At 67.5% G+C, this 53,712-nt stretch carries 59 protein-coding genes (1 of these 59 only partly in view); 21 read left to right on the forward strand and 38 right to left on the reverse strand.

What is annotated here, in order from left to right; all coding sequences use genetic code 11:
• Positions 1 to 118 precede the first annotated feature (118 nt).
• Positions 119 to 1,192: a phenylalanine--tRNA ligase subunit alpha gene (pheS, locus tag EV216_RS10010; protein WP_132695103.1), complete on the reverse strand. Its 1,074-nt coding sequence runs from the start codon at positions 1,190 to 1,192 to the stop codon at positions 119 to 121.
• Between the two features lie 277 nt (positions 1,193 to 1,469).
• On the opposite strand from pheS, the gene EV216_RS10015 reads away from it, so the two are divergent.
• Complete coding sequence (locus tag EV216_RS10015; RefSeq protein WP_132695105.1) at positions 1,470 to 2,090, forward strand: nitrogen fixation protein NifQ; 621 nt, start codon at positions 1,470 to 1,472, stop codon at positions 2,088 to 2,090.
• Between the two features lie 70 nt (positions 2,091 to 2,160).
• Here EV216_RS10015 and rplT read toward each other — a convergent pair whose 3' ends face one another.
• The 3 genes from rplT to EV216_RS10030 form a co-directional block, all read right to left on the reverse strand.
• Positions 2,161 to 2,523 (reverse strand): 50S ribosomal protein L20, encoded by a 363-nt coding sequence (rplT, locus tag EV216_RS10020; RefSeq protein ID WP_132695107.1) that lies wholly within the window; start codon positions 2,521 to 2,523, stop codon positions 2,161 to 2,163.
• Between the two features lie 12 nt (positions 2,524 to 2,535).
• Positions 2,536 to 2,736 carry a 50S ribosomal protein L35 gene (rpmI, locus tag EV216_RS10025; RefSeq protein WP_132695109.1) on the reverse strand — a complete coding sequence of 67 codons (201 nt, stop codon included), beginning with the start codon at positions 2,734 to 2,736 and terminating at the stop codon, positions 2,536 to 2,538.
• A 238-nt stretch (positions 2,737 to 2,974) separates the two neighbouring features.
• On the reverse strand, positions 2,975 to 3,550 hold the full coding sequence (locus EV216_RS10030) for a DNA-3-methyladenine glycosylase I (protein ID WP_132695111.1): 576 nt from the start codon (positions 3,548 to 3,550) through the stop codon (positions 2,975 to 2,977).
• A gap of 132 nt (positions 3,551 to 3,682) precedes the next feature.
• Between EV216_RS10030 and EV216_RS10035 the strand changes: the two genes are divergently transcribed.
• The 4 genes from EV216_RS10035 to yddG all read left to right on the forward strand — a co-directional run bounded on the left by EV216_RS10035 (position 3,683) and on the right by yddG (position 7,686).
• Entirely contained in the window at positions 3,683 to 4,522 is an 840-nt protein-coding gene (locus EV216_RS10035; protein WP_132695113.1) for an EAL domain-containing protein, read from the forward strand.
• Between the two features lie 136 nt (positions 4,523 to 4,658).
• Complete coding sequence (locus EV216_RS10040; protein WP_132695115.1) at positions 4,659 to 5,834, forward strand: acetyl-CoA C-acetyltransferase; 1,176 nt, start codon at positions 4,659 to 4,661, stop codon at positions 5,832 to 5,834.
• A gap of 96 nt (positions 5,835 to 5,930) precedes the next feature.
• Complete coding sequence (phbB, locus tag EV216_RS10045) at positions 5,931 to 6,653, forward strand: acetoacetyl-CoA reductase (RefSeq protein ID WP_132695117.1); 723 nt, start codon at positions 5,931 to 5,933, stop codon at positions 6,651 to 6,653.
• Positions 6,654 to 6,813: 160 nt separating this feature from the next.
• The gene (gene yddG, locus EV216_RS10050) at positions 6,814 to 7,686 is read left to right on the forward strand and encodes an aromatic amino acid exporter YddG (protein WP_132695118.1); all 873 of its coding nucleotides are present in this window, start codon (positions 6,814 to 6,816) and stop codon (positions 7,684 to 7,686) included.
• Here yddG and EV216_RS10055 read toward each other — a convergent pair.
• From EV216_RS10055 to EV216_RS10065, 3 genes are all read right to left on the reverse strand, one after another.
• Positions 7,677 to 7,844, reverse strand: a complete 168-nt coding sequence (locus tag EV216_RS10055) for a YdcH family protein (RefSeq protein ID WP_132695119.1) — start codon at positions 7,842 to 7,844, stop codon at positions 7,677 to 7,679. The genes yddG and EV216_RS10055 overlap by 10 nt on opposite strands.
• A 104-nt stretch (positions 7,845 to 7,948) precedes the next feature.
• Positions 7,949 to 8,710 (reverse strand): tRNA1(Val) (adenine(37)-N6)-methyltransferase, encoded by a 762-nt coding sequence (locus EV216_RS10060; RefSeq protein WP_132695120.1) that lies wholly within the window; start codon positions 8,708 to 8,710, stop codon positions 7,949 to 7,951.
• Positions 8,707 to 8,928 (reverse strand): putative signal transducing protein, encoded by a 222-nt coding sequence (locus tag EV216_RS10065; RefSeq protein ID WP_132695122.1) that lies wholly within the window; start codon positions 8,926 to 8,928, stop codon positions 8,707 to 8,709. Before EV216_RS10065 ends, EV216_RS10060 begins: the two co-directional genes overlap by 4 nt.
• Positions 8,929 to 8,984: 56 nt before the next feature.
• On the opposite strand from EV216_RS10065, the gene EV216_RS10070 reads away from it, so the two are divergent.
• Entirely contained in the window at positions 8,985 to 9,986 is a 1,002-nt protein-coding gene (locus EV216_RS10070) for a polyprenyl synthetase family protein (protein WP_132695123.1), read from the forward strand.
• Here EV216_RS10070 and EV216_RS10075 read toward each other — a convergent pair.
• The 3 genes from EV216_RS10075 to EV216_RS10085 form a co-directional block, all read right to left on the reverse strand.
• Positions 9,983 to 10,837, reverse strand: coding sequence for a 4-(cytidine 5'-diphospho)-2-C-methyl-D-erythritol kinase (locus EV216_RS10075; RefSeq protein ID WP_132695124.1), 855 nt, complete (start codon positions 10,835 to 10,837; stop codon positions 9,983 to 9,985). The two genes, EV216_RS10070 and EV216_RS10075, sit on opposite strands and share 4 nt — an antisense overlap.
• Complete coding sequence (locus EV216_RS10080; RefSeq protein WP_132695126.1) at positions 10,827 to 12,536, reverse strand: tetratricopeptide repeat protein; 1,710 nt, start codon at positions 12,534 to 12,536, stop codon at positions 10,827 to 10,829. The genes EV216_RS10075 and EV216_RS10080 overlap by 11 nt, the downstream gene beginning before the upstream one ends.
• A gap of 104 nt (positions 12,537 to 12,640) precedes the next feature.
• Complete coding sequence (locus tag EV216_RS10085) at positions 12,641 to 14,290, reverse strand: electron transfer flavoprotein-ubiquinone oxidoreductase (RefSeq protein WP_132695127.1); 1,650 nt, start codon at positions 14,288 to 14,290, stop codon at positions 12,641 to 12,643.
• A gap of 279 nt (positions 14,291 to 14,569) precedes the next feature.
• On the opposite strand from EV216_RS10085, the gene greA reads away from it, so the two are divergent.
• Together greA and EV216_RS10095 are read left to right on the forward strand one after the other, a co-directional pair.
• Positions 14,570 to 15,040, forward strand: a complete 471-nt coding sequence (greA, locus tag EV216_RS10090) for a transcription elongation factor GreA (protein WP_165899218.1) — start codon at positions 14,570 to 14,572, stop codon at positions 15,038 to 15,040.
• An 18-nt stretch (positions 15,041 to 15,058) separates the two neighbouring features.
• A complete protein-coding gene (locus EV216_RS10095; RefSeq protein ID WP_132695128.1) occupies positions 15,059 to 16,096 on the forward strand; it encodes a hypothetical protein in 1,038 nt (345 codons plus the stop codon).
• Positions 16,097 to 16,105: 9 nt separating this feature from the next.
• Here the strand turns inward: EV216_RS10095 and mobA are convergent, their stop codons facing one another.
• On the reverse strand, positions 16,106 to 16,702 hold the full coding sequence (mobA, locus tag EV216_RS10100; RefSeq protein WP_132695129.1) for a molybdenum cofactor guanylyltransferase MobA: 597 nt from the start codon (positions 16,700 to 16,702) through the stop codon (positions 16,106 to 16,108).
• Positions 16,703 to 16,779: 77 nt separating this feature from the next.
• On the opposite strand from mobA, the gene EV216_RS10105 reads away from it, so the two are divergent.
• Positions 16,780 to 17,487, forward strand: a complete 708-nt coding sequence (locus EV216_RS10105) for an AzlC family ABC transporter permease (RefSeq protein ID WP_132695131.1) — start codon at positions 16,780 to 16,782, stop codon at positions 17,485 to 17,487.
• A complete protein-coding gene (locus EV216_RS10110; protein WP_132695133.1) occupies positions 17,484 to 17,813 on the forward strand; it encodes an AzlD domain-containing protein in 330 nt (109 codons plus the stop codon). The genes EV216_RS10105 and EV216_RS10110 overlap by 4 nt, the downstream gene beginning before the upstream one ends.
• 120 nt (positions 17,814 to 17,933) lie before the next feature.
• Here EV216_RS10110 and EV216_RS10115 read toward each other — a convergent pair whose 3' ends face one another.
• The 3 genes from EV216_RS10115 to EV216_RS10125 all read right to left on the reverse strand — a co-directional run bounded on the left by EV216_RS10115 (position 17,934) and on the right by EV216_RS10125 (position 21,434).
• Positions 17,934 to 18,611 carry a hypothetical protein gene (locus EV216_RS10115; RefSeq protein WP_243642039.1) on the reverse strand — a complete coding sequence of 226 codons (678 nt, stop codon included), beginning with the start codon at positions 18,609 to 18,611 and terminating at the stop codon, positions 17,934 to 17,936.
• A 61-nt stretch (positions 18,612 to 18,672) separates the two neighbouring features.
• Positions 18,673 to 19,731: an MBL fold metallo-hydrolase gene (locus tag EV216_RS10120; protein ID WP_424511180.1), complete on the reverse strand. Its 1,059-nt coding sequence runs from the start codon at positions 19,729 to 19,731 to the stop codon at positions 18,673 to 18,675.
• Positions 19,728 to 21,434: an acyl-CoA dehydrogenase gene (locus tag EV216_RS10125; RefSeq protein ID WP_132695136.1), complete on the reverse strand. Its 1,707-nt coding sequence runs from the start codon at positions 21,432 to 21,434 to the stop codon at positions 19,728 to 19,730. The genes EV216_RS10120 and EV216_RS10125 overlap by 4 nt, the downstream gene beginning before the upstream one ends.
• A gap of 140 nt (positions 21,435 to 21,574) precedes the next feature.
• Here EV216_RS10125 and EV216_RS10130 point away from each other — a divergent pair, with 140 nt between their 5' ends.
• The gene (locus tag EV216_RS10130) at positions 21,575 to 22,540 is read left to right on the forward strand and encodes an L-threonylcarbamoyladenylate synthase (RefSeq protein WP_132695137.1); all 966 of its coding nucleotides are present in this window, start codon (positions 21,575 to 21,577) and stop codon (positions 22,538 to 22,540) included.
• Here the strand turns inward: EV216_RS10130 and EV216_RS10135 are convergent, their stop codons facing one another.
• A complete protein-coding gene (locus EV216_RS10135) occupies positions 22,541 to 23,098 on the reverse strand; it encodes a YqgE/AlgH family protein (RefSeq protein WP_132695139.1) in 558 nt (185 codons plus the stop codon).
• A 137-nt stretch (positions 23,099 to 23,235) separates the two neighbouring features.
• Between EV216_RS10135 and EV216_RS10140 the strand changes: the two genes are divergently transcribed.
• The gene (locus tag EV216_RS10140; RefSeq protein ID WP_132695140.1) at positions 23,236 to 24,048 is read left to right on the forward strand and encodes a protein-disulfide reductase DsbD domain-containing protein; all 813 of its coding nucleotides are present in this window, start codon (positions 23,236 to 23,238) and stop codon (positions 24,046 to 24,048) included.
• Between the two features lie 43 nt (positions 24,049 to 24,091).
• On the opposite strand, the gene EV216_RS10145 is transcribed toward EV216_RS10140, so the two are convergent.
• The 5 genes from EV216_RS10145 to EV216_RS10165 all read right to left on the reverse strand — a co-directional run bounded on the left by EV216_RS10145 (position 24,092) and on the right by EV216_RS10165 (position 30,978).
• Positions 24,092 to 27,487 (reverse strand): efflux RND transporter permease subunit, encoded by a 3,396-nt coding sequence (locus EV216_RS10145; protein WP_132695141.1) that lies wholly within the window; start codon positions 27,485 to 27,487, stop codon positions 24,092 to 24,094.
• A 3-nt stretch (positions 27,488 to 27,490) separates the two neighbouring features.
• Complete coding sequence (locus tag EV216_RS10150) at positions 27,491 to 28,948, reverse strand: efflux RND transporter periplasmic adaptor subunit (RefSeq protein WP_132695143.1); 1,458 nt, start codon at positions 28,946 to 28,948, stop codon at positions 27,491 to 27,493.
• A 100-nt stretch (positions 28,949 to 29,048) separates the two neighbouring features.
• Entirely contained in the window at positions 29,049 to 29,591 is a 543-nt protein-coding gene (gene moaB / locus EV216_RS10155; RefSeq protein WP_132695144.1) for a molybdenum cofactor biosynthesis protein B, read from the reverse strand.
• Positions 29,588 to 30,193 carry a metallophosphoesterase family protein gene (locus EV216_RS10160; protein ID WP_132695146.1) on the reverse strand — a complete coding sequence of 202 codons (606 nt, stop codon included), beginning with the start codon at positions 30,191 to 30,193 and terminating at the stop codon, positions 29,588 to 29,590. Before EV216_RS10160 ends, moaB begins: the two co-directional genes overlap by 4 nt.
• The gene (locus tag EV216_RS10165; protein WP_132695147.1) at positions 30,190 to 30,978 is read right to left on the reverse strand and encodes a uracil-DNA glycosylase; all 789 of its coding nucleotides are present in this window, start codon (positions 30,976 to 30,978) and stop codon (positions 30,190 to 30,192) included. The genes EV216_RS10160 and EV216_RS10165 overlap by 4 nt, the downstream gene beginning before the upstream one ends.
• Positions 30,979 to 31,081: 103 nt before the next feature.
• Here EV216_RS10165 and EV216_RS10170 point away from each other — a divergent pair, with 103 nt between their 5' ends.
• From EV216_RS10170 to EV216_RS10190, 5 genes are all read left to right on the forward strand, one after another.
• Positions 31,082 to 32,038: an aspartate carbamoyltransferase catalytic subunit gene (locus EV216_RS10170; RefSeq protein WP_132695148.1), complete on the forward strand. Its 957-nt coding sequence runs from the start codon at positions 31,082 to 31,084 to the stop codon at positions 32,036 to 32,038.
• On the forward strand, positions 32,031 to 32,465 hold the full coding sequence (locus tag EV216_RS10175; protein ID WP_132695150.1) for a hypothetical protein: 435 nt from the start codon (positions 32,031 to 32,033) through the stop codon (positions 32,463 to 32,465). Before EV216_RS10170 ends, EV216_RS10175 begins: the two co-directional genes overlap by 8 nt.
• Positions 32,462 to 33,736, forward strand: coding sequence for a dihydroorotase (gene pyrC, locus EV216_RS10180; protein ID WP_132695151.1), 1,275 nt, complete (start codon positions 32,462 to 32,464; stop codon positions 33,734 to 33,736). Before EV216_RS10175 ends, pyrC begins: the two co-directional genes overlap by 4 nt.
• Before the next feature lie 6 nt (positions 33,737 to 33,742).
• Positions 33,743 to 34,351, forward strand: coding sequence for a glycerol-3-phosphate 1-O-acyltransferase PlsY (plsY, locus tag EV216_RS10185; protein WP_132695153.1), 609 nt, complete (start codon positions 33,743 to 33,745; stop codon positions 34,349 to 34,351).
• Positions 34,352 to 34,502: 151 nt separating this feature from the next.
• On the forward strand, positions 34,503 to 34,838 hold the full coding sequence (locus tag EV216_RS10190; RefSeq protein ID WP_132695154.1) for a hypothetical protein: 336 nt from the start codon (positions 34,503 to 34,505) through the stop codon (positions 34,836 to 34,838).
• Positions 34,839 to 34,847: 9 nt separating this feature from the next.
• Here EV216_RS10190 and EV216_RS10195 read toward each other — a convergent pair whose 3' ends face one another.
• Genes EV216_RS10195 through EV216_RS10205 form a run of 3 tightly spaced genes read right to left on the reverse strand, consistent with a single transcriptional unit; the run spans position 34,848 to position 37,531 of the window.
• Positions 34,848 to 36,218 carry a glutamate--cysteine ligase gene (locus EV216_RS10195; protein WP_132695156.1) on the reverse strand — a complete coding sequence of 457 codons (1,371 nt, stop codon included), beginning with the start codon at positions 36,216 to 36,218 and terminating at the stop codon, positions 34,848 to 34,850.
• Positions 36,219 to 36,278: 60 nt separating this feature from the next.
• Positions 36,279 to 36,800, reverse strand: coding sequence for a hypothetical protein (locus tag EV216_RS10200; protein ID WP_132695158.1), 522 nt, complete (start codon positions 36,798 to 36,800; stop codon positions 36,279 to 36,281).
• Positions 36,797 to 37,531 (reverse strand): 16S rRNA (uracil(1498)-N(3))-methyltransferase, encoded by a 735-nt coding sequence (locus tag EV216_RS10205; RefSeq protein ID WP_132695160.1) that lies wholly within the window; start codon positions 37,529 to 37,531, stop codon positions 36,797 to 36,799. The genes EV216_RS10200 and EV216_RS10205 overlap by 4 nt, the downstream gene beginning before the upstream one ends.
• Between EV216_RS10205 and ubiA the strand changes: the two genes are divergently transcribed.
• From ubiA to EV216_RS10220, 3 genes are read left to right on the forward strand one after another with little or no spacing between them, the layout of a single operon-like run.
• Positions 37,530 to 38,510, forward strand: coding sequence for a 4-hydroxybenzoate octaprenyltransferase (gene ubiA, locus EV216_RS10210; RefSeq protein WP_132695161.1), 981 nt, complete (start codon positions 37,530 to 37,532; stop codon positions 38,508 to 38,510). The genes EV216_RS10205 and ubiA overlap by 2 nt on opposite strands.
• Before the next feature lie 54 nt (positions 38,511 to 38,564).
• Entirely contained in the window at positions 38,565 to 40,442 is a 1,878-nt protein-coding gene (locus EV216_RS10215) for an OmpA family protein (protein ID WP_132695163.1), read from the forward strand.
• The gene (locus tag EV216_RS10220) at positions 40,429 to 40,755 is read left to right on the forward strand and encodes a hypothetical protein (RefSeq protein WP_132695165.1); all 327 of its coding nucleotides are present in this window, start codon (positions 40,429 to 40,431) and stop codon (positions 40,753 to 40,755) included. Before EV216_RS10215 ends, EV216_RS10220 begins: the two co-directional genes overlap by 14 nt.
• Before the next feature lie 40 nt (positions 40,756 to 40,795).
• Here the strand turns inward: EV216_RS10220 and EV216_RS10225 are convergent, their stop codons facing one another.
• The 3 genes from EV216_RS10225 to pgsA are packed head-to-tail and all read right to left on the reverse strand — an operon-like array spanning position 40,796 to position 42,056.
• Positions 40,796 to 41,242, reverse strand: a complete 447-nt coding sequence (locus EV216_RS10225; RefSeq protein ID WP_132695166.1) for a molybdenum cofactor biosynthesis protein MoaE — start codon at positions 41,240 to 41,242, stop codon at positions 40,796 to 40,798.
• A gap of 2 nt (positions 41,243 to 41,244) precedes the next feature.
• Complete coding sequence (gene moaD / locus EV216_RS10230; RefSeq protein ID WP_132695168.1) at positions 41,245 to 41,493, reverse strand: molybdopterin converting factor subunit 1; 249 nt, start codon at positions 41,491 to 41,493, stop codon at positions 41,245 to 41,247.
• On the reverse strand, positions 41,490 to 42,056 hold the full coding sequence (gene pgsA, locus EV216_RS10235) for a CDP-diacylglycerol--glycerol-3-phosphate 3-phosphatidyltransferase (RefSeq protein ID WP_132695170.1): 567 nt from the start codon (positions 42,054 to 42,056) through the stop codon (positions 41,490 to 41,492). Before pgsA ends, moaD begins: the two co-directional genes overlap by 4 nt.
• Before the next feature lie 179 nt (positions 42,057 to 42,235).
• Between pgsA and gdhA the strand changes: the two genes are divergently transcribed.
• On the forward strand, positions 42,236 to 43,585 hold the full coding sequence (gene gdhA, locus EV216_RS10240; RefSeq protein WP_165899219.1) for an NADP-specific glutamate dehydrogenase: 1,350 nt from the start codon (positions 42,236 to 42,238) through the stop codon (positions 43,583 to 43,585).
• Between the two features lie 37 nt (positions 43,586 to 43,622).
• Here the strand turns inward: gdhA and uvrC are convergent, their stop codons facing one another.
• The 12 genes from uvrC to EV216_RS10300 all read right to left on the reverse strand — a co-directional run.
• Positions 43,623 to 45,569, reverse strand: coding sequence for an excinuclease ABC subunit UvrC (gene uvrC, locus EV216_RS10245; protein WP_424511181.1), 1,947 nt, complete (start codon positions 45,567 to 45,569; stop codon positions 43,623 to 43,625).
• A 235-nt stretch (positions 45,570 to 45,804) separates the two neighbouring features.
• Positions 45,805 to 46,587: an SDR family oxidoreductase gene (locus EV216_RS10250; protein ID WP_132695172.1), complete on the reverse strand. Its 783-nt coding sequence runs from the start codon at positions 46,585 to 46,587 to the stop codon at positions 45,805 to 45,807.
• Complete coding sequence (locus tag EV216_RS10255) at positions 46,584 to 47,552, reverse strand: calcium/sodium antiporter (protein ID WP_132695173.1); 969 nt, start codon at positions 47,550 to 47,552, stop codon at positions 46,584 to 46,586. Before EV216_RS10255 ends, EV216_RS10250 begins: the two co-directional genes overlap by 4 nt.
• A gap of 4 nt (positions 47,553 to 47,556) precedes the next feature.
• On the reverse strand, positions 47,557 to 47,739 hold the full coding sequence (locus tag EV216_RS10260; RefSeq protein ID WP_132695174.1) for a hypothetical protein: 183 nt from the start codon (positions 47,737 to 47,739) through the stop codon (positions 47,557 to 47,559).
• A gap of 3 nt (positions 47,740 to 47,742) precedes the next feature.
• Positions 47,743 to 48,546, reverse strand: a complete 804-nt coding sequence (locus EV216_RS10265) for a S49 family peptidase (RefSeq protein ID WP_132695176.1) — start codon at positions 48,544 to 48,546, stop codon at positions 47,743 to 47,745.
• 80 nt (positions 48,547 to 48,626) lie between these two features.
• Positions 48,627 to 49,502 (reverse strand): class I SAM-dependent methyltransferase, encoded by an 876-nt coding sequence (locus EV216_RS10270; RefSeq protein ID WP_132695178.1) that lies wholly within the window; start codon positions 49,500 to 49,502, stop codon positions 48,627 to 48,629.
• A gap of 57 nt (positions 49,503 to 49,559) precedes the next feature.
• Positions 49,560 to 49,856, reverse strand: coding sequence for a hypothetical protein (locus EV216_RS10275; RefSeq protein ID WP_341539359.1), 297 nt, complete (start codon positions 49,854 to 49,856; stop codon positions 49,560 to 49,562).
• 92 nt (positions 49,857 to 49,948) lie between these two features.
• Positions 49,949 to 50,740, reverse strand: a complete 792-nt coding sequence (locus EV216_RS10280) for an ABC transporter permease (RefSeq protein WP_132695181.1) — start codon at positions 50,738 to 50,740, stop codon at positions 49,949 to 49,951.
• Positions 50,737 to 51,474 carry an ABC transporter ATP-binding protein gene (locus EV216_RS10285; protein ID WP_132695183.1) on the reverse strand — a complete coding sequence of 246 codons (738 nt, stop codon included), beginning with the start codon at positions 51,472 to 51,474 and terminating at the stop codon, positions 50,737 to 50,739. The genes EV216_RS10280 and EV216_RS10285 overlap by 4 nt, the downstream gene beginning before the upstream one ends.
• Entirely contained in the window at positions 51,471 to 52,082 is a 612-nt protein-coding gene (locus EV216_RS10290) for an ABC transporter ATP-binding protein (RefSeq protein ID WP_132695298.1), read from the reverse strand. Before EV216_RS10290 ends, EV216_RS10285 begins: the two co-directional genes overlap by 4 nt.
• On the reverse strand, positions 52,079 to 52,828 hold the full coding sequence (locus tag EV216_RS10295) for an ABC transporter permease (protein ID WP_132695185.1): 750 nt from the start codon (positions 52,826 to 52,828) through the stop codon (positions 52,079 to 52,081). The genes EV216_RS10290 and EV216_RS10295 overlap by 4 nt, the downstream gene beginning before the upstream one ends.
• Positions 52,829 to 52,837: 9 nt before the next feature.
• Positions 52,838 to 53,712, reverse strand: partial view of an ABC transporter substrate-binding protein gene (locus tag EV216_RS10300; RefSeq protein ID WP_132695187.1) — the 3' portion only. The gene runs 100 nt beyond the window's last position; only the last 875 of its 975 coding nucleotides appear in the window; the start codon falls outside the window, past its right edge; it ends in the stop codon at positions 52,838 to 52,840.

Raw genomic sequence — 53,712 nt, forward strand, 5'->3', positions numbered from 1 at the left:
CGCCTCGGTCAGCCAGTAAAGATTGCTCATAGATCAGGTCTCCTCGCGGAGCCTGAATCACGCCAAAGACCTGAAATCAATGGGTCTGGAGCCTAGTACTCGATTTCTTACCTAAGGCTCACCCACTCAACCCCCCATGCAGCGTCGGCATGTCGAGCGCGCTGAACCCGTAATGCCTGAGCCAGCGCAGGTCTGAATCGAAGAACGCCCGCAGATCCGGAATCCCGTATTTCAGCATCGCCAGCCGGTCGATCCCCATGCCGAAGGCAAAGCCCTGCCACTGGTCGGGGTCGATCCCGCCCGCGGCCAGCACCTTGGGATGAACCATGCCGGACCCGAGGATTTCCATCCAGTCATTGCCCTCGCCGATCTTCAGCGTGCCGCCTTCCCAGGAACAACGGATATCGACCTCGGCCGACGGTTCGGTGAACGGGAAATGCGAGGCGCGGAAGCGCAGTTCCACGCCCTCGACCTCGAAAAAGGCGCGACAGAATTCCTCCAGCACCCATTTCAGGTTGGCCATGGAAATGTCGCGGTCGATGGCCAGCCCCTCGACCTGGTGGAACATCGGCGTGTGTGTCTGGTCGTAGTCGCAGCGATAGACCCGGCCCGGCGCGATCACCCGGATCGGCGCGCCCTGGGCCTGCATCGCGCGGATCTGCACCGGCGAGGTATGCGTGCGCAGGACATGCGGCGCGCGGTTGTCGCCCGCGGCGCGCGCCATGAAGAACGTGTCATGCTCCTGCCGGGCGGGGTGTTCGGGCGGGATGTTAAGCGCGTCGAAATTGAACCAGTCGCTTTCGATCTGCGGCCCCTCGGCGACGGCAAAGCCCATATCGGCAAAGATCGCGGTGATTTCCTCGGTCACCTGGCTGACGGGATGGATCGTGCCGCGCGGGCGCGGGCGGCCGGGCAGGGTCACGTCCAGCCATTCGGCGGCCAGTCGTTCTTCCAGCGCGGCATCGGCCAGCGATGCCTTGCGCGCGGCCAGCGCCGAGGTGATCTCGTCCTTCAGCGCGTTCAGCTTCGGCCCCATCGCCTGCCGTTCCTCGGCCGACATCTGGCCCAGTTCGCGCATCTTCAGGCTGATCTCGCCCTTCTTGCCGAGGGCCTGAACCCGCACCTCCTCGATCGCCGTCTCGTCCCCCGCACCGGTAATCGCGTCGAGATATTTCTGCCTGAGATCGTCCATTCCGGGGCCCCCTTGCTGGCATTTCGTGGGGTCGATAGCACAGGGTCCAGCGATTGCAAATGCGTGCGGCCGCCGGGCAGGGATTGCCGGTCACGGCGGCACCGGCGGGCGCATCTGCCGAAAAACCGGGCGCCGGGGCGGATCGGCGCAACGCCGCGCCACCGCAGCGTTGACCGCAGGGCCAGCGCGGCGACCATCAGGGGGCAAGCGGTGGACGCGGGTTGTCCGTCCAGGCCGGTGGACGCCGCCTCCGCCTCTTGCGCGAAAGGAGCCGGGCATGACCGCAGACGAGGCCTATAGCTGGCTGATCAGGGGGACAGCGCCGGACGCCGACCCGTTCGACGCCCATGTTCTGGCCTCGATCCTGGCGCTGGCGATTGCCGAGGGCGGCGTGGCGGGCAGGCTGTGCGCCCATTCCGGGCTGGACGCGCAGGCGCTGCGCGCCCTGTCAGACATGGTGTTTCCGGCTTGCGGCGCGGGGATCGAGCGAATGACCCGGCACCCCCCGCCCCCGGCAGAGATCGAAGAGACCTCGGTCCGCGATCTGCTGCTGGCCCATGCATGCGGCGCAAGCCCGTTGGAAACCCCGCTCGCCGCGATGATAGCCCGCCGCGCGATGGAACCCGACCACCTCTGGCAGGATCTGGGCCTGCGCCATCGCGGCGAACTGAGTGCGCTGCTCGACCGGCATTTCGCGCCGCTTGCCCGGCAGAATACCGACAACATGAAATGGAAGCGGTTCTTCTACCGCAGGCTCTGCGAGGACGAGGGCTTCGTGCTCTGCGCCGCGCCGGTCTGCACCGCCTGCAACGATTTCGAGACCTGCTTCGGCGAGGAAACCGGCGAGGCGCGTCTGGCCCGCATTGCAAACGGCCTGCCCGCCCACAGCCACGCCTGAGCGCCCCCCAAGGCAAAACCCCCGCCCGGCATGCGACCGGACGGGGGCTCAAACGCGATTGCGCGGTGGATCAGGCCAGCGCGGCGCGGGCCCGGGCGACGATGGCGCCGAACGCCTCGGGTTCGTTCACCGCGAGATCGGCCAGAACCTTGCGGTCGACCTCGATCCCGGCGGTAGCCAGACCGTTGATGAAGCGCGAATAGGTCAGCGTCTCGTCACAGGCGCGGACGGCCGCATTGATCCGCTGGATCCACAGCGCGCGGAAATTGCGCTTGCGCTGCTTGCGGTCGCGGGTCGCGTACTGGTTGGCCTTGTCGACGGCCTGGGTCGCGGTGCGATAGGCATTGCCGCGGCGGCCGTAATAGCCTTTCGCCGCCTTGATGACCTTCTTGTGACGGGCGTGGGTGGTCGTTCCACCTTTGACTCGGGACATGGTTCGGCCTCCTCAGCGGTCGTAGGGCATGTAGGTCTTGACGATCTTCTCGTCCGGGGCCGACAGCGTCGAGGTCCCGCGGGCGCTGCGGATGAACTTGTTCGTCCGCTTGATCATGCCGTGCCGCTTGCCGGCCTGGGCGGCAAGCACGCGGCCCGTCGCCGTCACCTTGAAGCGCTTCTTGGCGCTCGACTTGGTCTTCATCTTGGGCATTTCCGTCTCCTCTTCGGGCGGTTCAGGCGCGACTCGGCATGCCACGGGGGCCGGCCGCGCAACTTCGAGCCGCCCCAATAAGACCCCCGGCCCAGCTTTGCAAGGGCAAAGCCCATCACGACCATGCCGCAAGAGACGCGCGCCCCCATTCTTCTGGCCGGAAATATCCCGGGGGTCCCGGGGCTGGCCTCCGGACGGTCGCCGCGGCCGACCCGGCGCAAGACCCCCTGCGCCTCCACTACCGCCCGGCCAGCGCCGCGACCTCGTCATGGCGCGGACAGGTCACGAGATGGTCGTTGACCATCCCCACGGCCTGCATGAAAGCATAGGTGATCGTCGGCCCGCAGAACCGGAAGCCCGCGGCGCGCAGATCCGCCGACACTTGACGCGACAACGGCGTCTCGGCGGGCACATCGCCCGGCGCTGAGAACCGGTTCTGGATCGGTCGGCCATCGACATGGCGCCACAGGAAGGGTGCGAACCCGTCGCGCGCCTCGAGGTCAAGCCATGCCCGCGCATTCCCGATCGCGGCCTCGATCTTGCCGCGATGCCGCACGATCCCGCGATCGGCCAGCAGGCGCGCGACCTCGGCCTCGCCCCAACTCGCGATCACCGCGGGATCGAACCCGGCAAAGGCTGCGCGGAACGCTTCTCGCTTTCTCAGGATGGTGATCCAGGCCAGCCCCGCCTGGAAGCCGTCAAGAATCAGCTTCTCGAAAAGCGCCCGATCATCATGTTCGGGAATGCCCCATTCGGTGTCGTGATACGCAACGTAAAGCGGGTCCGTTCCACACCACCAGCATCGTTCGTTCATTGAAAACCCTCTTTATTTCCATCTGGTTGGCGGGTCACATCCAGATTACCGAAAATTGGAACCTAATGCGAACATTCATTCGCCCTTAACGGCTTTGCCCACAACTGGTCCGCGTGGAAGCGGAGAGACAGCATGCCAAGCAAGAAAGCCGATGCCAAAATCGTCGTGGAGCCTGGACAGGAAAGCCCGCTTTCCGTCGCGATCACCCAGCGGGATCGGGACATCCTCCAGACCGTGCACAAGGCGATCGAGCGGCGCGATGTGCTGCTGGCCTTCCAGCCCGTGGTGCAGTCGGTCGAACATGGGCAGGTCGCGTTCTACGAGGGGCTGATCCGTATCCTCGACCATACCGGCCGGGTAATCCCCGCGCGTGACTTCATCGAGACGGTCGAGACGAACGAGATGGGCCGGATGATCGACTGTCTCGCGCTGGAGATGGGACTGATCGCGCTGACCGAGGCGCCGGACCTGCGCCTGGCGATCAACATGTCGGCCCGCTCGATCGGCTATCCGCGATGGAAAAAGACGCTGGAGGACGGCCTCGCCCGCGACGCCACGGTCGCCGAACGGCTGATCCTGGAGATCACCGAAAGCTCGGCGATGGTCATGCCTGACCTCGTGTCGGTCTTCATGCGCGAATTGCAGACCAAGGGCATCGCCTTCGCGCTGGACGATTTCGGCGCGGGCTATACGGCCTTCCGTTATCTGCGCGAGTTCTATTTCGACATCCTCAAGATCGACGGCCAGTTCATCCGCGGCATCGCAGACAGTCCCGACAACCAGGTACTGGCCCAGGCGCTGATCGCCATCGGCCAGCATTTCGACATGTTCACGGTCGCCGAGAATGTCGAAACCGCGCGCGATGCCGCCTGGCTGGCCGCGGCCGGGATCGACTGCATGCAGGGCTTTGCCTTCGGCGCGCCGTCGCTCGTGCCCCCCTGGCGCGAGGGCCGCGAAAAGCGCCGCGCCTGACGGCTGCGCCATCGTGCGGACGCCCGGCAGTTTCCCGCCTCGGCAGGGCATTCCCGGTCACTGACAGGGGGTGCCTTTCTGCATCCGCATCCCCTATAGTGCGCACGAAAATCGACCAGGGGAGAAGGACCCAACCATGACCAATGTCGTCATCGTCTCGGCCGCGCGCACGCCGGTCGGCAGTTTCAACGGCTCTTTCGCAACGGTGCCCGCCCACGAGTTGGGCCGCATCATGCTGGAAGCGCTGGTTGAACGCGCCGGCATCGACAAGGCCGAGGTGTCCGAAACCATCCTCGGCCAGGTGCTGACCGCGGGCCAGGGCCAGAACCCCGCCCGCCAGGCCCATGTCAATGCGGGCCTGCCCATCGAATCGGCGGCCTGGTCGATCAACCAGGTCTGCGGCTCGGGCCTGCGCGCGGTGGCGCTGGCGGCCCAGCATGTCCAGCTTGGCGACGCCGCCATCGTCGCCGCCGGCGGGCAGGAGAACATGACGCTTTCGCCCCATGTCGCCCACCTGCGCGCGGGCCAGAAGATGGGCGATCTGTCCTTCATCGATTCCATGATCCGGGACGGGCTGTGGGACGCCTTCAACGGCTACCACATGGGCCAGACCGCCGAGAACGTGGCGAACCAGTGGCAGATCAGCCGCGACATGCAGGACGAGTTCGCGCTGGCCAGCCAGAACAAGGCCGAGGCCGCGCAGAAGGCCGGCAAGTTCGCCGACGAGATCGTGGCGGTGACGGTCAAGGGCCGCAAGGGCGACACCATCGTCGATGCGGACGAGTACATCCGCCACGGCGCCACGCTCGACAGCATGCAGAAGCTGCGCCCCGCCTTCACCAAGGACGGCAGCGTGACCGCGGCCAACGCGTCGGGCATCAATGACGGCGCGGCGGGCGTGCTGGTGATGTCGGCCGACGAGGCCGAACGCCGCGGGCTGGAACCGCTCGCGCGCATCGCCTCCTACGCGACCGCGGGTCTTGATCCCTCGATCATGGGCGTGGGTCCGATCCATGCCAGCCGCAAGGCACTGGAAAAGGCGGGCTGGAAGGTCGGCGATCTGGATCTGGTCGAGGCGAACGAGGCCTTTGCCGCCCAGGCCTGCGCAGTGAACAAGGACATGGGCTGGGATCCGGCGATCGTGAACGTGAACGGCGGCGCCATCGCCATCGGCCACCCGATCGGCGCCTCGGGCGCGCGCATCCTGAACACGCTCTTGTTCGAGATGAAGCGCCGCGACGCGAAGAAGGGCCTTGCTACCCTCTGCATCGGCGGCGGCATGGGCGTCGCCATGTGCCTGGAACGGCCGTAAGCCCGGGGACAAGATGGGCGCGCAATATTGTTGCGCGTCCGATCTTTCTTGCGTAACACCGTTACCGGCACAATCGACACCCATTCTGGAGGAATCATGGCAAGAGTTGCACTCGTCACCGGCGGCAGCCGAGGCATCGGCGCGGCGATCAGCAAGGCGCTGAAGGCGGCGGGCTATAGCGTGGCCGCGAACTATGCCGGCAATGACGACGCCGCGAAGAAGTTCACCGAGGAAACCGGCATCCCCACCTACAAGTGGAACGCCGCCGATTACGAGGCGTCCAAGGCCGGGATCGAGAAGGTCGAGGCCGATCTGGGCCCGATCGACGTGGTGGTGGCCAATGCGGGCATCACCCGCGACGCGCCGTTCCACAAGATGACGCCCGAACAGTGGAAAGAGGTGATCGACACCAACCTGACCGGCGTGTTCAACACCGTCCACCCGATCTGGCCCGGCATGCGCGATCGCAAGTTCGGCCGGGTGATCGTGATTTCCTCGATCAACGGGCAGAAGGGCCAGTTCGGCCAGGTGAACTATGCCGCGACCAAGGCGGGCGATCTGGGCATCGTCAAGTCGCTGGCCCAGGAAGGCGCGCGTTTCGGGATCACCGCGAACGCGATCTGCCCGGGCTACATCGCCACCGAAATGGTGATGGCGGTGCCCGAGAAGGTGCGCGAGGCGATCATCGCCCAGATCCCGGCCGGTCGGCTGGGCGAGCCCGAGGAAATCGCGCGCTGCGTGACCTTCCTGGCCTCGGACGAGTCGACCTTCGTCAACGGCTCGACCATATCGGCCAACGGCGCGCAGTTCTTCGTCTGAACGCGGACTTCTGCGATCACGGGGGCGGCCCATCGGGGCCGCCCTTTCTCATGCCCGCGTGCCGCGGGCGCGCTGCGCGCATGGGTATTTTTCCAAGAAGAAGACAGGAGGGCGCGAACCGCTCTGGGCGGCGCGGCGCGACCGGTATAGAGGACGCGCCATGTCCCGGTCCCGCGCCACAGCCATCGGATTCCTTGCCGTCCTGCTCTGGGCGCTTCTGGCGCTGTTGACCGTGGGCTCGGCGCCGTTGCCGCCGTTCCAGCTCAACGCGATCTGTTTTGGCATCGGGGGCATAATCGGGCTGGTCTGGGTAGCCGCGACCGGCGAGGCAAGGCTATTGGCACGCGTGCCGCTGAAGGTCTATGCCTTCGGCACGGCGGGGTTGTTCGGCTATCACGCGCTTTATTTCTCGGCGCTGCGACTGGCGCCCGCCGCCGAGGCGGGGCTGATCGCCTATCTCTGGCCGCTTCTGATCGTTCTGTTCTCTGGGCTCTTGCCCGGTGAGCGGCTGCGGGCGGGCCATGTGATCGGCGCGGTGGCGGGTTTTGCAGGGGCGGCGCTGATCGTGGCGCGGGGGGCAGCCGGGTTCGACGGCGCGGCGCTGCCGGGCTACGGGCTGGCGCTGCTCTGCGCATTGACCTGGTCGAGCTATTCCGTTCTGTCGCGTCGGCTGGGTGAAATCCCGACAGCAAGCGTCGCGGTGTTCTGCCTGGCCACCGCCGCATTGTCGCTGCCGCTTCACCTGGTGCTGGAGGAAACGGTCTGGCCGCAGTCGGGCATCGGCTGGTTCAGCGTGCTGGCGCTGGGGCTGGGGCCAGTGGGGGTGGCCTTTTATGTCTGGGACATCGGGGTGAAGCGTGGCGACATACAGCTTCTGGGGGTGGCCAGCTACGCCGCGCCGCTTTTGTCCACGCTAACCCTTGTGGGCGCGGGGATCGCAGCCCCCACGCCGGTCCTTGTTGCCGCTACGGTGCTGATCACCGGCGGCGCCGCGCTGGCCGCCCGGGCCAGCGCACGGCACGATCAGGCCTGAGACAGCCTTTCGATCTGTTCCTTGAGCCTGAGTTTCTGCTTCTTGAGGTCCGCGATACGGAAGTCATCCGCCGACGGCGTTCGCTGCGCCTCCTCGACCTGGTCCGAGAGCGCCTGATGCTTGCGGCGGAGTTCCTGAAGATGCGAACTCAGGTTCATGGTCGGTGCTCCTCTCCTTGTGTCATCGAACCATTACAGTGCAGCACGAAAAATGAGTCGTGTCACCTCCTTGAAAATCACGGATTCGCGCATAACGGGTTTCGTCAGGCTGGCCATGGGAGTGCGGCGCCCCGACGCAGGACATCAGAGATGGCCGGAACATAGCTGTCGCCATCCCGTTCGTGCCGGGAACCTTCGTGAAGAATCAATGGGCTATGCAACCTGAAGGCGCTCTTGCCCCCCTTCCTCGCGCGCAGGAGGACAAGTTTGGCGGGGCGGCCAGGGCGGGCTTCCAGGGGCAGGATCTCCACACCACCTAAACGTGTATCCATGGCCCCCAGCAGCGCGGGCATCCGCTCGGCGCGCTGGATCAGCGTGAGCCAGCCGCGGGGGGCAAGGCGGCGGGCGGCGGTCTCGATCCACAGCGCCAACGGCGTCGCCTCGCCCAGCGCTGTCTCGCGGCCCGGATCGGGGGCGGCGCTGCCGCGTGCGCGCAGGTGGTAGGGCGGGTTGGCGATGACATGATCGAAATCGCGCGCGCGCAAGGATGCAGGCAGCGCCGCCAGATCGGCGGTCACGATGTCGAGAGCGATGCCGTTCGCATGGGCATTCCCGCGCGCCAGCTCGGCATAGAAGGGTTGCAATTCCACCCCGGTCAGCGTCAGCCCCGGCACTCGAACGCCGAGGCAGAGGCTGGCCACCCCGACGCCGCAGCCCAGTTCCAGCACCGACTGCCCCGGCGTGGCAGGCACCGCGGCGGCCAGCAGAACCGGGTCGATCCCGGCGCGATAGCCTTGCTCTGGCTGGCAGATCGACAGCTTGCCACCCAGGAACGCATCGCGCGTGAGCCCCTCCACCGGCCTCATCCGCTTTCGGGCAGGTCGATGCCGTTGTCGCGCAAAACGGCGCGTGCGCGGAACAGGTCGCGATCCGCCACCATGATCCGGCGCGGCAAAACGCCTATCGAGCCCTCAAGTATGCTCATGTGGACATCCATCTGAAAGCAGACTATCTCCTCGCCTTGTAGAAGTGCCGAGACGAAGGCGATGATCGTCGGGTCGTTGGTGCGGATGAGTTCCTTCATGACAGCGAGTTAAGGCCAGAGCGCCCCGCTTGTCGAGCAACCCTGACGAGGCCGTGATGGGCTTGGACAACGCAGTCACGAAACCGCATGAACGGCTGGCCGCTCTGCTGAGCGAGGAAATGGCCGCCGTCGACAGGCTGATCCGGGAACGGATGCGGTCGGATTATGCCCCGCGGATCGAAGAGGTGGCCGCGCATATCGTGAGTGCGGGCGGCAAGCGGCTGCGCCCGATGCTGACCATCGCGGCGGCGCGGATGTGCGGCTATGACGGGCCCTATCACGTCTACCTGGCCGCGACGGTCGAGTTCATCCATACCGCGACGCTGTTGCATGACGATGTGGTGGACGAAAGCGGCCAGCGCCGCGGACGGCCGACGGCGAACCTGCTCTGGGACAACAAGTCGAGCGTGCTGGTCGGCGATTACCTGTTCGCGCGGTCGTTCCAGTTGATGGTGGCGCCGGGCAATCTGCAGGTGCTGGACATCCTGTCGAACGCCGCCGCGGTGATCGCCGAAGGAGAGGTGCTGCAACTGACCGCAGCGCGCGATCTTGCGACGACCGAGGATGTTTATTTCAAGGTGATCCGTGGCAAGACCGCTGCGCTGTTCGCTGCGGCGACCGAGGTGGGCGGCGTGATCGCAGGCATGCCCGAGGATCAGGTGCGCGCGCTGTATACCTATGGCGATGCGTTGGGCGTGGGCTTCCAGATCGTCGACGACCTGCTGGACGTGGCGGGCGATGCCAAGGCGACCGGCAAGAATATCGGCGACGATTTCCGCGAGCGCAAGCTGACGCTGCCGATCATCAAGGCGGTTGCTGCGGCCGATGACGAGGAACGCGCGTTCTGGAAGCGCACGATCGCCAAGGGCGACCAGCGCGAGGGTGATCTGAAACACGCGCTGGACCTGATGCACAGGCGCGGCGCCATCGAGGCCACGCGACTCGAGGCGCTGGCCTGGTCGGCACGGGCGAAAGAGGCGCTGGCCTGCCTGCCCGATCACGAGATCCGCGACATGCTGAGCGATCTGGCCGATTACGTCGTCGCCCGGATCAGCTAGGCCAACGCGGGTTTCAGCGTAAAGGGCTCCGCCGCGGCCACCCACCAGCCCGGGTTTTCGGCGCGCAGGGTTGTGGCGGCGGTCTCGGCCTCTGCACGGCTGTCATAGATCCCGAAACAGGTGGCCCCCGAGCCCGACATCCGGGCCAGCAGGCAGCCCGGCGTCGCGGCAATTGCCCCGATCACGGTGCCGATCACCGGGGCCAGCGCCCTTGCGGGCGCCTCAAGGTCGTTGCGCTGGGTTCTGAGCCAATGCGCCATGGTCGCGGCACTTGCCCAGCCCGGCGGATGCGGCATGGCCGGGTTGTCCTTGCGGGTCAGCGCCTTGAACACCGCGGGCGTGGGCACCTCGACGCCCGGGTTCACCAGAACCAAACCCATCGCGGGCAGGCGCGGCCCCTCGGTGATCTCCTCGCCGACGCCACGCATGCGCAGCGACCGGGGTGCAAGGCAGACTGGCACATCGGCGCCCAGCGACAGCACCGCCTGCGGCTCGGGCAGGGCGACGTCCCAAAGCTGCGCAAGACCGCGCAGCGCCGCCGCAGCATCGGACGAGCCCCCGCCGATCCCGGCCGCGGCGGGCAGGTGCTTGTCCAGCGTGATCGCCGCGCCCCGCCCCGGCCCGAACAGCGCCGCGGCCTTCAGCACCAGGTTGCGCCCGTCCGTGGGAACACCCTCGGCGCGGGGGCCGGTGACGGTCAGCGTCAGATCGTCGGCGGGCGCCAGCGTCAGCCGGTCGCCGCAATCGGCAAAGACCACAAGGCTGTCGAGCAGGTGATAGCCATCCGCCCGCTGTCCGGTGACATGCAGGGTCAGGTTGATCTTGGCAGGCGCGAAGGTCTCAACCGTCATTGGCCGGATGCAGGGGCGGCGCCCCTTCTTCCTTGAGCACCTTGTCCAGCCCGATTTCCAGTTTGCGGCGGATGCGGTTGGCCTCGTCCTCCTCGGGGTCGAAGGACAGCGCGCGGTGCCACTGGAACCGCGCCTCGTTGCGCCGCCCCACGGCCCAGTAGACATCGCCCAGATGGTCGTTGACGATCGGATCGACCGGCATCAGTTCGGCCGCGCGTTCCATATGCGGCACCGCCTCGTCGTAGCGGCCCAGCCGGTACAGCACCCAGCCCAGGCTGTCGGTGATATAGCCGTCATCGGGCCGGGCGGCGACGGCGCGTTCGATCATGTCGAGCGCCTGATCGAGATTGGTCTTCATCTCGACCCAGGAATAGCCCAGATAGTTCAGGACCTGCGGCTGGTCGGGTTCCAGTTCGAGGGCCTGAAGGAAATCGGCCTCGGCCCTGTCCCAGATGTCCAGCCGCTCATGCGTGATGCCGCGGACGTAGTAGACGATCCACTGGCCGCGGGCGGGCTCGTCGAACAGCGCGATCGCCGCGTCATAGGCTTGCCGCGCTTCCTCGTAACGTTCCTGGCTGCGGAACGTGTCGCCCAGCGTCACATGGATGATGGCGATGTCGGGAAATTCCGCAGCCAGCGCCTGAAGAACCCCGATCGCAGCGTCGATATCGCCCGCCTTGCGCATCGCTTCGGCGCGGCCGAGCTCGGCGGCGTAGAAGGCCGGATCCTCCGCCCCGACACGGGCATAGGCGGCGATGGCAAGTTCGTACCGCTCCTGTGATTCCAGAAGGTTGGCGGACAGCAGAACCGCATCGGTATTGGCTGGGGCAAGGTATTCGGCAAGCCGGGAATAGACCAGCGTGTAGCTGTCCATCGCATCGCCGTTCAGCGCGCCCGCAACGGTGTAGAAGACCTCGGCTGCCCCCTCGGTCGCGTCGCGCACGACATCGAAGGGCAGCGGCTCATCCGCAGCCAGCCGCTTACTCAGCCGGGTCACCCCGGGATCGGTTTCGCTGCCGAAGGCCATCTCGACCAGTTCCAGCGCATCCGAATTGCGTTCGAGCTGGCTGAGAACCTGTGCGTGGGCGATCACGCCCCGCCGCGTCGCGCGCAACGGCCCCTCGGCCTCACCGGACAGGATCAGGTCGGCCCCCTCGAAATCGCCCGCCGCGGCCAGCGCCAGCGCCTTGTGGTACAGCCCGAACGCCCTGAGCCCGGACTGCGCAGAGGCCGCGTCGAAGGCCTCCAGCGCCTCGGACATGCGGCCCTGCCCGAACCGTGCCCAGGCGCGCAGCAGCGCATCGACCAGCGGCGCGGCACTGCGCCCGGCCTCCATGTCGGCCAGCATCTCGTCCCAGGCGCCGCGCTTCATCTGCTCGGCAATGATGACAAGGTTCGCGATCTGGCTGACATGCCCGCCGCTTTCCAGCCGCCGCGCGATCGGTACCGCGCGGTCAAGCTCGCCAAGCCCGACATGGGCGGTCAGGGCGTTTTCCAGAAGGAACGGATTGGACGGATCGCGCGCCAGCGCCGCATCGAAATAGCGCGCCGCCTCGGCGTAGTCGCTGTACATGCTGGCCTGGCGCGCGGCCAGATAGGCCCCGGCAAGACCCTCCTGCGCAGGGGCGGGCGTAGCCAGCGTCAGGGCCACAAGCCCGGCAGCGGCAAGAAATGCGAAACGCGGAAGGCGGTCAGCCAAGGATATACTCCGGTCGATCTGGGTTCAACCTAGAGCCCGGTGCCGGACAAGGCAATCGGCCGCCCCGAACCGCCCCGCGAAACCCTGCCCCCGTCGCGCGGATGTTACATGTTCGGATAGTTCGGCCCGTCACCGCCCTGCGGCGTCGCCCAAGTGATGTTCTGGCTGGGATCCTTGATATCGCAGGTCTTGCAATGGACGCAGTTCTGGAAGTTGACGACGAATCCCTTGTTGCCGTCCTTCTCGACCACCTCGTAGACGCCCGCCGGGCAATAGCGCTGCGCGGGTTCCGCGAAATCGGGCAGGTTCACCCGGATCGGCAGCGCCGGATCGGCCAGCCGCAGGTGGCTGGGCTGGCTTTCCTCGTGATTGGTGAAGGAGAACGCCACGTTGGTCAGCCGGTCGAAGCTGAGCACGCCATCGGGCTTGGGATAATCGATCTTGGGAAAATCCTTGGCCTTTCCGGTATGGGCGGCGTCGGTCTTTTCATGGTGCAGCGTGCCCAGCGGGTTCCAACCGGTCAGGTTCGCCATCCACATGTCGAACCCGCCCAGCGCGGTCGCCATCAGGTTGCCGTAATGCGACCAGAGCGGCTTGACGTTGCGCACCCGCTTGAGATCCCTGGCGATCGCGCCCGCATGCAGCGCGGTGTCGTAATCCTCAAGCGTGTCGCCCGCGCGGCCCGCGCGGATCGCCGCGACCGCGGCCGTCGCGGCCTCGATCCCCGACATCATCGCGTTGTGGTTGCCCTTGATCCGCGGCACGTTCACCAGCCCCGCGGAACAGCCCAGCAGCACGCCGCCGGGGAACGCCGCCTTCGGGATCGACTGGTAACCGCCCTCGGAAATCGCCCGCGCACCATAGGCCACGCGCTTGCCGCCCTTCAGCAACTCGGCGACCGCCGGATGATGCTTGAAGCGCTGGAACTCCATATAGGGGTAAAGATGCGGGTTCTCGTAGTTCAGGTGGACCACGAAACCGATGAAGATCTGGTTGTTCTCGGCGTGGTAGATGAACGAGCCGCCACCGGCATTGCCATCGAGCGGCCAGCCCATGGTATGGGTGACCGTGCCCTCGCGGTGCTTGGCGGGGTCGATCTCCCAGATCTCCTTCATGCCGATGCCGTATTTCTGCGGATCGCGGCCTTCCGACAGGCCGAATTTCGCGATCACCTGCTTGGACAGCGATCCGCGCACGCCTTCGGCAAGAAAGACATACTTGCCGCGCAGTTCCATGCCCGGTTCGTAATTCGGCCCCGGCGTGCCATCGGCCTGTCGCCCGAACTCACCCGCGATGACGCCCGCAACGCGGCCATCCTCGCCCCAGACGACTTCCGAACAGGACATCCCGGGGAAGATCTCGACGCCCAGACCCTCGGCCTGTTCGGCCAGCCAGCGGCAGACATTGCCCATCGAGACGATGTAGTTGCCATGGTTCGACATCAGAGGCGGCATCAGCCAGTTGGGAAACCGGAACTGGCCCTTTTTGCCGAGAAACAGGAAATTGTCCTCGCGGACCGGCACGCTGACCGGCGCACCACGTTCCTTCCAGTCGGGGAAAAGCGCGTTCAGGCCCGTGGGGTCCAGCACCGCACCCGACAGGATATGCGCGCCGACCTCGGAGCCCTTTTCAAGCACCACGACGGACAGATCGGAATCGAGTTCCTTGAGCCGGATCGCGGCAGAAAGGCCCGCAGGCCCCGCACCCACGATAACGACGTCATATTCCATCGATTCCCGTTCGATCTCGGCCATGGAACTTCCCCTCTCGAACGGCGCGGGCGCCGCCCCCACGTTAAGCTACCGCAAACCGTTAGCGCAGGCGGCGGGGCAGTTCAATCGCAACGCAACAAGATTTCGCTGCAGAGCGGCATTGCGCAACGGAACACCCCAGACGGCTTGGCGGAACGGCGCTCGCGGCTGGTGATGTACTCTTGCAATCCGCGCCGCTCTCGGTTCAGGTGAATCGGAACCCAACCGCTGGCGGGCTGCACTTTGCGCCCGCCTTATTCTCTTTAAGTCCCAAAGAGTGCCATGGAAAAGATACCTATGACCCGCGCGGGCCATACCGCGCTCGATGAAGAACTGAAGACGCTCAAATCCGTCGAGCGTCCGGCCGTGATCCGGGCGATCGCAGAGGCGCGCGAGCATGGCGACCTGTCGGAAAATGCCGAGTATCATGCCGCGCGCGAGAAGCAGAGCTTCATCGAAGGCCGCATCAGGGAACTTGAGGCGCTCTTGTCCCGGGCCGAGGTGATCGACCCCTCGAAACTGTCCGGACCGATCAAATTCGGTGCGACCGTGACGCTGGTCGACGAGGACACGGACGAGGAACGGACCTACCAGATCGTGGGCGAGGCCGAGGCAGATATCGAGAAGGGCCTGCTGAACATCAATTCGCCGCTGGCCCGCGCGCTGATCGGCAAGGAGGAAGGCGACAGCATCGAGGTGCGTACGCCGGGTGGCGAACGCGGCTACGAGGTGCTCAAGATCCGCTACGTCTGAGGACGCGGGAGCCGTTACATGGCTTGGGAAAAGCAGGACAAGTCGTTCGACCCGGGAAGCTTCACGCGCCCGGTCCGCGAAAACGGGATCACGACGACGGATGTCGTGGTGGCGGTGCTGTCGGTCTTGTGGCTGGCCATCGCGGCGCTTCTGCTTGCCTATGGGCGCGCGGCCGAAGGCGCTGCGGCGGAGCGGCTGGTCTTCGTGCTCGTGCTGCTGGCGGTCGTGACACCGCTCGCGCTGATCTGGGTGGGTGCGGCCGCAATGCGCAGCGCACGCATCCTGCGCGAGGATTCGGCGCGTCTGTGCGCAGCGCTGGACGCGCTGCGACAGAACCAGATCCAGCAGCAGCGCACCGGAAGCACGGATATCCGGCCCGCTTTGGAAAAGCGGATCGAGGAGATCGCCCAGGCGCAGCGCCAGACCGACAGCGTGATCGCCACCTTCGTGTCGACCCGGTCGCGCGAGGCGGAGCCCGAAGGGGGCGTCGATGTCATGCCCTCAGCGTCTCCCTCCCCTCCTGCCCCTACCGCGGACTCCCAGCCCTCGCTCGCGCTTGGCACGCCCTCCGAGGTGTTGCAACCGCCGCTGGACCGATCCGAATTCATCCGCGCGCTGAACTTCCCAGAGACCACCGGCGACCGCGAGGGCTTTCGCGCGCTGCGCCGCGCGCTCGAGGACCGGATGGCGGCCAAGCTTGTCCGCTCGGCCCAGGACGTGCTGACCCTGCTCAGCCAGGAAGGCATCTACATGGACGACCTGACGCCGGACCGGGCCCGGCCCGAAGTCTGGCGCCGCTTTGCCGAGGGCGAACGCGGCGCGGGCGTCTCCGCGTTAGGCGGGGTGCGCGACCGCTCCTGTCTGGCGCTGACCGCGGCACGGATGAAGCAGGACCCGATCTTCCGCGATGTTGCACATCATTTCCTGCGCCAGTTCGACCGCATGCTGGTCGAGTTCGAGCCAGACGCAACCGACCAGGAACTGAACGATCTGGCCGAAACCCGCACCGCGCGCGCCTTCATGCTGCTGGGTCGGGTGACGGGGATGTTCGGCTAGAACCGGCGATCAGGCGCCGGGCGGCTGCAACGCCGCCTCGGCAAGGGCAAGGTCGTCGGGGGTGTTGATGTTGAAGAAGGGGTCGATCCCCTCCGCCTCGAACCCGGCCGTTACCGCGCCCTTGGCATGGGCGAAGCCGCCAAGGCGACGCTCGCCCCGGGCTAGCGCGGCGCGCAATTCCTCGCGCAGCCCTACCGGCCAGAGCGCCGCCGTCGGGTGCATTCGCCCGCAGCTTGCCGCAACCGCCAATCCGCCTCCCGCCGCAGCCACCAGCCGCGCTACCAGATCGGCGGGCAGAAACGGCGTGTCCACCGCCGCGGTCGCGACCGCCTCGGCTCCCTCCTCTGCCGCCCAGTCGAGCCCCGCCAACACGCCCGCCAGCGGCCCAAGATTGCCCGGCGGCGGATCGGCCAGAACCGGCAGGCGAGCCTCGGCATAGTCCTCCGCAAGGCCATTCGCACTGAGCGCCAGCGCCGCGACCTGGGGTCCCAGCCGCGCGGCAACGCGCGCCAGAAGCGTCGTGCCGCCCAGACGGATCAGCGCCTTGTCCACGCCGCCCATCCGCCGCCCCCGCCCGCCCGCAAGGATCACCCCGACCACCCGCATCGGATCCCCGTTTTGCGGTTGCACCCCATCGCCGGAGAGCTTACGCCCGCCGGGCACCTCAAGACCAGAGCGCGCCGATGTCCGCCTCAAATGTCAGATCGGCCTATTGGACCGGCGTCCGCCACGGCGCGCCGTTCGTTCTGGTCATCATGCCCTTCGGCCTGCTGTTCGGGGTCGTCGGGACCGAAGCGGGGCTGAACATTGCCGAGGTTATGGGCTTTTCGATCCTCGTCATCGCCGGTGCCGCGCAGTTCACGGCCGTTCAGCTCATGGTGGATCAGGCGCCCACGATGCTGGTGCTGGCAACGGCACTGGCGGTGAATTTGCGCATGGCGATGTATTCCGCCGCGCTGACCCCGCATCTGGGCGGCGCACCGCTCTGGCAACGGGCGCTGGCTGCCTATTTCCTGGTCGACCAGACCTATGCGCTGGCCCAGGCCCGCTACGAATCGCGCCCAGAGATGAGCTTGGGCGAGCGGCTGGCCTATTACGCGGGCAGCATCACGCCGGTCTGCCCGATGTGGTATGTCGCGACGCTGGCGGGCGCGCTGGCAGGCCAGGCGATCCCGCCCGAATTCGCGCTGGACTTCGCGGTGCCGATCACCTTCCTCGCGATGGTGGCGCCCGCGCTGCGGACGCTGGCCCATGTGGCTGCGGTCGGCACCTCGGTCGCGGTGGCGCTGACGCTGGCCTTCCTGCCCTATCAGGCGGGCGTGCTGATCGCTGGGCTGGTGGCGATGATGGTGGGGGCGCAAGTGGAATTGCGGATGGGGAACCGGGAATGACCCAGTCGAGCCTGGAGATCTGGACGATCATCGGTCTGCTCGGGATCGGAACCTTCCTGATCCGGTTCTCGTTCCTGGGGATGATCGGCGAACGGCCCCTGCCCGACTGGCTGCTGCGGCATCTGCGCTATACGCCCGTCGCGGTACTGCCCGCGCTGGTGGCCCCCATGGTGGTCTGGCCGCAGGCGACGGGAGGGGAGACCGACCCCGCCCGGATGCTGGCCGCGCTTGCCACGCTGGGGGTCGGCCATGTCACGAAAAACGTGCTGGCCGCCATCGCAGCGGGGGCGGTCACGCTTTACGGGATGCTGTTCCTGCTGGGATAGGCGCCGGGTTTCGGCTTGCTGCGCAAGCCGACCCGCCGGGGGCGCTGCCCCCGGACCCCCGGGGTATTTTGGCCAAGAAGAAACACAAGGCGTTTCGCGCGCCTGGGCAGGATGCCGCGCTCAGTCCGCCGCGACAAGTTCTGCGACGCGGTCGCGGTGCTGCGCCGTCAGAACGGCGCGGTTCTCGTCCGGGTCGTCGTCGCGGATCGTTTCGGTGCGGACCCCGGGCAGCTTGGCGAAACCGTCCATGATGGCCCTGGGGCGGACGGTGGCGGGGATGGTCTGAAAGCCCGGCACCTGGCGCAGTACCTGGCTGACGGAGCGGCCGCACATCGCCTTGGGCGCGGCGCCAAAGGCTTCGGCCACGCGCAGCGCCCGTTCGGCGGTTTCGGGCGAAACCTCGACGGTCTGGGTGATGACGCGATAGGTCTCGCGCGCGTGGTAGTCGATGTAGAAATCCAGCATCGTGGGCGTGATGCCGTAAAGCACATCGTTGCGCTCGGGCACGGTGCGGTGCCACCAGGTTCCGGCCGGATCGAAGATCACCCGCTGGCTGGCGCTGATCATCAGGGCCGAATGTGCCCCGGCATCCGACCGGTTGGCGATCACCGTGAAAAGCGTGATCGAGGGCGGGCCGGGATGGCGATAGGCGGCGCGGGCCACATCCTCGTCAGGCGCCCAGACCGATTCGGCGCAGCCGGCCAGCACGAATAGAAGCAGGGCAGCGAGGAGGGGGAGTTTCGTGGCGGCGAAGGGGCGGTGCGCCCGTCCCACCGGCACCGGGTTGGTCGATATCATCTGCGCGCCTTTTAACGTCTTCCTGCCCCGGGCGGCAGGCTAGCGGATCGGATGGGGGCTGTCACGCCCCCGGCCCCTCGGCGCGCTGAAACAGCCAGGCGCCATCCTCGCGTTGCCAGCGGCGGGCGCGGCCGGTCAGGAACAGGTGGTTGAGATGGCCCACCGCCTCGACCAGGGCGAGGACATATTCGGCCGGGCCGATCTCGCGCCGGTAGAGCGCGGGGAAGCAGTCGCAGGCGGTGCGCGGCCGGTCGATATGGGCGATCAGTCGGTCAAGCGCGCCGTGATGGTTGTCGATCAGTTGCACCAGCCGCGTGGGCAGGCCGGTAAAGGGCAGCTTGTGGCCGGGCAGCACCAGATGATCCTCGCGCGCATGGGCGGCAAGCCGGGTGCAGCTGGACAGCCAGGCCGCGACGGGGTCGTTCAGCGGTTCGGTGGCATAGACCCCGAGATTGGGCGAGATAGAGGGCAGGAGCTGGTCGCCGCCGATCACGAGGTTACAGTCCTGGCTCCAGAGGGTGACATGGTCGCGCGCATGCCCGTCGCCCAGCCGCACGTCCCAGTCGCGCCCGCCCGCGCGGATCACGTCGCCCTCGGCCATGTCGCGAAAGCCCAAGGGCATCGGCGCCACCGTGTCGGCGAAATTGAACGGGCGCTGGACGGCGCGTTCGGCGTAAAGCGCGGGATCCATGCCCGCGCCGCGCCAATGGGCCAGCGTCTCGGGCGCGGGGCGGTCCTGTTCGTCGAGTTGCAGCATGCGCGCGAACAGCCAGGCGACGCGGCTGGTCCAGAGTTCGGCGCCATGTTCGGACTGGAACCAGCCCGCCAGCCCCACATGGTCGGGATGGTGATGGGTGACGATGACGCGCGTGACCGGCTTGCCGTTCAGCGGCCCCGCCATCAGCGCCTGCCACAGCGCGCGGGACCGGCGCGAGGCGATGCCGGTATCGACCACGGTCCAGCCCGCGCCATCGTCCAGCGCATAGACATTCACATGATCCAGCGCCATCGGCAGCGGCAGGCGCAGCCACAGCACGCCCTCGGCGATCTCGATGGCGGTATCGGGGCCGGGCGGATCGGGGAAGGGGTAGCGGATCGGGCCGCGCGTGCCGTCCATCATGCAGCCAGATCGTCGTCGGACAGCGCATAAAGCGCCGCCGCCCCGGCCCGGGCCTGGGCCAGCAGGGCGGGATGTTCGGGCAGCAGCCGCGCGATGAAGACCCGGGCAAGCGCGGTGCGCGGCCCCGCGCCCCCCTCGGTGCGGGCCGCCGCCAGATGGGCGTGGCCGCCCAGCACCCGCGCCCAGGCGCGCAGGAAGGGCACGGCACCGGCGAAGCGGTCGGTCTGGTCCCGGGTCAGCATCCATTCGGTCGTCTCGCGCAGCGTCTCGGCGGCGGCCCAGACCTCGCCGGCAAGATCGGGCAGCAGGGCGCGCGCGGCTTCGGCGCCTTGTTCGATCTCTTCCAGCAGGCGCCAGGCCGCCTCGCCGCCATCCATCAGCTTGCGGCCGACCAGATCCATCGCCTGGATGCCGTTGGTGCCCTCGTAGATCGGAGTCACGCGCACGTCGCGCAGGAATTGCGCCGCGCCGGTCTGTTCGACAAATCCCATGCCGCCATGGATCTGCATCCCGGCCGAGGCGACATCGACCCCGGTATCGGTGCCATAGGCCTTGGCGATGGGCGTCAGGAATGCGGCGCGGGTGGCCCAGTCGGCCTGTCCCGTGGCCTCCGCCATGTCGATCGCCACCGCGCAGGACAGCGCAATGGCGCGGGCGGCGAAGATCTCGGCCCGCATGGCGGCCAGCATCCGGCGGATATCGGCATGGCCGATGATGGCCTCGCCCTGCGGTGTCGGCCCCTGCCGCCGTTCGCGGGCATAGGCCAGCGCGTGCTGGAACGCGGCTTCGGCAACGCCGATCCCCTGCATCCCGACGCCCAGGCGGGCATTGTTCATCATGGTGAACATCGCCGCCATGCCGCGATGCGGCTCGCCCACCAGCCAGCCGGTCGCGCCGTCATAATCCATCATTGCGGTCGGGCTGCCATGCAGACCCAGCTTGTGTTCCAGGCTGACCACCCGCAGGCTGTTGCGCGCGCCGGGATTGCCCTCGGCATCGGGGATGTTGCGCGGCACAAGGAACAGGCTGATGCCGCGGGTGCCCGGGGGCGCATCGGGCAGGCGGGCAAGGACCAGATGGACGACATTGCCGATGAACTCGGAATCCGCCCAGGAGATGAAGATCTTCTGCCCCGTGATCGCGTAGGTTCCGTCGCCCTTCGGCACCGCGACGGTGCGCACCGCGCCCACATCGCTGCCCGCCTGCGGTTCGGTCAGGTTCATCGTGCCCGACCATTCGCCCGAGATCAGTTTTGGCAGGTACAGCGCCTTGAGCGCGTCGCTGGCATGATGGCTCAGCGCCTCGATCTGGCCCTGGGTCAACAGGGGCGCGATCTGAAGGGCAAGGCAGGCGCCGCTCATCATCTCGGTGACGGCCATTGCCAGCGTCTGGGGCAGGCCCATGCCGCCATGTTCGGCGGGCGCGGCCAGACCGATCCAGCCGCCTTCGGCGATGGCGCGCCAGCCCTCGGCGAAACCGGGGGGCGTGCGGACGATGCCGTTTTCCAGCCGTGCGGGGTGCAGATCGCCCACCCGTTGCAGGGGTGCCATGACGTCCTCGCAAAGTCTGCCCGCGCCGTCCAGGATCGCGGCGGTCAGATCCGGCGTGGCCTCGGCGAAACGCGCGGTAGCGGCGAGATCGGGGAAGCCTGCCACATGATCGAGCAGGAAGCGGATATCGGCCACGGGGGCACGGTACGACATGGGATCCTCCCTCTCCTCCTGCCTTGTCCCCGGGGCGGGGCGGCTGTACCAGTCCGGCGGGGTATGGCAGAGGTCGAGCGCAGGGTAAACGACCGCCCCGCCCCATCAAGTCCAACGCAACGTCACCGGGGGCGCGGACCATGAGCGCAGAGATGCTGAAGCCCGATGCCGACGGGCTTGCCCGTGCGGCGACGCTGCTGGGGGCGGGCGAACTGGTCGCCTTTCCGACCGAGACGGTCTACGGGCTGGGCGCGGATGCGCACAACGACCGGGCGGTGGCGCGGATCTTCGAGGCCAAGGGGCGGCCGCATTTCAACCCGCTGATCGTGCATCTGGCCGATGCCGCGCATGCGGCGCGATACGCGGTGCTGGACGGGGCGGCAGAACGGCTGGCATCGGCCTTCTGGCCCGGTGCGCTGACGCTGGTGCTGCCCTTGCGCCCGGATGCGGACCCGGATGCAAGGCTGTCGCCGCTGGTCAGTGCAGGGCTGCCAACCGTGGCGCTGCGCGTGCCCGATCATCCGGTGGCCCATGGCCTGCTGGCGGCGTTCGGCGGGCCGGTCGCGGCGCCCTCGGCCAACCGCTCGGGCAGCATCAGCCCGACGCGCGCCGCGCATGTGCTGCAAGGGCTTGGCGAGCGGATCGCGGCGGTGGTGGATGGCGGGGCCTGCCCGGTGGGGGTGGAATCGACGATTCTGGGCTTCGATCCCGCGCCGGTACTGCTGCGCCCGGGCGGGCTGCCGACAGAGGCGATCGAGGACTGTCTGGGAAGGCGGGTGGCGCCGCGCAGGGCGGGCGATGCGATCACTTCGCCGGGGCAACTCTCGTCGCATTACGCGCCGGATGCCCCCGTCGTCCTCGAAGCCGCCACGCCGCCCCCGGGCGCACTATGGCTGGGATTCGGGTCGGGCTGCGACGGGGCGGCGCTGAACCTGTCGTCCACGGGCGATCTGGTCGAAGCGGCAGCGAACCTGTTCCACGCGCTGCGCGAACTGGACGCGCGCGCCGAACCGGGCCAACGCATCGCCGTCGCGCCGATTCCCGATCACGGCCTTGGCAGGGCGATCAACGACCGGCTGCGCCGGGCGGCTGCCCCCCGGGGCTGATCACGCCCGCCCGGCGGCCGAGGACAGCATCAGCGGTTCGATCCCGAGGGTCCGAAGCGCGCGCTCCCACTTGGCGGTATCAGCTGGATCGAACACGATCTCGGGCACCGCCTCGCAGGTCAGCCAGCCATTGTCCTGTATCTCGCCCTCGAGCTGGCCCGGCCCCCAACCCGCATAGCCAAGCGCCAGCAGAGAATCGGCCGGCCCCTGCCCCTTCGCGATGTCCTCTAGGATGTCGAGCGTCGCCGTCATCCCGAACCGGCCATCGACCCGCAGCGTCGTGTCGCTGCCGGAATTGTAGTCGCCCGAATGCAGAACGAAGCCTCGGGCATGTTCGACGGGGCCGCCGAAATGCACGCGGATGTCGCGGGCGCCGGGCGCCCGCGCAATGCCAAGCTGCTTGAGCAGATCGGAAAAGGACAGCTCCACCATGGGCTTGTTGACGATCAGCCCCATGGCGCCCTCCTCGGAATGCGCGCAGAGAAAGACCACGCTTTTCTGGAAGCGGGGATCACCCATGCCGGGCATCGCGATAAGAAGCTTGCCGCCGAGTTGCATCTGAAACGTCCCAGTCTACCAGACGGACAGAATGTGCCCGCGGGCGCAAGGGCGCAAGGGCGACGCACGACAATTTTCATGACGCTATCGCCCGAATGTGATTTCACGGCGAAGGCGCGCTCGTTATCTTCGCCCCCATGGCTTTGAAAAGATTTCTTCGTCTTGCCGCAGCGTCGACACTTGCGCTGGGAATTGCCCAGGCTGCTCTGGCGGGACCGCCCGAGAACGTGCTGCATGCCGAGATCTTGCCCGGCTGGCAGAATGCGGACGGCACTTACATGGCAGGGCTCAAGCTGCGGCTTGCACCCGGATGGAAGACCTATTGGCGGGCGCCGGGCGATGCCGGGGTGCCGCCGCGCTTCGACTGGTCGGGATCCGAGAACATGGCGGGCGTCCGGGTCCACTGGCCGGTGCCGCGGGTGTTCACGTCGAACGGGCTGCGCACGATCGGCTATGAACGCGAGGTGGTGCTGCCGCTGGAACTGACCCCGCGCGAGCCGGGCAGCCCGGTCGAACTGCGCGCCCGGGTCGAGCTTGGGGTATGTCAGGACATCTGCCTGCCGATGGAATTGCGGCTTACCGGCATGTTGCCCGCCGAAGGCGGGGCCGAGGCGATCCGCGCGGCGCTTGACGCCCGGCCGCTCACCGCGCGCGAGGCAAAGGTCGGTGCGGTGCGCTGCATGGTGGAACCGATCCGGGACGGGCTGCGCCTGACCGCCGAGATCGAGGTTGGCGCGCTGGGGGCGGGCGAAACGGTGGTGTTCGAATTGCCGGACCCATCGATCTGGGTGTCCGAGGCCGAAATGGCGCGGCAGGGCGGGCGGCTGGTCGCGCAGGCGGATCTGGTTCCGGCAAGCGGCACGCCCTTTGCGCTGGACCGTTCGGAACTGCGCATCACGCTGCTGGGCGAGCGTCGGGCGGTCGATATCCGCGGCTGCGCGGGGCGCTGAGCGCCCGCTGCGAGCGAAACCCGGCCTATGGGGGTTACGTTGCCTAGCCGGTGCCCCCCGCGCGGGCCATGGCACGCGCAGCAAGCCCATAGGACAGCACCAGCATCCCCGCAGCACCGACAAGGAACAGCACCAGCGCCGCGGCCATCGGCTGACCGGCCATCCCCGGCAACGGCGCAGGCGGCGCACCCGTCGCCAGCACAACCCCGACCGTCGCCGCGAACAGCACCGCCAGCCCCACCGCCGCCAGCCCCGTCGCGCGCCCCACGACCGCCGCCCGGCCGCCGCGCGTGCGTCCGCGCAGGCCGTGGCGCAGAGCACGGATCTGGCGGCTGACATCCTGTTGCACCGCCAGAAGCGCCGGCACCACAAGCAGGACCAGCAGCATCCCGAAGCCCAGCCCGTAGACCAGCGTGATGACCGTCGGTTTCAGGAACTGCGCCTGTTGCGATTTCTCGAACAGAAGCGGCATCAGGCCCAGCACGGTCGTCAGCGTGGTCAGCAGAACCGGCCGCAGCCGGTCGGCGGTCGCATCCACGATCGCGGGGATCAGGCCGCGCGAGCGGGCGTAATCGTCCACCGTGCTGACCAGCACGATCGAATCGTTGATGATGATGCCGACCATCCCGATCAGCCCGACCACGGTGAACATCGACATCGGCACGTCCCAGGCCATGTGGCCATAGATCGTGCCGACCAGCCCGAACGGGATGATCGCCATCACCACCACCGGCCGCGACCAGCTTGAGAATATCCAGGCCAGCGTCAGGTAGATGCCGATCAGCCCCAGCCCCAGCCCCAGCCGGGCATCGGCCATGAAGTCCTGTTCCTGCTCGGACAGGCCGCCCAGGCGGAACGCGACGCCCAGATCGCTTTCGATCCGGGGCAGGACCACCTGTTCCAGCTCGCGCATGATCTCCTCGGCGCGGGCGGGGTCGTCCTCGGACAGATCGCCCGTGACCGAGACCACGCGCAGCCCGTTCTCGCGCCGCACGGTCGAGAACCCGGTGCTGCGCTTGACAGAAACGATATCGGCCAGCGGCAGGTAGTCGCCCGAAGGCGCGCGCAGAAGCGTGCGCTCCAGGAAATCCGCCGTCAGCTCGCCCGCGGGCAGTTCCACCCGGATCGCCGCCGAGCGCGGCCCGTCGGGATAGGTCGCGGCCTCGATCCCGTTCAGCCGGTGACGCAGCACCCGGCCCAGCTCCTCGATGGTGAAGCCCAGCGCAGCCCCCTGCGCGGTCAGGTCGAGCAGCAATTCCTCCTTGTCATAGGCCATGCTGTCCTCGACCGCCGAAACCTCGCCATACTGGGCAAGCGCCGCCTTCAGCGCCTCAGCCGCGGACTTGAGCGTGGCGGCATCGGCGCCGTAGAACTGCACGTCCAGCGCATCGCCACCGGGGCCCGACCGCCAGCCGCGGAAGCTGACCGTCTCGGCCATCGGGTGCTCGCGCACCTCGTCCTGAAGGTCGGCGACGAACTGGAACGAGGAATAGGGCCGCAGATCGGGGTCGATCAGCTCGATCGCGATCGAGCCCAGCAGGTCGGCATCCTTGACATCGGCCCCCGCCATCCCTCGCCCGGCATTGCCGCCGATCTCGGCGATGGCGTAATCGACCGGGTTGCGGCCATGCTCGGCCTCGTAGCGGGCCGCGACGGCCTGGGCGGCGCGCTGCATCTCGCGCATCATTTCCAGCGTGTCCTCGCGGCTGGCGCCGGGCAGCATCGCGAAATTGCCGGTGACCGAACTTTGCTCGGGCGCGTTGAAGAACCGCCAGGACACATCGCCCCGGATCAGCAGCGCCACCTGGCTGGCCAGCAGCAGCACCGTCAGCGCCAGCACCGGATAGCGCGCGCGGATCACCAGGACCATGAAGGGCCGGAACAGCCGATCGCGCACCCAGCGGAACCCGCGGTTGAACGCGCGCGAGGGGGCGTCATACCAATGTTCCTTTGCCGTATGGGCCAGCGCATGCGCCATGTGATGCGGCAGGATCAGGAAACATTCCACCAGCGAGGCGACCAGCACCGCAATCACGGTAAAGGGGATGTCGGCGATCATGTGGCCGAAGCGTCCCCCGATCACGACCAGCGCCAGAAAGGCGATGATCGTGGTCAGCGTGGCCGAGAAAACCGGCGCGGCCATCCGCCGGGCGGCATTCTCGGCGGCCTCGACAGGCCCTTCGCGCAGGCGTCGGGCGCGGAAGTCGGCATGTTCGCCCACAACGATGGCATCGTCCACCACGATGCCCAGCGTGATGATCAGCGCGAACAGCGAGATCATGTTGATCGTCAGCCCGAACGCATACATCAGCGCCACGGTGGCCAGCATCGCCACCGGAATGCCCGCCGCGACCCAGAAGGCGGTGCGCGCGTTCAGGAACAGGAACAGCAGCACCAGCACAAGGCCAAGCCCCATCAGCCCGTTGTTCAGCAGGATGTCGAGCCGGCCCGAGATGTATTCGGCGCGGGTGCGGATCAGGTCGACCGAGACGCCTTCGGGCAGGGTGGTGCGCAACTCTGCCGCCACGGCCTCGACCCGGCGCTGCAACTCGATCGCGTCGCCCCGGTCCGAGCGGTCCACCCGGATCGTGATGGCGGGTTGATCGCCCACGAAATAGGCCCGCTGGCGGTCGACGCCCTCGACCCGGACGGTGGCGACATCGCTTATGCGCAGCGTCGAGCCGTCCGCGTTCGAACGCAGCACCAGCGCCCCGATCTGCTCGGCGCTGCGCTTTTCGGCACCGGTGCGCACCCGCGCGGTGCCGCCCGACACATCGCCCGCAGGCGCGGTCGCGGCCTCGGCGGCGATGACCTGGGCGATCTGGGCCATCGTGATGTCATGCCGGATCAGTTCGGCCGATGGCACCTCGACCACGGTTTCGGGCGCGGCCAGCCCGCGCAGCGTGGTGCGCGTGACGCCGACCGCGAACAGCCGCGCCACCAGTTCGTCGGCCAGCCGGCCCAACTGGTCCACCGCGACGGGTCCGGTCAGGACGATATCGGTCACCTGATCGCGCCAGGATCCGCGGCGCACCTCGGGCACCTCGGCCTCGGCGGGAAGCGTGCGCACGGAATCGACCGCCGTCTGCACATCGTCGGCAGCGCGCGACATGTCCCAGCCCGGTTCGAAATCCAGCGTGATGAAGGCCGAGCCTTCGGTCGCGCGCGACGAGCTTTTCTCGATCCCGTCAAGCGCGATCAGGACGGGCTCCAGCACCTGCACGATGCCGGTATCCACATCCTCGGCGCCCGCGCCTTCCCATTGCACGGTCACGGTGACGCTGTCGATCACCACATCGGGGAAGAACTGCGCCCGCATCCTGGGCGCGGCAGCCAGCCCCGCGACGATCAGCATGACAAGCAACAGGTTCGCGGCGGTGCGGTGGCGGGTGAAATAGGACAGGACCCCTCCGACCGCGCTGGGGATCGGGCGCGTCATGGTCTAGCCCCCCATCCGGGATTCAAGCCGCTCGACCACCCGGACGGGCACAAGGTCCTGTTCAAGCTGGGCGCGCACCCGGGCCTTGGCCTCGTTGGGCATCATCGGGTTGGACTCGACAAAAGCGATCAGCGCGGCGCGGCGTTCGGGCGACAGCTCGACCGTTTCGGGGATGTCCCCGGCAGCCTCGGCACCGGGGCGCAGCGGGCGCACCCGGATCCCCGCGCCCAGAAGCGGCGTGCGCTCGGCCACGACCTCGCGCCCGGCAAGACCCGCGGCGCGCACGATCACGTCGTCGCCCTGACGGCGCAGCAACTCGACCTGAACGGCCTCCAGCCGGTCATCCTCGTCCAGAACCAGCACCTGCGACGCCGCATCCAGCGCGGTCGCAGGCAGGCGCGCGACGCGGTCAAGCGGCGGTTCCTCAAGACGCACGGTGACGAAATCGCCCGGCCGCAAGCCCGGCGCGTTGTCGAGCCGTGCAAACAGCAGCCGCCCGGCCTGACCCTGCGCAACCGCGCCGCTTTCGCGGATCAGTTGGCCCGCCGCGGTCAGATCGGCGCCGAACACGTCCAGCACCGCGGTCACCGGGGCGGGGCGCAGCGCGCCCTTGTCGTCCAGCAGTCGGGTGTATTGCGCGGTCGAGACGCGGAACGCGACCTCGAGCGCGGAGGGGTCGATCAGTTGCGCCACCCGTTCGTTCGGCGCAACCAGCCCGCCCTCGACCAGCGACACCTCGGCCAGCGTCCCCGAGAAGGCGGCGTAAAGCTCGGTATCGGCCAGCGCGCGCTCGGCCTCGGCCAGCCGGATGCGCGCCCGGGCCAGCGCGTTATGCGCGGTTTCCACCGCGGCCTCGGCCTGCGCCTCGGCCTGGCGGCGGGCGACCACGGCCTGCGCGGCGGCAGAGGCGGCCAGCGCGGTATCCTCGACGGCGGCATCGGTGCCCACGCCGCGGGCGCGCAGATCCTGTTGCCGGGCCAGCGCCTGCGCGCGCAGCCGCGCCTGATCCTCGGTCGCGGCCAGTTCCTCGCGCGCAAGGACCAGCTTGCGTTCGGCATCGCGCAGATCTGCCTCGGCCCCGGTCAGATCGGTCTGCGCCACATCGCGCGCCCATTGCGCGTTCGAGGGGTCCACCCGCAGGATCAGTTCGCCCGCCTTGACGCGGCCGCCTTCCTCGAACGCGGGATGCAGATCCACCACCCGGCCGCCCGCCTCGGCGCGCAGATCAAGCGTGCGGCGCGCGCGCACCTCGCCAAAGGCGGTCAGCACCGGCGATATGGTCTCGGGCGTGACGGTCACGACATTCGCCGCAAAGACACGTTCGCGGGCGGGGCGCTGGGCGGGCTGATCGGCAAGACGGGCCTGAATGGCCGAACTGACCATATGCCCGGCCCAGGCCAGCAACCCGAAGGTCAGGGCGACAAGGAACAGCCCGACAAGGCTGCGGCGGAGAAATCTCATCTGCCAATGTCCTTTCCCGGCCGGTCAACCCGCGCCCGTGCCACAGCAATAGCGCCTGCCGGACCCGGCACCCAACACATATGCGTTACGCGCGATGTATCTATTTCCGTCGCCGGTGTTCGTCGAGCCGGGGAAAAATCTCGACGAAATTGCAGGGCCGGTGGCGATAATCGAACTGGTGAACAAGGATCTCGTCCCAGGCGTCCTTGCAGGCGCCGGGGCTGCCGGGCAGCGCGAACAGATAGGTGCCGTTCGCCACACCGCCGGTCGCGCGGCTTTGAACCGCCGATGTGCCGATCTTCTGCATCGAAACGATGGTAAAGACGGTCGCGAAGGCCTCGATCTCCTTCTCGTAGATATCGCGATGCGCCTCGACCGTGACATCACGGCCGGTCAGCCCGGTGCCGCCGGTGGAAATCACGACGTCCACGCCCGGATCGGCGCACCAGTCGCGCAGTTGCGCGGCGATCTGGTCGCGTTCATCGGGCAGGATCGCGCGGGCGGCAAGGACATGGCCCGCGGCCTCGATCCGATCGACCAGCGTCTGGCCCGAGCGGTCTTCGGCAAGGGTGCGGGTGTCGGACACGGTCAGCACGGCAATGCGCACGGGGATGAAGTCCTTGGTCTCTGTGCCGTGGCTCATGGCCGGGCTCCGATCTCGAACCAGTTGACCCTGGGGCCCAGATTGACCACGCGGGTCGCGCCGATCATGCCCTCGCGCCCCCAGCAATCGTGGATATGCCCGCAGACCGCAAGCTGTGGCTGCACCCGGGCGATGGCATCGCGGATCGCGGTCGAGCCGACCGAGAACCATCCCCCCGTGACATCGGCGATCCCCTTGGGCGGCGAGTGAAAGACCAGCACGTCGGCGGCAATGCAGGGCGCCAGCAGGTCTGCCGCCGCCTCCTCGGTCAGGTCGCAGGACCAGGCGCCGAAGGGCGTGACCGGCACGCCATAGCCCAGCCCGAACAGCCTCAGCCCGCCGATTTCGACCCCCTCGCCATGCAGCACATGCGCCCCGGCAGGCGCGGCCGCGCGCAGTTCGTCCAGGCTTTCGCAATTCCCGGGCACCATGACAAAGGGCACGGCGATCCCCTCGATCATTGCCATGGCCTGATCCAGACCTTCGCGGCGGTTGCAGAAATCGCCCGCGCCGATGACAAGATCGGCCTCGGCCGAGGCGGCGACCAGCGCATCGGCGGCGTCCTGCGAGATATGGAGGTCGGAAAAGGCCAGTATCTTCATGCGGTCTCCCTCAGACGGGCCTGAAGCATCAGAAGGTCGTGCCAGGCTTCGCGTTTCGCAATCGGATTGCGCAGCAGAAAGGCCGGGTGGAACATCGGCAGCACCGGCCGGCCAAGCGCCTGCGCCCAATGCCCGCGCAACCGGGTGATGCCCTTGCGGCCCAGCAGCGCGCCGCAGGAATGGTTGCCCATCAGCACCAGCACCTGCGGGTCGATCAGCGCCACATGGCGTTCCAGAAAGGGCAGCATCATCGCCACCTCCTGCGGCTCGGGGTCGCGGTTCTGCGGCGGCCGCCAGGGCAGGACATTGGTGATGTAAAGCGCGCGGGCGGGGTCGGGTGCGGCGCGATCAAGGCCGATGCTGGCGAACATCCGGTCCAGCAACTGCCCGGCCCGGCCGACAAAGGGCTTGCCCTGGATATCCTCGTCCCGGCCCGGCGCCTCGCCGATGACCATGACGCGGGCGGCCGGGTTGCCGTCGGAAAAGACCAGCGATTTCGCGCCCTTCTTCAACTCGCAATGCTCATAGGCGGCAAGGGCCGCGCGCAGCCCGTCACGGTCCGCGGCACCGGCGGCCGCCGCGCGGGCAACAAGGACCGGATCGGCCTCGGGCGCGGGCGCAAGCGGCATGGCGGGCCTGGAGGGCTGCGGCGCAACGGCCAAGGGCGCCACGGGCGCGGCCTCGTAGCGGTTGACCGGCGTCTCGCCGATCGCCTCGGTCGCGCCCAGTTCGATCTGCCATTCCAGCAGCGCCAGCGCGGTGTGGGGGTCGATCCCGGAATCCATCGCGCAAGGCTAGGGCGCGGCCGGGGCGGCGGCAATGGCCATCGCGTCCCTTGCCGGGGACAGGCGCGCTTTCTATAAGCGGGGCGATCAGGTCGGAGGCCCCATGACGTTCCGTTTCCGCCACCTTCTGGGCATCGAGCCGCTGAAGGCAGACGATATCCGCACCATCCTGGATCTTGCCGATCAATATGTCGATCTCAGCCGGGGCGCGTCGAAACATTCCGACGTGCTGGCCGGGCTGACCCAGATCAACATGTTCTTCGAGGCATCGACCCGGACCCAGGCCAGTTTCGAGATCGCGGGCAAGCGGCTGGGCGCGGATGTGATGAACATGTCGATGCAGGCGTCCAGCCTGAAGAAGGGCGAGACGCTGATCGACACCGCGCTGACGCTGAACGCGATGCATCCCGACCTGCTGGTGGTGCGCCATCCGCAATCGGGCGCGGTGGATCTGCTGGCGCAGAAGGTCAATTGCGCGGTGCTGAACGCGGGCGACGGGCGGCACGAACACCCGACCCAGGCGCTGCTGGACGCGCTGACGATCCGCCGCGCCAAGGGGCGGCTGCACCGGCTGACGGTGGCGATCTGCGGCGACATCGCGCATTCCCGCGTGGCGCGCTCGAACATCCTGCTTCTGGGGCGGATGGAAAACCGGGTGCGGCTGATCGGCCCCGCCACGCTGATCCCGGCCAAGGCGGCCGAATTCGGCGTCGAGGTCTACGAGGACATGCGCGAAGGGCTGGCCGGCGCCGATGTGGTGATGATGCTGCGGCTTCAGAAGGAACGGATGGATGGCGGATTCATCCCCAGCGAGCGCGAATACTACCACCGTTTCGGGCTGGACGCCGAGAAGCTTGCGCATGCCAAGGAGGACGCCATCGTGATGCATCCGGGGCCGATGAACCGCGGGGTCGAGATCGACGGCACGCTGGCCGACGACATCAACCGTAGCGTCATCCAGGAACAGGTCGAGATGGGCGTGGCGGTGCGCATGGCGGCGATGGACCTTCTGGCGCGCAACCTGCGGGCGGAACGGGCGGGTGGGGGTATCCATGTTTGATCCCACCCTGTCGGCCGATCTGGAGGACGGCGAAACCGTGCAGGCGCAGTTCCGCGCCGACCGGGGCACCTATATCAAGGCGCATGTGTTGCTCGCGGTGATCGCCGGTGTGGGGGCGAGCCTGGTGCTGGTGCTGCTGGGCAACCCTTATCCCTGGGTCGGGATCGTGGCCGCGCTTCTGGGGATCGGGGTGCGCGGGGCCTATCTGATGGGCGAGGAACTCAGGGCCACCTGGACGCTGACCGACCGCGCGCTGATGGGACCGGGCGGACGGCGGGTCCTGTTCGAAAACATCGACAAGGCCCGCAAGCTGGGCGCCGCGGTGCAGATCATCACCCGCTCGGGCGACAAGCACCTGATCAAGTTCCTGGCCGAACCGGATGCGGTCGTGGCGCGGATACTGACAGCAAAGGGCGCGCGGCGATGAGAACGCTTTTCACCAACGCCCGCCTGATCGACCCCGAGGCCGGGACAGACGCGCCCGGCTGGCTGCTGGTCGAGGGCGAGCGGATCGCGGCCACCGGAACGGGCGAGGCGCCGCCAGCCGACACCGTGATCGACTGCGACGGGAACTGCCTTGCCCCCGGGATCGTCGATATCGGCGTCAAGGTCTGCGAGCCGGGCGAGCGGCACAAGGAAAGTTTTGGCTCGGCCGGGGCGGCTGCGGCCGCGGGGGGCGTGACCACCATCGTCACCCGTCCCGACACGACCCCCGCCATCGACACGCCCGAGGTGCTGGAATTCGTCACCCGCCGCGCCCGCGACGCCTCGCCCGTGCGGATCAAGCCCATGGCCGCGCTGACCAAGGGGCGCGAGGGGCGCGAGATGGTCGAGATCGGGTTCCTGCTGGATGCGGGCGCGGTTGCCTTTACCGATGGCGACCGGGTGGTCGAGAACACCAAGGTCCTGTCCCGCGCGATGACCTATGCGCGCTCCCTGGGCGCGCTGGTGATCGCCCACCCGCAGGATCCGGGCCTGTCCGACGGGGCCTGCGGGACCTCGGGCAAGTTCGCCTCGCTGCGCGGTCTGCCGGCCGTCTCGCCCATGGCGGAACGCATGGCGCTGGACCGGGACCTTGCGCTGGTCGAGATGACGGGCGTGAAATACCACGCCGACCAGATCACCACCGCCCGCGCCCTGCCCGCGCTGGACCGCGCCAAGCAGAACGGCCGCGACGTGACCGCGGGCGTGTCGATCCACCACCTGACGCTGAACGAACTGGATGTCGGCGACTACCGCACATTCTTCAAGGTCAAGCCCCCGCTCCGGACCGAGACTGACCGCGTGGCGCTGGTCGAGGCGGTGGCCTCGGGCCTGATCGACGTGATTTCCTCGATGCACACGCCACAGGACGAGGAATCCAAGCGCCTGCCCTATGAGGCGGCAGCAAGCGGCGCGGTCGGGCTGGAAACGCTCCTGCCCGCAGCACTGCGGCTGTACCATGCGGGCGCGATCGACCTGCCGCGGCTCTGGCGGGCGCTGTCGCTGAACCCGTCGCGACGGCTGGGGCTTGCCACCGGGCGTCTGGCCCCGGGCGCACCGGCCGATCTGGTCTGGTTCGACGCGGATGCGCCCTTCGTGCTGGACCGCTTCGCGCTGCGCTCGAAATCGAAGAACACCCCCTTCGACGGGGCGCGGATGCAGGGCCGGGTGCTGGGCACCTGGGTCGCGGGCGCGCGCGTCTTTGGAAAAGGCTGACCCCCCATGCCCGTGATCGAAACCGCGCCCCTGACCCTCGGCCTCGTGGCGCTTCTGGCCTATCTGCTGGGGGCGGTGCCCTTCGGCATCGTCATGGCGCGGCTCTTCGGGCTTGGCGATCTGCGCAAGATCGGATCGGGCAATATCGGCGCAACCAACGTGCTGCGCACCGGCAACAAGCCTGCCGCCTTCCTGACACTGGTGCTGGACGCGGCCAAGGGCGGCATCGCGGTGCTGATCGCACGCGCCGCCGTGGGCGAGGATGCGGCGCAACTGGCAGGCTTCGCGGCCTTCCTCGGCCATCTGTTCCCGGTCTATCTGGGATTCAGGGGCGGCAAGGGGGTCGCCACCTTCCTGGGCACCTTGCTGGCGCTGGCCTGGCCGGTGGGGCTGGCGGCCTGCGGCACCTGGCTCGCGGTCGCGGCGGCGCTGCGTTATTCCTCGCTCTCGGCGCTGGTCGCGGCGGTGCTGTCGCCGGTCTGGGCAATCGTTCTGGGACATGGCGAAATGGCGGTGTTGGCCGCCCTGCTGGCCGCGCTGATCCTGATCCGCCACGCGGCCAATATCCGCCGCCTGATCGCGGGGACCGAGCCGAAGATCGGCAGGAAGGGCTGAGCGGCGAGGGTCGGGTTTCCCTTACCCTGCGGCATTTTCGCTTTGCCTGCAGCCAGGCTGGACCTATTGTAAATCCACACAAACTCGACATTTTTGGCAGGCGGCACCGCTCGGGTGAAGCTCGTCCCGGTCCTTCGCGGGAGGTCGGATCATGGACACTTTTTTCTGGCTGATACTGGCCACGGCCATGACGGTCACGGGCGACTATTTCATCAAGCTGGCATCGGACCACGAGGACGGGATGACCTCGACGATGTTCCTTGTCGGGGCGGTCTGCTACGGCCTTCCGGCGCTGGCGTGGTTCTTCCTGATGCAACAGCACTCGCTGGCGATGATCGGCGTGCTCTATTCCACGGCGACACTGGTTCTTCTGGCGCTGCTGGGTATCGTGGTCTTCAAGGAGGCCGCCTCGTGGCGCGATGCGCTGGGCATCGGGCTGGCGCTTGCCGCCGTGCTTGTCATGCACGGCGGCGACAGGGGCGCCTGAAGGCCGGGCTCAGTAACTGTATTCGGCGTAGATGCGGGAGAGATCCCCGTTCCAGTCGCCATGGTAATGCTCCAGCAGCTCGTCGGCCGGGGCCTTGCCGGTCTCGACGCTGTCTTCGAGCGCGTGCAGGAAATGGCGTTCGTCCTGCACCATGCCGCCCAGCCCCGGCCGGGCGCGGGCCTTGAGGCCCGAGCGCGCGATCGCGACGACCTCGCCGGCAAGCGCCTGCATCTTGCGTCCGCCCACCTCGGCCTGAAGCCCGTGGACCGAGGCCGCGACCCGCCAGGCGTCGCGCGTTTCGGCATCCCAGTCCTTGACCAGATCCCAGGCCGCATCCAGCGCCGACTGGTCATAGGTCAGCCCGACCCACAGCGCGGGCAGCGCACAGAGCCGCCGCCACGGCCCCCCATCGGCGCCGCGCATCTCGATGAATTTCTTGACTCGGGCCTCGGGGAAGATGGTGGTCAGGTGATCGGCCCAGTCCGACAGGGTCGGCACCTCTCCGGGCAGCGCGGGCAGGCGACCGGCAAGGAAATCGCGGAAGGACTGGCCCAGCGCGTTGATATATCTGCCGTCGCGATAGACGAAATACATCGGCACATCGAGCGCGTAATCCACCCAGCGCTCGAAGCCGAAGCCGTCCTCGAACACGAAGGGCAGCATCCCCGTGCGCGCCGGATCCAGATCGCGCCAGACGCGCGCCCGCCACGACTTGTGGCCGTTGGGTTTGCCGTCGAGGAAGGGCGAATTGGCGAAAAGCGCGGTCGCGACGGGTTGCAGGGCCAGCGCCACGCGCAGTTTCCGCACCATGTCGGCCTCGGACGAGAAATCGAGATTCACCTGCACCGTGCAGGTGCGGTACATCATCGTCTTTCCCATTGTCCCGACCCGGTCCATGTAGTCGGTCATCAGCCGGTAGCGGCCCTTGGGCATAACCGGCATGTCGTCATGCGCCCAGACCGGCGCGGCGCCCAGCCCGATGAAGCCCACGCCGATCTCGTCGGCGACCGAGCGGACCTCGCGCAGGTGCTCGTTCACCTCGTCGCAGGTCTGGTGGATGGTTTCGAGCGGCGCGCCGGAAAGTTCCAGTTGCCCGCCCGGCTCCAGGCTGACATTGGCGCCGTCCTTTTCCAGCCCGATGATATGCTCGCCCTCGAAGATCGGCGCCCAGCCATAGCGCTGGCGCAAGCCCTGAAGCACGGCCAGCACCGACCGCTCGCCGGTATAGGGAATGGGCTTCAGCGTCGCCTTGTCATAGCCGAATTTCTCGTGCTCGGTGCCGATGCGCCAGGCATCCTGGGGCTTGCAGCCGGCTTCGAGATACTCGGCCAGTTGCGCCACGGACTCGATCGGGCCGCCGCCGGTTTGTGGGATGGACATGGGCGCTGGCCTCCGGGTTCGTTCGCGTCGTTCGGCCTGTCACCTGCGACGGGGGGCGGGTCAAGTCAAGGCCGGGTGACGCTCGCGCCGCCAGACCATGACCGGCCCCTGGTCCGGGGTCCGGTCGAGTGCCGCGACAATATGGCCGGGGCGGGCGCCCGGCAATGATACGAAAGCATCGAACAGCGCATCGCCCCCCTGCGCCGCGGCGGGGATCGTCACGGTGGGAAAGCCGGATTGCGCAAGCCGCCAGAGCCGGGCGCCATCGGCGTCGAAGACCAGTTCCAGTTCGGTCAGTTCGCTCAGCGCCACGAAGCCGCCATTGCCGGGTGCCAGATAGGTGATCTGCCCCTCGTCCACCTGCACGATCCCCGGCGCGCCCCCGCCCGGGACAAAGCGCAGCCGCCGGATCGCGACATAGCCCAGCGCCAGCGACAAAAGCATCAGCGCCAGCCCGAGCCCCTGGAAGAACCAGCCACCGAAGGTGAAGACCCAGCCCCCCGCCAGCGCCATCCCGCCCGCGGCCAGCATCTCGCGCGAGCGATCGAGCAGCGCGCGAATCTCGGGGCGCAGGAAGCTCACCCCCAATCCCCCAGCGCCTGCTGCCACAGCGTCATGGCGGCCACCGCCGCCGTGTCCGCGCGCAGCACCCGGGGGCCCAGGCTGACCGGATGGGCAAAGGGCAGGCCGCGCAGGCGGGTGCGCTCGGCATCCGAAAAGCCGCCCTCGGGGCCGATCAGGATGGCCCAGGGCCCGCGCGGCGCATCGCCCAGCGCCGCCCCCGCGCCCACCAGCGCCTCGTCGCAGAACATCAGCCGCCGCCCCTCTGGCCAGTCGGCCAGAATGTCGGACAAGCGCCGCAGGTTGCAGACTTCGGGGACATAGGTGCCGCCGCATTGCTCGGCCGCCTCGATGGCATGGGCCTGCAGCCGATCCTGGCGGATCCGCTCGGCATTGGTGAAATCGGTCTGAACCGGACAAATGCGCGCGGCGCCCATCTCGGCCGCCTTCTCGACGATGAAATCGGTGCGCGCCTTCTTGATCGGCGCGAACAACAGCCACAGATCGGGTGGCAGCCGAAGCGGCCGCGTCTGCCGCTCGCACAGCAGCGCGCCGCCGCGCTTGCCCGCCGTGGACACCCGAGCCAGCCATTCACCCGCGCGCCCGCCAAACACCAGAACCGCATCGCCAACCCCAAGCCGCATCACGGAAAAGAGATAATGCGCCTGCTCCGCCGCCAGAGGAACGGTTTGCCCTTCCCCCAACGGGTGCTCTACATAGAGCCGGATTTTCGCAGACCGGGGTTCGCTCATGGCCACCAGTGATACGTCCCAGACCGGCGAAACGCCAGAGGCCGAAGGCCGGGTCGCAGATGCGGTCCGGGGCAACCGTGTCGACACCCAGGCGCCGCCCTGGACGCGCCCCTATCTGCGGCTGTCGCGCGCCGACCGGCCGGTGGGGACATGGCTGTTGCTGATTCCCTGCTGGTGGGCGGTGACGCTGGCCGCGGCCTCGACCGGGTTTCTGTGGATCGACCTCTGGATCGTGCTGGGCTGCGCCATCGGGGCGTGGCTGATGCGCGGTGCGGGCTGCACATGGAACGACATCACCGACCGCGAGATCGACGCGGGCGTTGCGCGCACCCGCTCGCGCCCGATCCCCTCCGGGCAGGTGACGGTGCAGAACGCGGTGGTCTGGATGGTGCTTCAGGCGCTGACGGCCTTCCTGATCCTGATCACCTTCAACACTGCGGCAATCGCGCTGGGCATCGCCTCGCTGGTGCTGGTGGCGGTCTATCCCTTTGCCAAGCGCTTTACCTACTGGCCGCAGATGTTCCTGGGGCTTGCCTTCAACTGGGGCGCGCTGCTGGCCTGGACCGCGCATACCGGCAGTCTGGGCTGGCCTGCGCTGTTCCTTTACCTGTCGGGGATTGCCTGGACGATCTTCTACGACACGATCTATGCCCATCAGGACAAGGAGGACGACGCGCTGATCGGGGTGAAGTCCACCGCGTTGCTGTTCGGAGACCAGACGGCGCTGCGGCTTCAGCAGTTCGGAATCGCAAGCGTCGGGTTGATGGCGCTGGCGGTTCTGGTCGCGCTGACCCATAGCGCTGGACAGACAGCCGTGATCGTTGGATTGATGGGGGTCGCAGGCTTCGGCGCGCATCTTTACTGGCAGTTGCGTAATCTCGACGCGGACGATGCCGATGCCTGCCTGCGACTGTTCCGGGCGAACCGCGATGCCGGGCTGATCCCGGTGCTGTTCTTCGGGCTTGCAATCCTGGCGTAGGCGCGCGGCCTCTGGAGGGGGACGATCCATGATCCTTACCGCGGGACGACCCCAATGACCCGCCTGAGTCCAAGACTGATCACGACCGCTGTGATCGCACTGGCGGGCGTGCTCTGCCTGCTTGCCGCCTTTCTGGCGGTCGGACAGATCGAATCGCGCACGGCAAAGGCGGTGCGCGCTGCGCTGTCAGACAAGGGAATCGCCTGGACAGAGGCCACGCCCGACGGGATGCTGATGCGGCTGTCTGGTACAGCCCCGGACGAGGCGGCGCGGTTCCGCGCGCTCTCGGCCGCAGGCGAGGTGATTGACGCGTCGCATGTGCTGGACGAGATCACGGTCGAGGCCGCGAACCCACTGGCCGCGCCCCAGTTTTCTGTCGAGTTGTTGCGCAACGCCTCGGGAATCTCGGTGATCGGGCTGGTGCCGTCGACGACCGATCGGGGCAGGCTTGGACGCGATCTGGGTCGGCTTGCGCGCGACCTGTCCGTGACCGACATGCTTGAAAGCGCCACTGCCCCGGTGCCCGAAGGCTGGGAGGCGGCACTTGCCTTCGGCATAAATGCACTGGGCCGGTTCGAAAGCGCCAAGGTCTCGATCATACCCGGAGAGGTCAGTGTCAGCGCCATCGCGCCAAACCCACGCGAACGCAACCGGATCGCACGCGAACTGCGCGCCGCTGCCCCGACGGGGCTGACTCCGGTTCTGGAGATCTCGGCGCCGCGCCCGATGATCGCCCCCTTTACCCTGCGCTTCGTCCTCGAAGGCGGCACTGCACGGTTCGACGCCTGCGCCGCAGACACCCCCGAGGCCGCCACCCTGATCGCCGAGGCGGCGCGCCGTGCGGGACTGACAGGCGCACTGGATTGCCCGCTCGGGCTGGGCGTACCAGCGCCCGGCTGGGGCAAGGCCGCAGCCCATGGGATTGACGCCCTGGCCGAGATCGGCGGCGGCACGCTGGCCTTTTCCGATGCCAATGTGACGCTGGTCGCAGTACCCGGCACCGAGCGTGCACGCTTCGACCGGGCCGTCGCGGCGCTTCGAACCGCGCTGACCGCCCCCTTCGAACTGACCGCCACACTGCCCGATCCGGCTGGGGCGGATGGCCCCGACACGGCAGAAGGTCCGCGGGAATTCGTTGCCACGCTGAGCCCCAAGGGCAAGGTGCAGTTGCGCGGCCGGGTGTCCGACGCGCTGGTGCAATCCGCGGCCGAAAGCTATGCGCGAGCGCGGTTCGGTCTGCGGAACGTGCGCTCTGCAACCCGTCTCGATCCCGGCTTGCCCGAAGGCTGGCCGATCCGGGTTCTCGCCGGGCTGGAGGCGCTGTCACAGCTGCGCAACGGCACCGTAATCGTGCGTGCCGATCTGGTTCGTATCTCTGGCGTCACGATGGACGATACCGCTCAGGCAAGGGTGGCGCGTCTGTTGTCGGATAGGCTGGGCGAGGGACAGTCATTCGAAATCGACATCACCTATGTCGAACCGGAGGAAACCCCGGACGGGCGGCCGACACCGGAGGCCTGCGTCGCCCGGATCGGCGAGATTATTGCCGAGGAAAAGATCACTTTCTCGCCCGGCTCGATCCGGATCGAGGGGGCCGCAGTCCGGGTGGTCGACCAGATCGCAGAAGTGCTGCGCAGCTGTCCCGATGCCCGGATTGAAATCGGCGGCCATACCGACAGCCAAGGCCGGGCGGCGCTCAACGAAAGGCTCAGCCGCGAGCGGGCCGAGGCGGTGTTGACCGCGCTGATGGCGCGGCGGGTGCTGACCTCGAACCTGACCGCGCGCGGCTATGGCGCCAGCCAGCCGATCGCGGACAACGGCACTGAAGAGGGACGCGAGGCGAACCGGCGGATCGAGTTCCAGTTGGTGGCGGCGGAGCCCGAAGACGTCGAGAACGAAGAAGCAGAAGAAGAAACCGATGGACAGGACTGAATTCATCATCGTGACGACACTGGTTCTGTTCGCGACCTTCCTTTTGGGCTGGTTCGCCTCGTTGCTGGTGCATCGGGTGGCGCAGGTCACACACGAGAACATGGACGATCTGGATCACATGGCCCAGGCGCTGCACGAGGCCGAGGAACAGCGCGACCAGGCGATCGCTTATCTGCACCAGCGCGAGGCGGAGCTGACCAACCGTCTCAGCCAGACCGAGGCCGAATTGCGCGCGACGATGGACGGGCTGCGCGATGCGCGGGCCGAGGCGGGAGAGCTGCGCGCCCAGATCGACCGGATGCGCCCGGACTGAGCGTCCGAACGGGTATTCGGGTCAGGAAGAGGCGGAAAGCTCAGTCTTCGGACCAGCGGCCGAGCGCCTTTTCGTCGGCGTCCTTCGCCGCGACCCAGGCCGCGCCATCTGCGCCGAACTCCTTCTTCCAGAAAGGCGCGCGGGATTTCAGGTAGTCCATCAGGAATTCCGCCGCGGCAAAGGCATCGGCGCGGTGGGGGGCGGCGGTCGCGACCATCATGATCGTCTCGCCGGGCAGCATCGTCCCGAAGCGGTGGATAACGAGGCAATCCCTCAGCGGCCAGCGCCGCGTGGCTTCGGACGCGATCCGCTGCAGCGCCCTTTCGGTCATGCCGGGGTAATGCTCCAGTTCCATCCGCGCGAGCCCGCCATCGTCGCGTACGATCCCGGCAAAACTCACAACCGCGCCCGCATCGGCCCGCCCGGAGGCGAAGGCACCGCATTCCGCACCGAAATCGAAGGGCTCGGCCTGAACGCGAACCCGCATCCTCAGCCCCCGGTCATCGGCGGGAAAAAGGCGACCTCGCGCACGCCTGCCAGCGGGGCGTCGAACTCGGCAAGCTCCTGGTCCAGCGCCACCCGCACCGCCGCAAGATCGGCAAAGGCAGCGGCATAGCGTTCCTCGCGCGCCTTCAGTTCCTCGACCAGATCTGCCACGGTTGCCGCCGAGGATTCCACCTGCTCCTTCGACAACCCGATCCGTTCGCGCACCCAAGCGAAGTAGAGCACATCGATCATGGCCGCTCCTCCTCGGCGAGATAGGGCCAAGCCTTGGCGAAATAATCCGCCCCGGTGATCAGCGTCAGCCCCGCCGCCACAACAAGCAGCGCGGTTCCCAGGAATTCGACCGCGGGCAGGGCCACGATTCCATGGCCGATCAGCACCGAGATTGCCACCATCTGGACCGTGGTCTTCCACTTGGCAAGCTGCGTCACCCTGAGCTGCCCGGCGCGGGCGCCCAGAAACTCGCGCAGGCCCGAGACAAACACCTCGCGGAAGACGATCACGCCCGCGGCCAGCGTCATCACGACCGGCATACCGGCCTGCGCCACCACCACCATCAGCGCGATCAGCACCATCGCCTTGTCGGCGATCGGGTCGACCATCGCGCCAAAGCGGCTGACGACGTTCCATTTCCGGGCCAGATAGCCATCGACCCAGTCGGTCGCAGCGGCCCCGACGAAAAGAACAAGCGCGATCCAGTCGGCCAGCGGACTGTCCCACAGGAAATAGACCGCCGGGAAAAGCGGCGCCGCGCAAAGGCGCAGCACGGACAGGATGTTGGGCAACGTCCACCTCATGGCGCGACCCTAGCGGGCGCTGCGGCCGAGGGAAAGGGGGGCGCGGCAGATCGGCGACCCGAAGGCGGGCAGCCAGGCCGCGCAAGATCCGCGGCATTTTTCGCGTGGCGATTAATGATGTGGCACTTCGCCTAAATTTCCGCCAATAGGCTGCGCAGAATGACAACAAGAGGTTCCCCGTGGATATGATCGACGAGAAGCTGCAACCCGTTCTGGAATCCGTCCTGCGCCGCAATGCCGGCGAGACGGAGTTCCACCAGGCCGTGCATGAGGTGCTGGAAAGCCTTGGCCGGGTGATCGCCAAGCATCCCGACTATGCCAATGACGCCCTGATCGAGCGGATCTGCGAACCCGAGCGGCAGATCATCTTTCGCGTGCCCTGGGTGGACGACAAGGGCCAGGTCCAGATCAACCGCGGCTTCCGCGTGCAGTTCAACTCGGCGCTGGGCCCCTACAAGGGCGGCATCCGGTTCCACCCCTCGGTGAATGTCGGAATCATCAAGTTCCTGGGCTTCGAGCAGATCTTCAAGAACGCGCTGACCGGCATGCCGATCGGCGGCGGCAAGGGCGGGTCGGATTTCGATCCCAAGGGCCGCTCGGATGGCGAGATCATGCGCTTCTGCCAGTCCTTCATGACCGAGCTTTACCGCCATCTGGGCGAATATACCGACGTGCCCGCGGGCGATATCGGCGTGGGCGGGCGCGAGATCGGCTACATGTTCGGCCAGTACAAGCGGCTGACCAACCGCTACGAGGCGGGCGTTCTGACCGGCAAGGGTCTGGTCTATGGCGGCTCGCGCGCGCGGACCGAGGCCACGGGCTTCGGCACGGTCTTTTTCGTCCAGCGGATGCTGGAAACCCGCAGCCAGAGCTTCGAGGGCAAGCGGGTCACGGTGTCGGGTTCGGGCAACGTGGCGATCTATGCGATGGAAAAGGCGCTGTCCTTCGGGGCAAAGGTCGTCGCCTGCTCGGACAGTTCGGGCCATGTGGTGGACGAAAACGGCATCGACCTTGACCTGGTCAAGGAGATCAAGGAGGTCCGCCGCCAGCGCATTTCCGAATACGCCCGGATCAAGGGCGCCGGCACACATTACATCGAGAAGGGCTCGATCTGGGATGTGCCCTGCGAGGTCGCCCTGCCCTGCGCCACGCAGAACGAGCTGACCGGCAAGGACGCCGCGACGCTGATCGGCAATGGCGTGATCGCCGTGGGCGAGGGGGCGAACATGCCCTCGACCCCGGACGCGGTGCGCGCCTTCCAGAAGGCGGGCGTGCTGTTCGCGCCCGGCAAGGCGGCGAATGCCGGTGGCGTGGCCACCTCGGCGCTGGAGATGCAGCAGAACGCCAGCCGCGACAGCTGGACCTTCGAGCAGACCGAGGCCCGTCTGGCCGGGATCATGGAGCGCATCCATGACCGCTGCGCCCACACGGCCGAGGAATACGGCGCGCCGAACGACTATGTTCTGGGCGCAAATATCGCGGGTTTCGTCCGGGTGGCCGAGGCGATGCGCGCGATGGGCGTGATCTGACAATCCGACATCCCCGGCCGGGCCGACCGGCCGGGGATCAGCCGCGCTCGTGGAAGAAGCCGTAAATGGTTTCGGCCAGCGCGTCCGAAATACCCTCGACCGCCTTCAGATCGGCCAGCCCCGCGCGGGCCACGGCCTTGGCGCTGCCGAAATGCGCCAGCAGCGCGCGCTTGCGCGTGGCGCCGACGCCGGGGATCTCGTCCAGCGGGGTGGCGCCCACGGCCTTGGCGCGCTTCTGCCGATGCGCGCCTATGGCGAAACGGTGCGCCTCGTCGCGCAGGCGCTGCACGAAGTAAAGCACCGGGTCATTGTGCTTCAGCGCAAAGGGGCGCTGGCCGGGGCGGTGGAATTCCTCTTTCCCGGCATCGCGGTCGATGCCCTTGGCCACGCCCAGAACGGGAATGTCCTCGACGCCCAGATCGGCCATGATCTGCGCGACCGCCCCCACCTGCCCAGCGCCGCCGTCGATCAGCAAAAGGTCGGGCCATGTCTCGCCCTCGCGATCCGGGTCTTCCTTGAGCAGGCGCTGGAAGCGACGGGTCATAACCTCGCGCATCATGCCGAAATCGTCGCCCGGCGTCAGGTCGGTACCGCGGATGTTGAACTTGCGATACTGGCTCTTGGCGAAACCCTCGGGTCCGGCCACCACCATCGCACCGACCGCGTTCGTGCCCTGGATATGGCTGTTGTCGTAGATCTCGATCCGCGCGGGCGGGGCTTCCAGCCCGAACGCCTCGGCCAGCCCGGCCAGCAGCTTGCCCTGCGCCACGCTTTCCGACAGTCGCCGGGCAAGGCTTTCACGGGCATTGCGGGCGGCCCCGGCCACCAGATCCGCCTTTTCGCCGCGCTGGGGCACCGCGATCTCGACCTTGCGGCCCGCGCGTTCGGACAGCGCCTCGGCCATCAGGTCGCGATCCTCGATATCGTCGGACAGCAGGATCAGCCGGGGCGGATCCTTGTTCTCGTAGAACTGCCCGAGGAAGCCGCGCAGCACCTCGGCCGGTTCGGCGCCGGATCCGGTCCTGGGATAATAGTCGCGGTTGCCCCAGTTCTGGTTCGCCCGGATGAAGAAGACCTGCACGCAGGCCTGGCCGCCCTCCATGTGCAGCGCGATCACATCCGCCTCGGCCACGCCGCGGGGGTTGATGCCCTGCACCGACTGCACCTGGGTCAGCGCCCGGATCCGGTCGCGCAGCGCCGCCGCGCGCTCGAACTCCATCGCATCCGACGCCGCCGCCATCTCGGCCGCAAGCGCCTCCTGCACGCCGGTCGTGCGGCCCTGAAGAAAGCGTTCGGCATCGCGCACCGCCCGGGCATACTCGGCCGCACTGATCCGGCCGACGCAGGGCGCGCTGCACCGCTTGATCTGGAACAGAAGGCAGGGCCGCGTGCGGCTGTCGAACACCGAGTCCGAACAGTTCCTCAGCAGGAACACCTTCTGCAACTGGTTCAGCGTCCGGTTCACCGCGCCCGCAGACGCGAAGGGGCCGAAATAGGCCCCCTTTTCGGCCTTGGCCCCGCGATGCTTGGTGATCTGCGGGAACGGGTGGCCGGTGGTGATCAGGATGTTGGGAAAGCTCTTGTCGTCGCGCAGCAGCACGTTGTAGCGCGGCTTGAGCTGCTTGATGAGGTTCTGCTCAAGCAGCAGCGCCTCGGTCTCGGTCCGCGTGGTCAGGAACATCATCGACGCGGTTTCCGAGATCATCCGCGCGATCCGGGGGCTGTGGCCGGACGGCTTGGCGTAATTCGCGACCCGTTTCTTCAGGCTTTTCGCCTTGCCGACATACAGAACGCGGGCCTGCGCATCGAGCATGCGGTAGACACCGGGCGAGTTGTCCAGCGTCGCAAGGTAGGACTGGATACAGGCATGGCTCTGCGGGCGGCGGGCGGCTTCAGCTTCGGTCGGGTTCATGGTCATGTCGTCGAGATCGTGATTCCCCGCCATCGCTGCAACGATACCCGGTCGGCCATCAAGTCCAAACATGTCCACGACTTCTGTGGACAAGTCTGCGTATAAGCTTGGGGCGCGTGGGATTTTCCATTGGATTCCGACCCGTTCAACGGTTTGCTCATTTTTTGTGCGGCTCTTCAAGTGCTTGATAATTCATCACAAAATTCACAATGTTGCAAATTGTTGAATTTCCTGAAGAAATGGTGAAGAAATTATGACCGGCTCCGGCAGAGGTGGAAAAGTTAACGCGCCACTCTTCCCGAGACCGTCACTCCACCCCCAGAACATCGGGTGTCTGCCAGGACAGGTGCTGGCCGCCATCGACGCACAGAAGCTGTCCCGTGACCGAGCGCGCATCGAGGAAATAGTCGAGCGCGGCGCAGATCTCGTCGGGATCGGCACCACGGCGCAGGATCGTTGCGGCGCGCTGGCGGGCGAAATGATCCTCGGACTGCCGACCGCCGCGCAGCGTCGGCCCCGGCCCGATCGCGTTCACGCGGATCGCCGGGGCCAGCGCCTGCGCCGCGGTGCGGGTAAAGGCCCAGAGCCCCATCTTGGCGATGGTATAGGTCATGAATTCGGGCGTCGGCTTGAGCACACGTTGGTCGATCATGTTGATCACCAGCCCCGAGGCCAAGGGCTCGCCACCCTCGCAAAGAGCCTGATCGGGCGCCTGATGGGCAAAGGCCTGCGTCAGCAGGAAGGGCGCGCGCAGGTTCGAACCGATATGCCGGTCCCAGCTTTCGCGGGTGGCGCTGTGGATGTTGTCGTATTCGAAGATCGAGGCGTTGTTGACCAGCACCGTCAGCGGCCCGCCCAGCGCCCCGGCCGCCCGCCCGACCAGCGCGGCGGCGGCATCCTCGTCCAGCAGATCGGCCTGCAGCGCCGCCGCATGCTGGCCCCGGGCGCGGATCTCGCCTGCCACCGCCTCGGCTGCATCGGCGCTGGCGGCATAATGGATCGCCACGTCGAAGCCGCGCGCCGCAAGGTGCAGCGCCATCGCCCGGCCCAACCGCCGCGCGCCGCCTGTCACCAGCGCACGATCCGTCATGTCATCACCACCAGCGCGATGTAGAGCACGAAGAGGGCCGTGAAGATCGCACCCCAGACCCGGGTCAACGGCCAGCCCCGGAACACGAAGGGCACCAGAAGGAGCGTGGTCCCCAGCATCACCCAGAAATCGAAGCGCAGCATCTCGGGCGGGATCGGGATATTGCCGAAGAAGCTGGCAATGCCGACGATGGCAAGCAGATTGAACATGTTCGACCCGATCACGTTGCCCAAGGCGACATCCGCCTGTCGGCGCAGCGCGGCCATGACCGTGGTGGCAAGCTCGGGAAGCGATGTTCCGATGGCCACCAGCGTGAGGCCGATCACCGTGTCCGACACGTTCAGCGCCCGAGCAATCTCGATCGAACTGTCAACCAGAAGGTCCGCGCCCAATGGCAGACCGATGAGGCCCAGTACCAGGAAGACCAGGATTTTTGGCCAACCAAGGCCGGGATCGGCACCCTCGACCTCCTCTGGAGCGTCACCTGCTGCCACGCGCACGCCATTCTCACGCCTATGGTTTCGGGCGGTCAGGAAGGCATCGGCCAGAACGAAACCCAGCACCAGCAAAAGGCCGAAGCCGTGAACCCATGTGATCGTTCCAGTCAGCGAGATCGCCAGGAAGAAGACCGTGGCACCCAGCATCAGCCCATAGGTGCGCCGCGTGTCGCATTCGTCAGTCCGGATCGCCACGATCAGTGCCGGCAGGCCCAACACCATAAGCACGTTGGCTATGTTCGATCCGACGACATTGCCCAGCGCAATGCCCGGCGAGTCGCGCAGCACCGCCTGGATCGAGACCAGAAGTTCGGGCGCAGACGTGCCGAAGGCGACGATTGTGAGACCCACGATCAGCGTAGGCACGCCCAGCCGAAGCGACAGGTTCACCGCGCCCTTTACCAAGCTGTCCCCGGCCAGAACCAGAAGTGCCAGCCCGAGAGCGGCATAAAGCAACTGGAGTGCCATGACCCTACCCCTTTCCGCAAGGGCAGGGTCCGCTGCCGATCCGGTGCCGCCCGCAGGCGGGGCATTTGCCGGTCTTCGCGCGGCCAAGGGAAAACCGGCCGCCCCCCGTTCCGGGCAGGCGCAGCCGTCCGAGCATGGCAAGCACCGCCATGGCGATCAGGAACAGGGTAACGATCTTGAGGAGCATGACCTACAATCCATAACGGGCCCACAGCGCGCGCGCCTCGATCTCGTCCATGACGCCCGCCACCGCGGGCGCGCCGAGCCGCGACCAAAGCCCTCTGCGCGGGCTGTGCAGCGCGAATTTCACCTTCTCGCCGAAGCGTTCCTTCATCACCGGCACCATATGTCCGATGCCATCCGCCAGCCCCAGCTCGACCGCCTGTTCGCCGACCCAGACATCGCCGGTAAAGAGGTCGCGATCCTCTTTCAGCCTTTTGCCGCGACGCGCGCGGACATGGTCCTTGAACGCGTCATGGATCGGCGTCTGCAACAGCATCAGCCGCGCCACATCCTCGGGCTTTTCGGGCTGGAACGGGTCGAGGAAGCTCTTGCTTTCGCCCGCGGTATGGACACGGCGTTCCACGCCGTAGCGGGACAGGAACTCGGGAAAGCCGAAGCCCGCATAGATCACCCCGATCGAGCCGATGATCGAACTGCGGTCGATCCAGATCTGATCCGCCGCACAGGCCAGCCAGTACCCGCCCGAGGCGGCCACATCCTCGACAAAGGCATAGACCGGCACCTCGCATTCCTCGGACAGCCGCCGGATCCGCGCGCCGATCAGCGCGCTTTGCGCGGGCGATCCGCCCGGAGAGTTCAGCGCCAGCGCCACCGCGGCCGGCCGGCCCTTGCGAAAGGCGCGTTCGATCACGGGGGCAAGCCCCGCATCCGACAGGCTGGCCCCGCCCCGGCCGCCCGCCGCAATCGGCCCTGACAGACGGATCACCGCCACCAGCGGGTCGGATTTGACGAATGGAAGCCAGCGTTTCATGGACTCGCATGTAGAGTGAGGGGCGAGCCCGAACAAGACGCGCGCAGAAATGGCCCCGCGCTGTTGCATCGCCGCCCGGCTCAGGCGGGCTTGCGCGCGACGATCTCGGCCCGGCGGCGGCGCACGGTCCCGGTTCCGGTGCGCGCGGCTGTCGCCTTGGCGGTATAATCCACGCGCTCGACCGTCAGCCCTGCGGCCTCGAACAGCCCGCGCAGCTCTGTCTCGGCCAGGGGGCCGGTGCGCCGTGTCGGGCGGGTTGCCCAGAACCAGCCCGCAACCTCGGCCAACTCTGCCGCCTCGGCGGGCGCAAGCCCTGCGGCGCGTGCCTGTTCGGTCAGCCTTGCCTGCCGGGTGGGGATGTCGTCGGCGCCCGCTGGCCGCCAGGGCTCGCCCTCGCCATCCTCGGCCAGCGCGCTGGACATCAGCACCGCGCCCCCGGGCACAAGGCTTGCCGCCCAGTTCGCGACGACCCGGCCACGATGGTCGCGTGGAAAGAAGACAAGGAAGGAATGGGCGATCACCAGATCCATGCCCTCGGCACGGAAGGACAGCATGTCGGCGGTGCAGGCGGTCAGATCAAGGCCCAGCTCGGCGCCCAGCAGGCGGTTCTGCATCACCGGCGTTGCGCAGCGGTCGACATAGGTGATCTGCGGCGTAACGCCCGCATTGCGAAACCCCGAGGCGACAATGGCCAGCACCCCGGTATCCGCCCCGCCCGAGATCAGCACGCGCCGCGCGCCCTGCGCCGCCGCCCGCGCAATCTCGGCGTGGAAAAACGCCCAGCCCGCGGGCGGCTTGCCCTGCGCCTGCACCAGCCGCAGCATGGACCAGGCCCGGTGGTAATCGGCGCAGCCATCGCCGGGCGCACAAAGCGCGGGCGCCCAGTCCCAGGAAAACCGCGCGATCCGAGCCAGCGGCTCGATATCCTTGGGAGTCTGGGGCGTGTCCTGGGCCATGGCCCCGAATGAACCCCCGCCCCGCAGCCGCCGCAAGCGCAAACGCAGCCTGCGGGATCACGCCTTGCGCTGGGCGGTGTTCAGATACCGGCACTTCCAGTTGGCAACGGTCCAGTTCGGATGCGTCGCGACCCACTTGGCCAGTTCCGGCTGGGCCCCCATCATGCAGGTCATGGGTGTGATGTCGGCATAGATGAGGCTGCGTTCCTCGCAGGCCCCTTGTTCATTCTGCGCCAGTCCAAAGCAGGCGACGAAGACAAGTTCGATCATGGCGACCTCGCGCTTTCCGGTTCCTGCCTCAAGGGTGGCAGGCAATCCTGCACCGATGGTTAACCGGGCGGGCGCATCGCGCAATGCTGCGCCGCAGCAATAACTCTACTGCAAATGCAAAGTGGAAATCGGCGGCGGTTTCGCTGCGCTCTGCCCGAATCCCGGGCAGAAAGCGGCTATCCCTTGCGCCGCATCAACCCCCGCGCCGGGTCATAGCCCAACAGCGCCAGCAGGAAGAACGCGACCGCCCCCGTCCCGACCCACAGCAACGCCCAGCCGTTGAACTGCGCATAAAGCGCAAAGCGGATCAGTTCGACCGCATGGGTAAAGGGGTTCACTGCGCAGATGTCGCGCAGAAGCCGCGAGGCTTCGGCCATCTTCCACAGCGGATAAAGCGCGGTCGACAGGAAGAACATCGGGAAGATGACGAAGTTCATCACGCCCGCGAAATTCTCGAGCTGCCGGATCGTGGACGAGATAAGCAAGCCCAGCGCCCCCAGCATCAAGCCGCTGAGGACAAGCGCCGGCAGGACATAGACATAGCCCATCGCGGGCATCTTGATGCCCATCAGCGCCGCGATGCCGAGAAAGGCATAGACCTGCAACAGCGACACCGCCACGCCCGCCATCAGCTTGCAGAACAGAAGCCACCAGCGCGGCCGGGGCGAGGTCAGCAACAGCCGCATCGAGCCCATTTCCTGATCGTAGACCAGGGACAGCGAGGATTGCATCCCGTTGAAAAGCTGGATCATCGCGCACAGGCCCGGCACGATATAGACCTCGTAGGTGATATAGGTCTGGTAGGGCGGCGTGATCGACAGGCCCAGCGCCGCGCGGAACCCCGCGGCAAAGATCACCAGCCAGACCAGCGGGCGCACCAGCGCCGAAAGGAAACGGCCGCGGTTCTGAAGAAACCGCATCGCCTCGCGCAGGACGATGGCATGAAGCGCGACCAGCCAGGCCTTCATGCTGCGGCCTCGTCATTGCCGCCGGTCATCTCGATGAAGGCGTCGATCAGATCGCCCTCGCCCGCGATCTCGGCGGCGCTGGCCTGTCGCAACACCCGGCCGCGATGCAGCACCACGACCTCGTCCGAGGGCTCGATCTCGTCGACCAGATGGGTGGCCCACAGAACGCTCAGCCCTTCGGCCGCCAGATCGTGGACATGGGCGGTGATCGACCGGCGCGCGGCGGTGTCCAGCCCCACGGTCGGTTCGTCCAGCAACAGCACCTCCGGCGCATGGATCAGCGCGCGGGCGATCTCCATCCGCCGCCGGTGCCCGCCATTCAGCGCGCGCACCTTCTCGCCCGCGCGCTCGCGCATGTTCAACCGCTCCAGCGCGGCGTCGATACGCGCGGTGGCCTCGCGCCCCGCCATGCCGTGCAGCGCCGCGAAATAGCGCATGTTGCGCATGACCGTCGTGTCCAGATCCAGCGTCGGCTGCTGGAACACCACCCCGATCCGGGCCAGCGCCGCGCGCGGATCGCGGGCCAGATCGAAGCCCGCGACCTCGATCCTGCCCTCGCGCGTCACAAGAAGCCGCGTGAGCAGCGAAAACAGCGTCGATTTCCCCGCGCCGTTCGGCCCCAGCAGCGCGCAGAACCGCCCCCGGTCCAGCGCAAAGGACACATCGTCCAGCGCCCGCCTTGCCCCGTAGGACAGGCTGACATTGGAAACGCAAAGGGCGGGAGTGCGGGTCATATGTCCTGTCCGTTGGCAGGGGTGAGGATAGCGGGCCGGTCGGCAAGGTCCAGAATCCGGGTCGCCAGCCGTTCGGCCTCCGCTCGGGAATGGGTCACGAACAGCGTGGCGGGCCGTTCCTCGGCGATCAGCCGCTCGGTCAGCGCCAACATCGCCTCGGCGGTGGCAGGGTCGAGCGAGACGAAGGGCTCGTCCATGATCAGAAGCTCGGGATGCCCGGCAAATGCCCGCGCGAGCGCAAGCCGCCGCTGCTGGCCCAGCGACAACTGGCCGGGAAAGGCATGCGCCTTGTCGCCGATGCCGACCCGGGCCAGCATGTCGCGCGCCGCCCGCCGCGTCAGGCCCGGATGAACCAGCGTCAGGTTCTTCAGCACGCTGCGCCAGGGCAGAAGGGTCGGCTCCTGGAACACCATCGCGATCCGGCCGGGCCGCTCGACATTGCCTTCGAACCGCTCGTCCAGCCCCGCAACGATGCGCAGAAGCGTCGTCTTGCCGATTCCGGAGGGACCAAGGATCGCCACCGTCTCGCCCTTGGCGACCTCGAAGGCCACGCGGCCCAGAACGGGGGTATCGCCAAAGGACTTACCGCGGATATCGACCCGGATCATGCCACCCGCCAGCGCCGCGCGTGCCGCTCCCACGGTTGCAGGATCAGCCATTCGACGGCCAGCATCACCACGATGAAGGACAGCGCGTAGATCAGCACCATGCCCACGTCGAACAGCTGGAAGTAAAGGTGGATCTTGAAGCCGATCCCGTTCGAGCGGCCCAGGAACTCGACCACCAGGACGATCTTCCAGATCACCGCCACGCCGCCCCGCGCCGCCGCCGCCACGAAGGGCGCAAGCTGGGGCAACAGCACATGGCGCAGCCGCGCCCAGCCGGACATGCGATAGACCCGCGCCATGGCGTCTAGGTCGGCCGACAGCGCCCGCGCGCCCTCGCGGATGGTGACGGTGACGTTCGGCACCTTGTTCAGCGTCACCGCCACGATGGCCGCTGTCTCGTTCAGCCCGATCCACAGATAGCACAGCACGATCAGCACCAGCGCGGGCAGGTTCAGGAACACCACCAGCCACGGATCCAGCCAGCGGTTCAGCCGCTCGAACCGGCCCATCAGCAGGCCAAGGATCAACCCCAGGCTCATCGCAAGGCAGAACGCCCAGATCACCCGGACCAGCGTCTGGCCCAAGTGATGGGGCAGCGCGCCCGAGCGGATCTCGGCCAGCCATGGCCCCACCAGCGCAAAGGGCTGGGGCAGGATCTGCGGATCGGCGGTCAGCGCCGCGGCTATGATCCACAAGAGCAGAAGACCGGAAAGCGAGATCGCCGGGACGGCGAGGCGGCCAAGCATCGCCGCCGCTCACTCCAGTTCCAGGAACAGGCCCGCAGGCAGGGTCGAGGCCCGCCCCACCAGTTCCTCGCCGCCCAATTCGGCCATCAGCGCCAGAAAGCGGTCCGCCGCTTCGGGATCGACATTGCCCGGCGCCGGGATCCCCGCGCGGTAATCGTCGCGCAGCCGCTCGAACTCGGCATCGTTGGCGGCGTTCATGATCGGCCGGATCGCCTCCCATGCGGCATCGCTGTCCAGCAGCATCGCCTTGGCCTCGCGCGAGGCGGCGTAAAAGGCTTCGACGACGCCGGGATTCTCGGCCAGGAAGCTTTCCTTGAGCACATAGCTCAGAAGCGGCGTGTCGGGATCAAGCCCCAGCGCCGCCGAGGCATCCGCCACCGAGATCAGTTCGCGCATGCCCGCGGCCTTCATCTTGGCGAGGAAGTGCCAGAAATTGATCGCCCCGCCGGTTTCGCCCGACAACCCCGCCTTGAAGATCAGCGGCGGCGCGCCATAGACCTGTTCGGTCTCGGCGGCCAGATCCATGCCGTATTCGCGCGCGGCATAGGCCCGCAGCACCAGCCAGCTCTTATCCAGCGGCCCACCCGCGATGCCGATCTTCTCCCCTGCCAGATCCTTCAGCGTCTGCGCCGGGCTGTCCGCGGGCACCACCAGACCACCCACCGCCCGCGAATAGGGGATGGCGATATAGTCACGGCCCGCAGCGCGCTGGCGGGCGACCCAGATCCAGTCGACCACCATCAGGTCGGCCTCGCCCCCCTCGACCGCGACGCGCGTGGCGCCGTTATCGGCAAAGGGCGACAGCACCAACTCGAACCCATGCGCGGTATCGAGCCCGTTTTCCATGATCGTCGTCAGTTCCCAGGTCACGGTGCCCAACTGCA

Source organism: Rhodovulum steppense (assembly GCF_004339675.1).
GTDB lineage: Bacteria > Pseudomonadota > Alphaproteobacteria > Rhodobacterales > Rhodobacteraceae > Rhodovulum > Rhodovulum steppense.

Bases quoted from the DNA above. Each gene is read 5' to 3' on its own strand.
- uvrC (WP_424511181.1), bottom strand. From the start codon at position 45,569: ATGTTTGGACTTGATGGCCGACCGGGTATCGTTGCAGCGATGGCGGGG.
- EV216_RS10205 (WP_132695160.1), bottom strand. From the start codon at position 37,531: ATGAGCGAACCCCGGTCTGCGAAAATCCGGCTCTATGTAGAGCACCCG.
- EV216_RS10140 (WP_132695140.1), top strand. From the start codon at position 23,236: ATGGCTTTGAAAAGATTTCTTCGTCTTGCCGCAGCGTCGACACTTGCG.
- EV216_RS10085 (WP_132695127.1), bottom strand. From the start codon at position 14,290: ATGGCCGAGATCGAACGGGAATCGATGGAATATGACGTCGTTATCGTG.
- phbB (WP_132695117.1), top strand. From the start codon at position 5,931: ATGGCAAGAGTTGCACTCGTCACCGGCGGCAGCCGAGGCATCGGCGCG.
- EV216_RS10120 (WP_424511180.1), bottom strand. From the start codon at position 19,731: ATGATGGACGGCACGCGCGGCCCGATCCGCTACCCCTTCCCCGATCCG.
- pgsA (WP_132695170.1), bottom strand. From the start codon at position 42,056: ATGAGGTGGACGTTGCCCAACATCCTGTCCGTGCTGCGCCTTTGCGCG.
- EV216_RS10040 (WP_132695115.1), top strand. From the start codon at position 4,659: ATGACCAATGTCGTCATCGTCTCGGCCGCGCGCACGCCGGTCGGCAGT.
- EV216_RS10070 (WP_132695123.1), top strand. From the start codon at position 8,985: ATGGGCTTGGACAACGCAGTCACGAAACCGCATGAACGGCTGGCCGCT.
- EV216_RS10215 (WP_132695163.1), top strand. From the start codon at position 38,565: ATGACCCGCCTGAGTCCAAGACTGATCACGACCGCTGTGATCGCACTG.
- pyrC (WP_132695151.1), top strand. From the start codon at position 32,462: ATGAGAACGCTTTTCACCAACGCCCGCCTGATCGACCCCGAGGCCGGG.
- EV216_RS10130 (WP_132695137.1), top strand. From the start codon at position 21,575: ATGAGCGCAGAGATGCTGAAGCCCGATGCCGACGGGCTTGCCCGTGCG.
- EV216_RS10220 (WP_132695165.1), top strand. From the start codon at position 40,429: ATGGACAGGACTGAATTCATCATCGTGACGACACTGGTTCTGTTCGCG.
- EV216_RS10145 (WP_132695141.1), bottom strand. From the start codon at position 27,487: ATGACGCGCCCGATCCCCAGCGCGGTCGGAGGGGTCCTGTCCTATTTC.
- rplT (WP_132695107.1), bottom strand. From the start codon at position 2,523: ATGTCCCGAGTCAAAGGTGGAACGACCACCCACGCCCGTCACAAGAAG.
- EV216_RS10225 (WP_132695166.1), bottom strand. From the start codon at position 41,242: ATGCGGGTTCGCGTTCAGGCCGAGCCCTTCGATTTCGGTGCGGAATGC.
- EV216_RS10165 (WP_132695147.1), bottom strand. From the start codon at position 30,978: ATGGATTCCGGGATCGACCCCCACACCGCGCTGGCGCTGCTGGAATGG.
- EV216_RS10170 (WP_132695148.1), top strand. From the start codon at position 31,082: ATGACGTTCCGTTTCCGCCACCTTCTGGGCATCGAGCCGCTGAAGGCA.
- EV216_RS10125 (WP_132695136.1), bottom strand. From the start codon at position 21,434: ATGTCGTACCGTGCCCCCGTGGCCGATATCCGCTTCCTGCTCGATCAT.
- EV216_RS10250 (WP_132695172.1), bottom strand. From the start codon at position 46,587: ATGACGGATCGTGCGCTGGTGACAGGCGGCGCGCGGCGGTTGGGCCGG.
- EV216_RS10095 (WP_132695128.1), top strand. From the start codon at position 15,059: ATGGCTTGGGAAAAGCAGGACAAGTCGTTCGACCCGGGAAGCTTCACG.
- EV216_RS10285 (WP_132695183.1), bottom strand. From the start codon at position 51,474: ATGACCCGCACTCCCGCCCTTTGCGTTTCCAATGTCAGCCTGTCCTAC.
- EV216_RS10115 (WP_243642039.1), bottom strand. From the start codon at position 18,611: ATGATATCGACCAACCCGGTGCCGGTGGGACGGGCGCACCGCCCCTTC.
- greA (WP_165899218.1), top strand. From the start codon at position 14,570: ATGGAAAAGATACCTATGACCCGCGCGGGCCATACCGCGCTCGATGAA.
- EV216_RS10150 (WP_132695143.1), bottom strand. From the start codon at position 28,948: ATGAGATTTCTCCGCCGCAGCCTTGTCGGGCTGTTCCTTGTCGCCCTG.
- ubiA (WP_132695161.1), top strand. From the start codon at position 37,530: ATGGCCACCAGTGATACGTCCCAGACCGGCGAAACGCCAGAGGCCGAA.
- plsY (WP_132695153.1), top strand. From the start codon at position 33,743: ATGCCCGTGATCGAAACCGCGCCCCTGACCCTCGGCCTCGTGGCGCTT.
- EV216_RS10160 (WP_132695146.1), bottom strand. From the start codon at position 30,193: ATGAAGATACTGGCCTTTTCCGACCTCCATATCTCGCAGGACGCCGCC.
- EV216_RS10175 (WP_132695150.1), top strand. From the start codon at position 32,031: ATGTTTGATCCCACCCTGTCGGCCGATCTGGAGGACGGCGAAACCGTG.
- EV216_RS10035 (WP_132695113.1), top strand. From the start codon at position 3,683: ATGCCAAGCAAGAAAGCCGATGCCAAAATCGTCGTGGAGCCTGGACAG.
- EV216_RS10255 (WP_132695173.1), bottom strand. From the start codon at position 47,552: ATGGCACTCCAGTTGCTTTATGCCGCTCTCGGGCTGGCACTTCTGGTT.
- EV216_RS10075 (WP_132695124.1), bottom strand. From the start codon at position 10,837: ATGACGGTTGAGACCTTCGCGCCTGCCAAGATCAACCTGACCCTGCAT.
- moaD (WP_132695168.1), bottom strand. From the start codon at position 41,493: ATGATCGATGTGCTCTACTTCGCTTGGGTGCGCGAACGGATCGGGTTG.
- EV216_RS10270 (WP_132695178.1), bottom strand. From the start codon at position 49,502: ATGGCCCAGGACACGCCCCAGACTCCCAAGGATATCGAGCCGCTGGCT.
- EV216_RS10290 (WP_132695298.1), bottom strand. From the start codon at position 52,082: ATGATCCGGGTCGATATCCGCGGTAAGTCCTTTGGCGATACCCCCGTT.
- EV216_RS10295 (WP_132695185.1), bottom strand. From the start codon at position 52,828: ATGCTTGGCCGCCTCGCCGTCCCGGCGATCTCGCTTTCCGGTCTTCTG.
- EV216_RS10265 (WP_132695176.1), bottom strand. From the start codon at position 48,546: ATGAAACGCTGGCTTCCATTCGTCAAATCCGACCCGCTGGTGGCGGTG.
- EV216_RS10015 (WP_132695105.1), top strand. From the start codon at position 1,470: ATGACCGCAGACGAGGCCTATAGCTGGCTGATCAGGGGGACAGCGCCG.
- EV216_RS10190 (WP_132695154.1), top strand. From the start codon at position 34,503: ATGGACACTTTTTTCTGGCTGATACTGGCCACGGCCATGACGGTCACG.
- rpmI (WP_132695109.1), bottom strand. From the start codon at position 2,736: ATGCCCAAGATGAAGACCAAGTCGAGCGCCAAGAAGCGCTTCAAGGTG.
- EV216_RS10105 (WP_132695131.1), top strand. From the start codon at position 16,780: ATGTCCGCCTCAAATGTCAGATCGGCCTATTGGACCGGCGTCCGCCAC.
- EV216_RS10065 (WP_132695122.1), bottom strand. From the start codon at position 8,928: ATGAAGGAACTCATCCGCACCAACGACCCGACGATCATCGCCTTCGTC.
- moaB (WP_132695144.1), bottom strand. From the start codon at position 29,591: ATGAGCCACGGCACAGAGACCAAGGACTTCATCCCCGTGCGCATTGCC.
- EV216_RS10135 (WP_132695139.1), bottom strand. From the start codon at position 23,098: ATGCAACTCGGCGGCAAGCTTCTTATCGCGATGCCCGGCATGGGTGAT.
- mobA (WP_132695129.1), bottom strand. From the start codon at position 16,702: ATGCGGGTGGTCGGGGTGATCCTTGCGGGCGGGCGGGGGCGGCGGATG.
- EV216_RS10055 (WP_132695119.1), bottom strand. From the start codon at position 7,844: ATGAACCTGAGTTCGCATCTTCAGGAACTCCGCCGCAAGCATCAGGCG.
- EV216_RS10195 (WP_132695156.1), bottom strand. From the start codon at position 36,218: ATGTCCATCCCACAAACCGGCGGCGGCCCGATCGAGTCCGTGGCGCAA.
- EV216_RS10260 (WP_132695174.1), bottom strand. From the start codon at position 47,739: ATGCTCCTCAAGATCGTTACCCTGTTCCTGATCGCCATGGCGGTGCTT.
- EV216_RS10030 (WP_132695111.1), bottom strand. From the start codon at position 3,550: ATGAACGAACGATGCTGGTGGTGTGGAACGGACCCGCTTTACGTTGCG.
- EV216_RS10060 (WP_132695120.1), bottom strand. From the start codon at position 8,710: ATGAGGCCGGTGGAGGGGCTCACGCGCGATGCGTTCCTGGGTGGCAAG.
- EV216_RS10280 (WP_132695181.1), bottom strand. From the start codon at position 50,740: ATGAAGGCCTGGCTGGTCGCGCTTCATGCCATCGTCCTGCGCGAGGCG.
- yddG (WP_132695118.1), top strand. From the start codon at position 6,814: ATGTCCCGGTCCCGCGCCACAGCCATCGGATTCCTTGCCGTCCTGCTC.
- EV216_RS10110 (WP_132695133.1), top strand. From the start codon at position 17,484: ATGACCCAGTCGAGCCTGGAGATCTGGACGATCATCGGTCTGCTCGGG.
- pheS (WP_132695103.1), bottom strand. From the start codon at position 1,192: ATGGACGATCTCAGGCAGAAATATCTCGACGCGATTACCGGTGCGGGG.